Source organism: Secundilactobacillus paracollinoides DSM 15502 = JCM 11969 (genome assembly GCF_001311135.1).
Lineage (GTDB): Bacteria > Bacillota > Bacilli > Lactobacillales > Lactobacillaceae > Secundilactobacillus > Secundilactobacillus paracollinoides.
The window spans coordinates 1-57,671 of sequence record NZ_BBAG01000012.1; the positions used below are offsets into that span (position 1 = coordinate 1).

The 57,671-nt window shown below is 47.4% G+C and carries 39 protein-coding genes and 15 pseudogenes (1 of these 54 running past the window's edge); 30 read left to right on the forward strand and 24 right to left on the reverse strand.

All coding sequences use genetic code 11. From position 1 onward, the window contains the following. The 6 genes and pseudogenes from JCM11969_RS06015 to JCM11969_RS06035 form a co-directional block, all read left to right on the forward strand. Nucleotides 1-441: MucBP domain-containing protein (locus tag JCM11969_RS06015; protein ID WP_162231456.1), on the forward strand; the 441-nt coding region annotated here is incomplete at its 5' end. 185 nt (nucleotides 442-626) lie between these two features. Beyond that, nucleotides 627-800, forward strand: coding sequence for an LPXTG cell wall anchor domain-containing protein (locus JCM11969_RS17015; protein ID WP_082409203.1), 174 nt, complete (start codon nucleotides 627-629; stop codon nucleotides 798-800). Nucleotides 801-1,521: 721 nt separating this feature from the next. Further along, nucleotides 1,522-2,391, forward strand: a complete 870-nt coding sequence (gene aroE / locus JCM11969_RS06020; protein WP_054709417.1) for a shikimate dehydrogenase — start codon at nucleotides 1,522-1,524, stop codon at nucleotides 2,389-2,391. Between the two features lie 39 nt (nucleotides 2,392-2,430). Continuing rightward, nucleotides 2,431-3,446: pseudogene (gene aroF / locus JCM11969_RS06025) on the forward strand (3-deoxy-7-phosphoheptulonate synthase). 1 nt (nucleotide 3,447) lies between these two features. After that, a pseudogene (gene aroB, locus JCM11969_RS06030) lies at nucleotides 3,448-4,520 on the forward strand (3-dehydroquinate synthase). Nucleotides 4,521-4,829: 309 nt separating this feature from the next. Further along, nucleotides 4,830-6,074, forward strand: a complete 1,245-nt coding sequence (locus JCM11969_RS06035) for an MFS transporter (protein WP_054709420.1) — start codon at nucleotides 4,830-4,832, stop codon at nucleotides 6,072-6,074. Nucleotides 6,075-6,755: 681 nt separating this feature from the next. Here the strand turns inward: JCM11969_RS06035 and JCM11969_RS06040 are convergent. Next, nucleotides 6,756-7,684 (reverse strand): annotated as a pseudogene (locus tag JCM11969_RS06040) (LysR family transcriptional regulator). A 151-nt stretch (nucleotides 7,685-7,835) separates the two neighbouring features. On the opposite strand from JCM11969_RS06040, the gene JCM11969_RS06045 reads away from it, so the two are divergent. The 10 genes and pseudogenes from JCM11969_RS06045 to JCM11969_RS06085 all read left to right on the forward strand — a co-directional run bounded on the left by JCM11969_RS06045 (nucleotide 7,836) and on the right by JCM11969_RS06085 (nucleotide 18,309). After that, nucleotides 7,836-8,717, forward strand: a complete 882-nt coding sequence (locus JCM11969_RS06045) for a shikimate dehydrogenase (RefSeq protein WP_054709424.1) — start codon at nucleotides 7,836-7,838, stop codon at nucleotides 8,715-8,717. Nucleotides 8,718-8,879: 162 nt separating this feature from the next. Further along, nucleotides 8,880-9,599, forward strand: coding sequence for an MFS transporter (locus JCM11969_RS17020; protein ID WP_082409204.1), 720 nt, complete (start codon nucleotides 8,880-8,882; stop codon nucleotides 9,597-9,599). 103 nt (nucleotides 9,600-9,702) lie between these two features. Beyond that, nucleotides 9,703-10,125 carry an MFS transporter gene (locus JCM11969_RS17025; protein WP_156319275.1) on the forward strand — a complete coding sequence of 141 codons (423 nt, stop codon included), beginning with the start codon at nucleotides 9,703-9,705 and terminating at the stop codon, nucleotides 10,123-10,125. A gap of 65 nt (nucleotides 10,126-10,190) precedes the next feature. Further along, nucleotides 10,191-10,864, forward strand: a pseudogene (gene aroD / locus JCM11969_RS06055) (type I 3-dehydroquinate dehydratase). A gap of 76 nt (nucleotides 10,865-10,940) precedes the next feature. Next, the gene (locus JCM11969_RS06060; RefSeq protein ID WP_054709503.1) at nucleotides 10,941-11,897 is read left to right on the forward strand and encodes an FAD:protein FMN transferase; all 957 of its coding nucleotides are present in this window, start codon (nucleotides 10,941-10,943) and stop codon (nucleotides 11,895-11,897) included. Continuing rightward, on the forward strand, nucleotides 11,890-14,202 hold the full coding sequence (locus tag JCM11969_RS06065) for an FAD-dependent oxidoreductase (protein WP_054709427.1): 2,313 nt from the start codon (nucleotides 11,890-11,892) through the stop codon (nucleotides 14,200-14,202). The genes JCM11969_RS06060 and JCM11969_RS06065 overlap by 8 nt, the downstream gene beginning before the upstream one ends. 714 nt (nucleotides 14,203-14,916) lie before the next feature. Continuing rightward, a pseudogene (aroF, locus tag JCM11969_RS06070) lies at nucleotides 14,917-15,944 on the forward strand (3-deoxy-7-phosphoheptulonate synthase). Between the two features lies 1 nt (nucleotide 15,945). After that, nucleotides 15,946-17,020 (forward strand): annotated as a pseudogene (gene aroB / locus JCM11969_RS06075) (3-dehydroquinate synthase). 16 nt (nucleotides 17,021-17,036) lie between these two features. Then, nucleotides 17,037-17,873 (forward strand): SDR family NAD(P)-dependent oxidoreductase, encoded by an 837-nt coding sequence (locus JCM11969_RS06080; protein ID WP_054709430.1) that lies wholly within the window; start codon nucleotides 17,037-17,039, stop codon nucleotides 17,871-17,873. Between the two features lie 175 nt (nucleotides 17,874-18,048). Continuing rightward, nucleotides 18,049-18,309 carry a helix-turn-helix domain-containing protein gene (locus tag JCM11969_RS06085; protein ID WP_054709434.1) on the forward strand — a complete coding sequence of 87 codons (261 nt, stop codon included), beginning with the start codon at nucleotides 18,049-18,051 and terminating at the stop codon, nucleotides 18,307-18,309. A 39-nt stretch (nucleotides 18,310-18,348) separates the two neighbouring features. Here JCM11969_RS06085 and JCM11969_RS06090 read toward each other — a convergent pair whose 3' ends face one another. The 3 genes from JCM11969_RS06090 to JCM11969_RS06100 are packed head-to-tail and all read right to left on the reverse strand — an operon-like array spanning nucleotide 18,349 to nucleotide 20,078. Next, nucleotides 18,349-19,005 (reverse strand): chloramphenicol acetyltransferase, encoded by a 657-nt coding sequence (locus JCM11969_RS06090; RefSeq protein WP_054709437.1) that lies wholly within the window; start codon nucleotides 19,003-19,005, stop codon nucleotides 18,349-18,351. After that, nucleotides 19,005-19,364, reverse strand: a complete 360-nt coding sequence (locus JCM11969_RS06095; RefSeq protein WP_054709441.1) for a GIY-YIG nuclease family protein — start codon at nucleotides 19,362-19,364, stop codon at nucleotides 19,005-19,007. The genes JCM11969_RS06090 and JCM11969_RS06095 overlap by 1 nt, the downstream gene beginning before the upstream one ends. A gap of 12 nt (nucleotides 19,365-19,376) precedes the next feature. Beyond that, on the reverse strand, nucleotides 19,377-20,078 hold the full coding sequence (locus JCM11969_RS06100; RefSeq protein WP_054709445.1) for a DUF2087 domain-containing protein: 702 nt from the start codon (nucleotides 20,076-20,078) through the stop codon (nucleotides 19,377-19,379). A gap of 172 nt (nucleotides 20,079-20,250) precedes the next feature. Between JCM11969_RS06100 and JCM11969_RS06105 the strand changes: the two genes are divergently transcribed. Then, the gene (locus JCM11969_RS06105; protein ID WP_054709449.1) at nucleotides 20,251-20,916 is read left to right on the forward strand and encodes a type 1 glutamine amidotransferase; all 666 of its coding nucleotides are present in this window, start codon (nucleotides 20,251-20,253) and stop codon (nucleotides 20,914-20,916) included. Between the two features lie 35 nt (nucleotides 20,917-20,951). Here the strand turns inward: JCM11969_RS06105 and JCM11969_RS06110 are convergent. Then, nucleotides 20,952-21,732 (reverse strand): annotated as a pseudogene (locus JCM11969_RS06110) (alpha/beta hydrolase). 124 nt (nucleotides 21,733-21,856) lie between these two features. Next, nucleotides 21,857-22,732, reverse strand: coding sequence for an AraC family transcriptional regulator (locus tag JCM11969_RS06115; protein ID WP_054709451.1), 876 nt, complete (start codon nucleotides 22,730-22,732; stop codon nucleotides 21,857-21,859). 391 nt (nucleotides 22,733-23,123) lie between these two features. On the opposite strand from JCM11969_RS06115, the gene JCM11969_RS06120 reads away from it, so the two are divergent. From JCM11969_RS06120 to JCM11969_RS06135, 4 genes are read left to right on the forward strand one after another with little or no spacing between them, the layout of a single operon-like run. Next, a complete protein-coding gene (locus tag JCM11969_RS06120; RefSeq protein ID WP_054709454.1) occupies nucleotides 23,124-24,365 on the forward strand; it encodes an MFS transporter in 1,242 nt (413 codons plus the stop codon). A 39-nt stretch (nucleotides 24,366-24,404) separates the two neighbouring features. Continuing rightward, the gene (locus JCM11969_RS06125; protein WP_054709457.1) at nucleotides 24,405-25,643 is read left to right on the forward strand and encodes an MFS transporter; all 1,239 of its coding nucleotides are present in this window, start codon (nucleotides 24,405-24,407) and stop codon (nucleotides 25,641-25,643) included. Nucleotides 25,644-25,658: 15 nt separating this feature from the next. Further along, nucleotides 25,659-26,048: an FAD-dependent oxidoreductase gene (locus JCM11969_RS19750; protein ID WP_054709459.1), complete on the forward strand. Its 390-nt coding sequence runs from the start codon at nucleotides 25,659-25,661 to the stop codon at nucleotides 26,046-26,048. Then, a complete protein-coding gene (locus JCM11969_RS06135; protein WP_162231457.1) occupies nucleotides 25,988-27,091 on the forward strand; it encodes an FAD-binding protein in 1,104 nt (367 codons plus the stop codon). Before JCM11969_RS19750 ends, JCM11969_RS06135 begins: the two co-directional genes overlap by 61 nt. 152 nt (nucleotides 27,092-27,243) lie before the next feature. On the opposite strand, the pseudogene JCM11969_RS06140 reads toward JCM11969_RS06135, so the two are convergent. From JCM11969_RS06140 to JCM11969_RS06150, 3 genes and pseudogenes are all read right to left on the reverse strand, one after another. After that, nucleotides 27,244-28,103, reverse strand: a pseudogene (locus tag JCM11969_RS06140) (SAM-dependent methyltransferase). Nucleotides 28,104-28,132: 29 nt separating this feature from the next. Then, nucleotides 28,133-28,552: a helix-turn-helix domain-containing protein gene (locus JCM11969_RS06145; protein WP_054709507.1), complete on the reverse strand. Its 420-nt coding sequence runs from the start codon at nucleotides 28,550-28,552 to the stop codon at nucleotides 28,133-28,135. A 55-nt stretch (nucleotides 28,553-28,607) separates the two neighbouring features. Beyond that, nucleotides 28,608-30,417, reverse strand: a pseudogene (locus JCM11969_RS06150) (M3 family oligoendopeptidase). Nucleotides 30,418-30,611: 194 nt separating this feature from the next. On the opposite strand from JCM11969_RS06150, the pseudogene JCM11969_RS06155 reads away from it, so the two are divergent. Beyond that, nucleotides 30,612-31,554: pseudogene (locus JCM11969_RS06155) on the forward strand (alpha/beta hydrolase). 93 nt (nucleotides 31,555-31,647) lie between these two features. Beyond that, a pseudogene (gene rny / locus JCM11969_RS20340) lies at nucleotides 31,648-33,252 on the forward strand (ribonuclease Y). 662 nt (nucleotides 33,253-33,914) lie between these two features. Here the strand turns inward: rny and JCM11969_RS06165 are convergent. From JCM11969_RS06165 to JCM11969_RS06175, 3 genes and pseudogenes are all read right to left on the reverse strand, one after another. Then, the gene (locus JCM11969_RS06165; RefSeq protein WP_054709465.1) at nucleotides 33,915-35,477 is read right to left on the reverse strand and encodes a bifunctional metallophosphatase/5'-nucleotidase; all 1,563 of its coding nucleotides are present in this window, start codon (nucleotides 35,475-35,477) and stop codon (nucleotides 33,915-33,917) included. Nucleotides 35,478-35,929: 452 nt separating this feature from the next. After that, nucleotides 35,930-37,328 (reverse strand): annotated as a pseudogene (gene gad, locus JCM11969_RS06170) (glutamate decarboxylase). Between the two features lie 684 nt (nucleotides 37,329-38,012). Continuing rightward, nucleotides 38,013-40,169 (reverse strand): cation:proton antiporter, encoded by a 2,157-nt coding sequence (locus JCM11969_RS06175; RefSeq protein WP_054709468.1) that lies wholly within the window; start codon nucleotides 40,167-40,169, stop codon nucleotides 38,013-38,015. Nucleotides 40,170-40,665: 496 nt separating this feature from the next. Here JCM11969_RS06175 and spx point away from each other — a divergent pair, with 496 nt between their 5' ends. Beyond that, complete coding sequence (spx, locus tag JCM11969_RS06180; protein WP_054709470.1) at nucleotides 40,666-41,061, forward strand: transcriptional regulator Spx; 396 nt, start codon at nucleotides 40,666-40,668, stop codon at nucleotides 41,059-41,061. A gap of 179 nt (nucleotides 41,062-41,240) precedes the next feature. Here the strand turns inward: spx and JCM11969_RS06185 are convergent, their stop codons facing one another. From JCM11969_RS06185 to JCM11969_RS06195, 3 genes are all read right to left on the reverse strand, one after another. Beyond that, a complete protein-coding gene (locus tag JCM11969_RS06185) occupies nucleotides 41,241-41,573 on the reverse strand; it encodes an ATP cone domain-containing protein (protein WP_054709472.1) in 333 nt (110 codons plus the stop codon). A 1,245-nt stretch (nucleotides 41,574-42,818) separates the two neighbouring features. Then, the gene (locus JCM11969_RS06190) at nucleotides 42,819-43,292 is read right to left on the reverse strand and encodes a C40 family peptidase (RefSeq protein ID WP_054709475.1); all 474 of its coding nucleotides are present in this window, start codon (nucleotides 43,290-43,292) and stop codon (nucleotides 42,819-42,821) included. A gap of 313 nt (nucleotides 43,293-43,605) precedes the next feature. Beyond that, nucleotides 43,606-44,517, reverse strand: a complete 912-nt coding sequence (locus tag JCM11969_RS06195) for a linear amide C-N hydrolase (protein ID WP_054709478.1) — start codon at nucleotides 44,515-44,517, stop codon at nucleotides 43,606-43,608. Between the two features lie 374 nt (nucleotides 44,518-44,891). On the opposite strand from JCM11969_RS06195, the gene JCM11969_RS06200 reads away from it, so the two are divergent. The 3 genes from JCM11969_RS06200 to JCM11969_RS20350 all read left to right on the forward strand — a co-directional run bounded on the left by JCM11969_RS06200 (nucleotide 44,892) and on the right by JCM11969_RS20350 (nucleotide 46,681). After that, a complete protein-coding gene (locus tag JCM11969_RS06200; protein ID WP_054709481.1) occupies nucleotides 44,892-45,539 on the forward strand; it encodes an LVIS_2131 family protein in 648 nt (215 codons plus the stop codon). A gap of 288 nt (nucleotides 45,540-45,827) precedes the next feature. Further along, complete coding sequence (locus JCM11969_RS20345; RefSeq protein ID WP_369523202.1) at nucleotides 45,828-46,358, forward strand: Fic family protein; 531 nt, start codon at nucleotides 45,828-45,830, stop codon at nucleotides 46,356-46,358. Then, nucleotides 46,355-46,681, forward strand: a complete 327-nt coding sequence (locus tag JCM11969_RS20350) for a hypothetical protein (RefSeq protein ID WP_369523203.1) — start codon at nucleotides 46,355-46,357, stop codon at nucleotides 46,679-46,681. Before JCM11969_RS20345 ends, JCM11969_RS20350 begins: the two co-directional genes overlap by 4 nt. A gap of 895 nt (nucleotides 46,682-47,576) precedes the next feature. Here the strand turns inward: JCM11969_RS20350 and JCM11969_RS06210 are convergent. From JCM11969_RS06210 to JCM11969_RS06220, 3 genes and pseudogenes are all read right to left on the reverse strand, one after another. Next, nucleotides 47,577-48,050, reverse strand: a complete 474-nt coding sequence (locus JCM11969_RS06210; RefSeq protein ID WP_225353158.1) for a DUF1097 domain-containing protein — start codon at nucleotides 48,048-48,050, stop codon at nucleotides 47,577-47,579. A 256-nt stretch (nucleotides 48,051-48,306) separates the two neighbouring features. Next, nucleotides 48,307-49,577, reverse strand: a pseudogene (preA, locus tag JCM11969_RS06215) (NAD-dependent dihydropyrimidine dehydrogenase subunit PreA). Continuing rightward, the gene (locus JCM11969_RS06220) at nucleotides 49,577-50,809 is read right to left on the reverse strand and encodes an FAD-dependent oxidoreductase (RefSeq protein ID WP_054709484.1); all 1,233 of its coding nucleotides are present in this window, start codon (nucleotides 50,807-50,809) and stop codon (nucleotides 49,577-49,579) included. The pseudogene preA and the gene JCM11969_RS06220 overlap by 1 nt, the downstream one beginning before the upstream one ends. Nucleotides 50,810-51,480: 671 nt before the next feature. Here JCM11969_RS06220 and JCM11969_RS06225 point away from each other — a divergent pair. Together JCM11969_RS06225 and JCM11969_RS06230 are read left to right on the forward strand one after the other, a co-directional pair. Continuing rightward, complete coding sequence (locus JCM11969_RS06225) at nucleotides 51,481-51,807, forward strand: metal-sulfur cluster assembly factor (RefSeq protein WP_054709510.1); 327 nt, start codon at nucleotides 51,481-51,483, stop codon at nucleotides 51,805-51,807. Between the two features lie 13 nt (nucleotides 51,808-51,820). After that, complete coding sequence (locus JCM11969_RS06230; RefSeq protein WP_054709487.1) at nucleotides 51,821-52,720, forward strand: helix-turn-helix domain-containing protein; 900 nt, start codon at nucleotides 51,821-51,823, stop codon at nucleotides 52,718-52,720. A gap of 588 nt (nucleotides 52,721-53,308) precedes the next feature. On the opposite strand, the gene JCM11969_RS06235 is transcribed toward JCM11969_RS06230, so the two are convergent. From JCM11969_RS06235 to JCM11969_RS18805, 4 genes are read right to left on the reverse strand one after another with little or no spacing between them, the layout of a single operon-like run. After that, a complete protein-coding gene (locus tag JCM11969_RS06235) occupies nucleotides 53,309-53,962 on the reverse strand; it encodes a response regulator (RefSeq protein ID WP_054709489.1) in 654 nt (217 codons plus the stop codon). Beyond that, nucleotides 53,955-54,233: a sensor histidine kinase gene (locus JCM11969_RS18795; protein ID WP_263850019.1), complete on the reverse strand. Its 279-nt coding sequence runs from the start codon at nucleotides 54,231-54,233 to the stop codon at nucleotides 53,955-53,957. Before JCM11969_RS18795 ends, JCM11969_RS06235 begins: the two co-directional genes overlap by 8 nt. Continuing rightward, nucleotides 54,230-54,412, reverse strand: coding sequence for a hypothetical protein (locus JCM11969_RS18800; RefSeq protein ID WP_225353160.1), 183 nt, complete (start codon nucleotides 54,410-54,412; stop codon nucleotides 54,230-54,232). Before JCM11969_RS18800 ends, JCM11969_RS18795 begins: the two co-directional genes overlap by 4 nt. 14 nt (nucleotides 54,413-54,426) lie before the next feature. Next, on the reverse strand, nucleotides 54,427-54,939 hold the full coding sequence (locus JCM11969_RS18805) for a histidine kinase (RefSeq protein ID WP_225353161.1): 513 nt from the start codon (nucleotides 54,937-54,939) through the stop codon (nucleotides 54,427-54,429). Nucleotides 54,940-55,380: 441 nt separating this feature from the next. Between JCM11969_RS18805 and JCM11969_RS06245 the strand changes: the two are divergent. Then, a pseudogene (locus JCM11969_RS06245) lies at nucleotides 55,381-56,308 on the forward strand (YfcC family protein); the annotation flags it as partial. Here JCM11969_RS06245 and JCM11969_RS06250 read toward each other — a convergent pair. Together JCM11969_RS06250 and JCM11969_RS06255 are read right to left on the reverse strand one after the other, a co-directional pair. Beyond that, nucleotides 56,303-56,700: pseudogene (locus tag JCM11969_RS06250) on the reverse strand (MFS transporter); the annotation flags it as partial. The pseudogenes JCM11969_RS06245 and JCM11969_RS06250 sit on opposite strands and share 6 nt — an antisense overlap. 272 nt (nucleotides 56,701-56,972) lie before the next feature. Continuing rightward, a protein-coding gene (locus tag JCM11969_RS06255; protein WP_054709494.1) for an FAD/NAD(P)-binding protein crosses the window boundary here: on the reverse strand, nucleotides 56,973-57,671 show its end. 1,056 nt of this gene lie beyond the right edge of the window; only the last 699 of its 1,755 coding nucleotides appear in the window; the start codon falls outside the window, past its right edge; the stop codon is at nucleotides 56,973-56,975.

A 57,671-nucleotide genomic window follows, 5' to 3' on the forward strand; every position in this document is an offset into this window, starting at 1 on the left:
AAACACTCTGGTTATCAGACTATTGGCGTTGCGCCGGATTCAGCTTCATTAGACGGGACTTTAACGGAAACCCCGCAGACGATTACATTGTTATACTCAGCCATTGGACAAGAGACTACGCCACAAAAGAGCGGGCCCCTAACCATCAACTATGTGGACGAGAATGGCAATCCGCTTGCACCATCGGTTACAAAAACGGCTAGCGTTGGTAACGGCTATCTGGTTACCCATCAGGATATTCCTGGGTACACCTATGTAAGCCTTGCAACTGGATCAGCCACACCAACTGGCACCTTTACAGCGGACAATCAAGTCATCACTTATGTTTACCAGAAAACATCGTCAGTTCACCAGACAATGGCCAAGGCACAACCGACACCCCGACAACGGGCACGTCAACGGATGACCAAACACCATCAACCCCTGGTGACACGCCTGTAACCACCACTGATGAACCAGCAACCACACAGCAAACTGATTCAGATATCACGGATGGCACAGAAGAGCCAGTCCATGTCGGTCAGCTTCAACAGACTGGGGCTAAAACCACTGTTCAATCCAGTCAAAAGGCTGATCTGAGCCAAACGACCGCACCGGTTACTTCGACCCAGACCATCACATGGTCAATGGGGCAACCAGCAAAAACAACTGGCCAGTATGGCAATCAAGCGCAAAAGACAACGCCGCAAACAACGTTGCCACAGACAAATGATACACGTGAATCGGGCACATTAGGGCTGTTGGGGTTCCTTGTGGGACTCTTCGGTTTAGCCTTAACTAGAAAACGGAAACAACAGTAATCATTCGGATTTAGAGACACACAAAAGGCCAACTCGCAAGAGAGTTGGCCTTTTGTTTTATGCTGAAAGCATCGATTAATATTAGAGAACGGTTTGAATCACTAAACAGAGTGAATGATGAAATAAGATTATTATAATTTATATATTATGGTATTAACCTATAATAGTTATGAAGCGTAATCATCAAAAGACTGAAAAATAAATTTTAAAAAGTTTTTAAATCCCTGACTAATCAGCTTTCATCCAATATAATCCCGTGAGATAGCAGTTTCATCAATAGACATTATCTCAATATTCAATAAATAAGTTAAATTAAAAACGCATTAATCGTTGACAGAATCGCCAAGATAGTTTATTGTTAAAAGCAATCAAAATCTAATTTAATTTTTAGAAGCTAACAATCATGACAGAAAGCATAAACCGAAATTCAAATCGATTTAGTTACTATTGGTTCAGGTAGGTGTCTACAACGTACGGGTTGCAGACACCACTCTCAAGCAGCCTGTGCGACCAATAGTTTTTCAACATGGTTAGGTCACACAGTTAAGAAAGTTAGTTTTACTCACTGTGTGAACCGATAAACGCCGATTATATTAGATTATTCGGCAGAAATTCTTTCCCGCAGTGCACATACACTGCGGGATTTTTGTTTATCTTCGGATGAATAACGGCGATGGGTCAAAACAGCGACCGTTAGATTTTGACAAGGAGGAAAAGAGAAATGTTTGATGGACATACCGATTTATTTGAATTGATTGCAGCACCGGCACATCATAGTTTGTCGCCGCTGATTCACAACACGAGCTTCAACACCCTGGACATCAACAGCGTCTACTTAGCCTTCGATGTCGAGGCGGCAGAATTAGGTGACACGGTGGCCTCATTGCGAGCCTTGTCAGTACGGGGCGCGAACGTCTCAATGCCGTACAAGGAAGCGGTCATCCCCTACATGGATGAGTTGACTCCGATGGCCAAACGACTTGGTGCCGTGAATACCATTATTAACCAAAGCGGTCACTTAGTGGGGGACAGCACCGATGGCCAGGGGTTTGTGGATGCCCTCACCGATGAGGGACTCACAGTCAAGGGCAAGCACATCGTCGTTTTAGGTGCTGGTGGCGCTGGTCGGGCAGTGGTTGCGGCCAGTGCTGAAGCCGGGGCGATCATCACCGTATTTAAACGGCATAACCGCACCTTTGACGCCATCCATGATCAGCTGACCAGCTGGTCGCCCAACATCCGGGTGCTCCCATATGAGGACCTGGATGCCATGGCAACGGCCATCAGCGACGCCGACATTATCATGAACACCACCAACGTCGGGATGGGGACCAACACGGGGATCCCGCTCGATGACAGCATCATGGCGTTACTGCAGCCAGAACAGTTTGTGGCGGATGCGATTTACGCCCCACTGGAAACAAATTTTCTGAAGGTCGCTAAACAACAGGGATGCCGCACCATGAACGGCATCAGCATGCTGATTCACCAGGCAGCCGGGTCGTTCGTCCAGTGGACGTCAGAACCAATGCCGGTTGCCACTGTCAAAGAAGTGGTGAACGACCACCTACTCAGTCTTGTCGCAAAATAACTTAAAAAACTAACCCAAACCAGAAATGAGGAATGCAAAATGATTATTGTATTGACTAAAGAAGATCCAGCCGTTATCTCAGAACTGAAACAACACTTCGGTGACACCCACGATCTATTCGTCCATAACAACCGCGTTGCCTTGCAGGGTGTTACTCCTGAAGACCTGAGTGCCAGCGAAAAAGCCGCTGTCAAAGAAATCATCACGGACGAACCAAAAGCCGTTCAAGGCAGCCGTGAATTCCATCCAGAAGATACCGTTATTCAAACAAAACACAGCGTTATCGGCGGTGATAACTTCTCACTGATGGCCGGCCATGCTCCGTTGAATCACAGGAACACGTCCTAAAGATGGCTGCCGTGGCCAAAGCCAGTGGCGCAACGATCTTACGTGGCGGGGCCTTCAAGCCACGGACTTCCCCATACTCCTTCCAAGGATTAGGCGAAGACGGGTTGAAATTTCTCCGCAAGGCCGCTGATGAATACAACATGGACGTTTTGACTGAAGTCATGGATGACGAACACGTTGAAATGGTCGCCAAGTACACTGACATTTTCCAAATTGGCGCCCGCAACATGCAGAACTTCTCACTCTTGAAAGCTGTTGGGAAGACCAACATTCCAGTGATGTTGAAGCGCGGGATGTCCGCAACGGTTGACGATATCTTGAACGCCTCAGAATACATTGCTGCTGGTGGCAACCACAACATCATGATTGCCGAACGGGGCATCCGGACCTTCGATAACAAGTACACCCGGAACACCATGGATGTTGGCGTTGTGCCTGTTTTGCAAAAATTGACCCACTACCCAGTGATCATTGACCCATCACACGCTGCTGGCCATACTGAATTTGTGACACCATTGGCTTTGGCCGGAACCGCTGCTGGTGCGTCAGGATTAGTTGTTGAAATTCATGATGACCCAGCCCACGCCTTCTCCGATGGTGCCCAAGCCTTGAAGCCAAACGAATACAAGGAAATGGCCGAAAAGGCACTCGCTATCCGCGACCTGCTGACCGGCATGGATAACCAGCAAGCGGAAGCGGGGCGCTAAGATGCAAACAGTATCCGTCACGTTACCGAACCAGTCATACGATGTGTTGATCGAACGCGGGCTGCTGGACCAAACCGGCGCCTGGTGGCTAAATTATGGTCACCAAGACGAATTGCGCTTGTCAGTGATGACAACGTTGCACCACTTTACCAAGAACGCGTTGCCAAAACGCTGGAACAAGCAGGGTTTGAAGTGCACTGCTACGACTTTCCAGCTGGTGAAGCATCAAAATCACTGACAGTGCTAGCAGACCTGGCTCGAAAGATGGCCGCTGCTGCCTTTAACCGCGATGACGGGGTGATTGCCTTGGGTGGCGGGGTGACCGGTGATCTCGCAGGTCTGCTGGCAGCGACCTACATGCGCGGCATTCGTTTCATTCAGATCCCCACATCACTACTGGCACAGGTCGATAGTTCCGTCGGCGGCAAGACCGCTGTGGATCTGGATACGATCAAAAATATCATCGGCGCGTTCTACGAACCAGACCTGGTCATCATTGATCCAGACACCTTACAAACGTTGAAACAACGCGATTTAATTGAGGGCTATGGCGAAATCGTCAAAACAGCGTCCTTGGAAGGTGGTGACTTTTGGAAACTGATCGAAACCATCGACTCGCCCGCTGATCTGCTGACACATTCGCCAGAGCTCAGCGCCCGTTCCATCGGGTATAAGGCGAAGGTCGTGATGGCGGACGAAACTGAGAGCGGCACCCGACAGCTCCTGAACTTTGGCCACACGCTGGGTCACGCAGTCGAAGCACTGGCTGACGGCGACCTACGGCATGGCGAAGCAGTCAGCATTGGGATGCTCGCGTTGATGCAGGTCTTCGAAGATGCGGGCTTGTCTGAAACAGGCATTACAGCAGCCTTGAAGGACCGGCTGGCGGCGGTTGATCTGCCGACCACATCACCGCTCTTAACTTCACCACTGGTACTCGACAAGGTCAAAAACGATAAAAAAAATCGTCACGGCCATTTGAACCTGGTTTACCTAAAGGCCTTAGGTGAACCTGAAATCAAGTCGATTCCAACAGAAGAAATCTCAACATTTTTACACCTACCTGAAGCATAACATGTGTTTGGGAATGCACATGATAACCATAAGTTAGGCAGGTCATGCGTTTCAAAAGCCATATCATTGTAAAGTTTTAAAAAAGAAAGCATTGGGAAGTGCTTTCTTTTTGTTTGGAATTGAAAACGGTTTAAACGGCGTAGAATAGCTATCTTTGTTTCCCAGGATTTTGCGAGACCAAAGTGCCGGATGAATTCTTCTTGACAATGCCCACCATTTAAATTTAAATAGTATTTAATTATGTTAATTACTGAACATTTGTACTGACGGTTACTCAATTCAAATCTGATCAAGGTACAGGTGAGAAAAATGTCACGAAAAGAACGATTAAAGACCACCTTTAGTCTCTATTTTGATTACTTGATCCACGGGATGGCCATTGTGATCTTGGCGCAAAATATGACGGCACTGGGTACCCGTTGGCACGTCGGGGACGCGGGCGTCTCCTATGTGATCTCATCACTGGGGATTGGTCGGTTATTAGTGCTCTATATTGCCGGCGCACTGTCAGACCGTTTTGGCCGGCGATTATTCGTTAAAATTGGAATCGCCACCTACATCTGTTTCTTTGTGGGCATTATTTTGTCGCACACCGTGGTGGAGGCGTACTTCTTTGGGATTTTAGCCGGAATGGCGAACTCGTTTTTGGATACTGGGACTTACCCGGCCTTGATGGAGCTGTATCCGCAAAAACAAGCCGCCGCCAATATTTTAATCAAGGCGTTTGCGTCAATTGGTGAACTGATCTTGCCAATCTTTGTTGCGACCTTGGAAGGCTTCAATCTGTGGTTTGGCTGGTCATTTACATTCTGTGTGGTTGCCTTAGCCATCAACTTTGTTGTGATGTGGCACCGACAGTTCCCAGATATGGCGCAGGAAGTTGCACCATATCTGGGAATTGACACCACGAAGAGCGTGTTAACCGCACCAGAGGAAAAGTCAAAAATGACGCCGCGCAAACTGTTGCTGGGGGTTGTGTTGACCATCTTCGGCTACATTTCTATGGCCACCTTCTATCTAATCAGTCAGTGGCTGACCCAGTACGGTGAAACAGTCGTTAAACTGGACATGGTGCATGCACGGATGCTAGTTAGCGTGTACAGTGTCGGCTCGATTCTGGGTGTGATCACAACGGTCATGCTGGTGGAACGCGTGATCAAACCCGTTTGGTTCATGGTGGGTGACACGCTGTTGTCGTTTGTGACGCTGTTGCTGATGGCGATGTTCCCAGTTGGCTGGTTGATGTATATCGGTTCGTTTGTTATCGGCTGTTCAGCAGCCAGTGGCGTGATGCAGATTGGCTTGACGATTATGGGCAATGTGTTTCCAAGGTCCAAGGGTCGAATCACGGGCATCTACAATACGGCGGGCGCCATCGCGTCGTTTTCGATCCCCGTATTTACAGGTATCCTGTCGAAAACAAGCGTTCACAGCATCATGTGGTTTGACGTGGGCATCGCACTGATCGGCATCTTATGTGCACTGTCAGTGATGGTGATTCTACGGCAGAAGAAGCCTGATGCTGAGGGTGTAACGGAAGAAGAATTGATTTAAACTAAAAAACCAGGTATGGCTCGAGTGAGCGGTATCTGTTTTTTGATTTGTCCATAGTAGTTCGTTGCATTCCGCAATTCGGCAGGCCGTCGTAGTGGCTCGCGACTGAGCTAACTCGATTTCTGCTGCGCAGCTCTCGAGTGGATCTCAGTCGTCTCGCACATCAGTAACCGACCAAGAAACGGTCGCTAACTGATGTCGACACCACGACAACCTGCCGAATTGCTGCATTTCACTGACGTTGAGTTTTATTTTTCGGATAAGTTAAGCATCACATTAGCGTTAGACCATGTTCGAAGAGAATCCGCACTTGACTGCTGCCAGACTCTCAATAGCAATGCTTCTTACGATGTGTCAGTTGACAATCTGGATAAACTAACTGGCTTCTGAGCACTGCTATGAACACTCATTTTCAATATTGAGGCTTTCAAGGATTGTAGCGTAGTGGAGCCGTTCGGCATTGCAGGCTGTGGTGTCGGTGTTAGTTGGCAAGGGTTCTTTCCTTGCCTAGTAACACGGGAGACGTAGGAGATCCTTGAATTTCTGACAAGAAATTCAATAGCTCCGGAGCGACCCCACCTCAGCCTGCAGGGCCGAACGGCGCAACGAAGCGGCGTCGAAGTACTAATGGCACCAGGTGTTGACTGACATATGCCTGCAACGAATCGACAGTGTAGCACATTAAATCAACTGCTTAGCACTAGCGAACGTCTGCCGACAATAACTGCGAACGAAATTGTGGAACCGGTGAACGGATGGGGTGACAAAGTGGTTTTGCTTGGTGATGAGATAAAGATCATGGCTCGTGGTGTTGTCTTCGATTGGCCGCAACAAAACGCGGTCCTGGTTCAGCAACGGGAGATTTGGCATGATGGCGATGCCGACACCGTTCGCGACGAAGCCGGCGATGGTGTAGTCTTCCTCGATTTCATACAGAACATTGGGTTTGATCCCGCTGCTGGCGATGATTTTATCAATTAATGGGCGCAAGCACTATTCTTTGAAAAGAGAATCATCGGATATTTTTCCAGGTCTTTGAAGTAAATCTTATCCTTGGTTGCTAACGGATGGTCGACTGGAATAGCGACCCGAATGGCTTGCTTGACGATGGGAATGAACTGAAAGACATTATCAGCTTCCTGTTCATTAAAGAATTCAGAATAGGACGCTAAAACGACATCGTACTTGTCGTTGTACAGATCCTGTAAAAGTTGTGGGGTGGTGTTTTGGCCAAGATCAAAGCTGATCTTTTGATTTTCTTTTTGCGCCTTAAAGTGGGTCATCAGCTCAGGCACAAGTCGTTGCCCCATGGTATAGGTGAATCCTAAATTGACGTGCCCTTGGTCCGGATTCGTTAATTGGCGGACAATAGCGTTTCCTTGGGACAGGCTGTCCAGACTGTTGTCGATATACGAGAGATAGATCTTACCAATTTGTGTCAGTTTAATATTGCGACCGTCGGGTTCAAACAACGGGACGCCGACTTCAGCTTCTAATTTTTTAATGGCGTAACTCAGTGACGGTTGTGAGATACCAAGGTTTTCAGCCGCCTTGGACATGTGTTGTGTTTTTGCTAATTCGCGGAAAAATTGTAGGTGACGTAAGTTCATAGTCTTAGCCTTCCTTGCTATTTATAGATATATTCTATCATAAAAAGTGCTGAGTATTATTTATTTTGATAAATTGCCATGATAATATTGCAAGTGAATTGAGTAACAATTAATGTCTTTACCTTATTAAATAAACTTAGGAGTGATTTTCATGTCTTTGAATCAACTAGATGGACACACAATTTTAATCGGCTTAATGGCTTATCCTATTCGCCATTCCATGTCTCCTACAATGCACAACCATGCTTTCGAAAAACTGGGTTTAAACTACGCATACCTTGCTTTTGAAATCACAAATGATGGTTTGGAAGGTGCTGTAAACGCTATCAGAACATTGGACATGAGAGGCTCAAACATCTCAATGCCAAACAAGCAAAAAATTATTCCTTTATTAGATAAACTTGACCCAGCTACTGAAATGATTGGCGCTGTTAACACCGTTGTTAACGACCACGGTGTTTTGACAGGGTACACCACTGATGGAATCGGCATGATCAAGTCATTGGACGACGAAGGCATCAACATTCGTGGCAAGAAGATGACGTTAGCTGGTGCCGGTGGTGCCGGAACTGCGATTGCCATTCAATGTGCATTAGATGGTGTTAAAGAAATTTCTATCTTCAACCGGGATGATGAATTCTTGGCCCAAGCACAACGCAACGTTGATCTGATCAACGAAAAGACGGACTGCAAAGCCACATTGCACCACTTGGAAGACCAGGATGATTTCAAGAAGGAAATCGACGACGCCTTCATCTATGCCGATGCCACCAGCGTTGGGATGAACCCGTTGGAAGGTCAAACCTTAGTGAGCGACCCATCATGGTTCCGCAAGGATCTGATCGTGTTCGATACGGTCTACGCCCCACGGACAACTAAGTTGATGGAAGTTGCTGAAGAAGCTGGTGTTGAACACGTCTTCAACGGGTTGGGTATGATGCTTGAACAAGGCGCCGCAGCCTTCAAGCTTTGGACGGGTAAGGAAATGCCTGTTGACTACATCCGCGACATTTTGTTTAACGGCGACAACTAACCATATAGTAGATAAACGCACTAAGCTGCATCAAAACGATGATTCATCCTTTGTGAAAGGGCATATCCGACACACATATTGAGCCCTTTCAACGCGTGACATGAAGTCACCAAGTATCCAGTCGTTTAATGGTGTCAGTAAATTGTTGAAGGGGTATTCATTATGAAAAACAAGTATATGCCAACAGCGATCAGCCTTTACCTGAACTACTTCGTTCATGGTATCGGGGTCATCGTTTTAGCACAAAACATGTCGTTCTTGGCCAAACAATGGGGCACCAATGCCGGTGGCGTTGCCGTGGTCATTTCATCACTTGGTATCGGTCGGTTGATCGTGCTGCTGGTCTCTGGGATGCTGTCAGATAAGTTTGGCCGCAAGCCATTCGTTATCTTAGGGGCGTCAACGTACCTGCTGTTCTTCGCTGGGATCTTGTTAAGCCACTCGATCGTGGTCGCCTACATCTTCGGGATCATTGCCGGGATGGCGAACTCGTTCCTGGATTCCGGGACGTATCCAGCACTGATGGAAATGTTCCCAGATGCTAAGGGGACGTCAAACGTCATCATTAAGGCGTTTATCTCAGCTGGTCAGTTTGCATTACCACTATTTGTCAGCTTCCTAATCGCCGACAATATCTGGTATGGCTGGTCATTCGTCATCTGTATCGCGATCCTATTGCTGAACATCATTTTCATGACGGTCGAGGTCGTTTCCCAGCACCAAACGCTGATGCCAAGGCCGCAGCCGAAGCAAAAGCCAAGGAAGAAAAGGAAGACGTTGCTGACGTCAAGAGTCCTGGTAACATCTGGTTTGATGGCGTGCTCTTCATCCTTTACGGGTACATTTCTCAAGCGACCTTCTACCTGGTCAGTCAATGGTTGAGTCAATATGGCTCATCGATTGCAAAAATGGGTGAGACCAGTTCACGGGCACTTGTCAGTTACTACAGTGTTGGCTCGCTAGTTTGTGTGTTCGTCACCGCAGCTTGGCTAAGAAGGCTGTCAAAGAAATTCAATTCTTGTCGATCTACACCGCGATTTCATTTGTTGCCTTGTTGTTGATGTACCTGTTCCCAACCGCAATGATCTGTTCCATCATGTCATTCGTGGTTGGCTTCTCAGCCGCCGGTGGGGTCATGCAATTAGCGTTGACTGTGATGTCATCCTTCTTCCCGAAAGGCAAGGGGACCATTACCGGGATCTTCTACACGGCTGGTTCGATTGCATCCTTCACCATTCCGCTGTTCACCGGGATGATGTCCACGAACCTGGCAAACATTTGGCTGTTCGATATTATTATCGCAGCCCTCGGGTTCATCGTTACAACTATTATCACGATTCGTTACTACCATCTTTTCAAACATTCAGATGCTCAAACTAATGAAGAAGTACAGGAAGGAGCTGCTTAATCTTGGCAAACCCAACAGTTAAAGTAGGGAACACCGTTCTTGGCAGCGGCCGGCCAAAGATTGCCGTGCCGATCACTGGAAAAACGCAGGAAGACATCTTAAGTCAAGCAGCCGACATTAAGGCTGCCCAACCCGACGTAGTTGAATGGCGGATCGATTTCTTTGATGGCGTGCTAGACGCTGATCGATTAGCTGAAACGGGTAAGGCATTGCACGACGCCATTGGCGATTTAGCCTACTCACCACGTTCCGGACAAAGGGTGAAGGCGGCGAACTCGTTTTAGACGACGCCGGTTATTTCCAAGTCTGCGAAAACGTTGTTGCCGGTGACTTTACTGACGCGTTAGACGTTGAACGGTATCACGAAGAATCAGCTGTTAAAGGGATTATCGAGAAAGCACATGCTCAAAAGGTTGTCATTATCATGAGTAATCATGACTTTGACAAGACCCCAGCGGAAGATGACATTGTTGGTCGTTTGACCAGCATGGTTGAATACGGTGCTGACGTTGCCAAAATGGCCGTCATGCCAAATTCAGTCCAGGATGTCATCACTCTCCTGGAGGCTACTCATAGAGCAAGTTTATCGTTATCTAAACCAATTATCACAATGTCTATGGGTGATCTTGGGAAAGTTTCCCGGATCGCTGGTGAAGTCTTTGGCTCAAGTCTCAGTTTTGGTACCGTGGGTGCTGCATCAGCCCCTGGTCAAGTTGCATTAGACCACTTAAAGGTTTAACTTGAAGATCTCAAGTTGTCCTAAGCCGGACCAAACTGAATAGTCACACCTTAAGGAGGTGATCAACCCCATGCCAATGCATACCAAGTCAAAAAGATATGTTTCGCAGTTCTCGATGATGGGCACGATCATCTCTTTGACGTTATTTGAACAAAATCAGGACGCTGTCGAAAGCGTCTATGATTATTTAGCCCAAATGGATCGCGTTTTCTCGGCGAACCGGGGTGATTCAGAGTTATCGCGCATTAATCAGCAAGCAGGCGTCGCACCGGTAACGGTTAGCGATACCGCCTATGGTCTGATTCAGGACGCCATTCACTATACCCGCAAACATGCGGATAGTTTCAACGTGTTGATGGGGCCGCTGGTCAAGCTGTGGAAGATCGGGTTTGGCGGCGCTCAGGTGCCACCAAAGACCGAAATTGCCAAACGACTGACGCTCATTCATTCTGCGGATGTGGTGCTTAACGAAAATGAGCATTCTGTGTATCTGGCGCAGGCGGGCATGCAGCTCGATCTGGGCGCGATAGCCAAGGGCTACTTTGCTGATCAGATTAGTCAGCAGTTGCAGGATCAGGGGATTACCAGTGCCATCATCGACCTTGGCGGCAACGTTCAGATTCTGGGGACGAATCCAGCCACGTCTGACGGCCGATGGCAGATCGGCATTCAAGATCCGCAACAGCAACGGGGCCGACCCCGACTTCAGGTGCAAGCCCCTGCTAAAACATTTGTCACATCAGGCATCCGCGAACGTCATTTTGAAATCAACGGCCGCACTTACCACCATATCTTAGACCCGCAGACCGGTTTTCCCGTCACAAATGACGTGCAACAGGTCACCATCATCACCGATAATTCCGAACTTGCCGAGGTCTTATCCACAGTCTGTTTCTTTAAGGGCTGTGAGCGTGGTCTAGCCATGGTGGAAGGGCGCAAGGATGTTGAAGCGATATTTATCGACCAAACCAACGCTGTTCATCATACGAGCGGCTTAACCGTCACAAATAAAGGAGTGTTTTCATATGAGTAACGAAAAACAAATCAAAGGATCCGCAATGGGTCACAACGGGATCATCAATTACGAACTAGACGTTAACGATAACAAGCTTGAAGATTTAAAGATCTTAAAGCACTCTGAAACGTCAGGTATCTTTAACCAGGTCATCGACAAACTGAAGGCCAACATCATTGAACAACAGTCCTTTGACGTGGACGCCATCAGCGGGGCAACCGTTATGACGCAAGCTATTCTGGATTCAGCTAAGGAAGCAGTTGCGGACGACAAGGACGTTAAGCTGACACCAAAGCCAAAGAAAGAAGTTACCCACGTCACAACGCGTTTGAAGGCCGACGTTGTCATCATTGGTGGCGGTGAAGCCGGATTAGTTGCCGGTGCCCGCGCCCTGACTGAGGGCCAAAGCGTTATCTTAGTTGAAAAGAACGGCTACATGGGCGGTGCCACCATCTTAAACGGCTCTAACGTTGTTGGGACTGGCTCAAAGGTCTCTGAAAAAGCGCTGGGTCACACTGAAGACACCCCAGTGCGGTTGGCACAAGATGTTGCGCGTGAATCACGTGAAACGAACTTAACTGATTTAACAAAATTGATGGCCAACAACATTGGTCCAGCCATTGATTTCATCAGTGACTTTGCTGATTTGCACTATCAAAAAGCACAAACGCAAACTCCAGAACACTCCGTTGAACGGCAAATTGAATTACCGACTGCCTCTAGTTTTGAATTTATCAGTAAAGTTTCTAAAGCCTTCCAAGACAAGGGTGGCAAGATCATCCTCGGTGCCCGGGTCGAAGACATGACCGAAAACAGCAAGGGTGAAGTGATCGGCCTGGTAGCTGAAGCTAAGAATGAAACCTTTAAAATTAAGGCGCACTCAATCGTTTTGGCTTCCGGTGGCTACGGTGCTAACCAAAAAATGCGTGGTGCCGAGAGTGAAGGCATTGACTACTATGGCCCAATGACCTCAACTGGTGACGCCTACAGCTTTAACAAGGATCTGAACCTGAAGTCCCACAACATGGGCTGGTACAAGATCTATCCACACGGTGTTGAAACGGAACCGGGTATCGCTAAGTTGACCACCTATGCTTCAAAGGAAGCCACTGATCTCGGTGCCCTCTACGTGAACTCAAAGGGGAAGCGGATCGTTAACGAATCAGCTGTCTATACTGATTTCCGTGATGCCATCCTGCAACAACCAGACCGGATGTCCTACATGTTGATGGACGAACGGACCTGGAAAGAAGTTTACAAGCTTTTGGTCCTGCATGACTTCACTGAAAAAGAGATCAAGCAGTTCTTTGATAATAAGGATAAGGAACCATTGTTTGTTAAAGGTTCCCTTGAAGAAGTCGCTGCGGCTGCTCACGTGGACGTTGCCGGACTTGAAGAGACTGTTAAAAACTATCAAGGCTATGCTAAGGCAGGTAAGGATCCTGAATTCGATCGTCAGCCTGAATACCTACACGCATTCGAAGGAGACACCTTCTACATGGTTGAACAACGGGGCCGGTTTGCCACAACCTTGGGCGGCTACTCCGTCAACGCTGACAAGATGCAACTCGTGAACACGGATGACCAGCCAATTGCGAACTACTACGCTGCTGGTGAAGTTGTCGGCGGTGCGAACGGCCATGACTCAATGCCAAGTATGATGAACTCATGGGGCATTTCTTCTGGGTATGTTGCTGGGGAAGCGGCTAGCGAAAACGCGAATCGTCTCAAAGCGGCAGGACCGGACGCAGTCAATTTAGTTGCCCTTGTTGGGACGAATGCTTCAAAGTCTTACAACCGGAAACTACTGACTGCTATGCAAGATTTATTTGATACCCAAGCTGACATTGACCTGTGCGAAATTAAGGAGTTGCCACTGTTTAACGAAGACCTGGTCAACGACGAACCCGAGAACGTTAAGGCATTTGGTCAAAAGATCGACGATGCCGATGGTGTGATCATCGGTGTGCCGGAATACGACCACGCAGTGCCTGCAGCGTTGAAGAGCGCAATCGAATGGCTCTCATGTGCTGAACACCCATTTACTGGCAAACCAGTGATGATCGTTGGTACGTCGCTTGGGATTCAAGGCACCGTTCGCGCCCAGATGAATCTCCGTCAAATTCTGGATGCACCAGGTGTTGACGCTGAAGTGATGCCAGGAAATGAATTCATGTTGCCACAAGCTGGAACTAAGTTTGAGGATAACGGCACCATTAATGATCCCGGCAGTGTTAGCTTTTTGAAGCAGTGCTTTGGTAACTTCGTTCAGTTCATTGCGTTGAAGAGTGCGGATGAAGATAAGAAGGCTCAGGAAGTTTAATTAGTTGTTCTGAGTTCGTTGCATTCCGCAATTTGGCACTCCGCTGAGAGTGGCTCGCGATGAAGCTAATTCGATTTCTGCTGCGCAGCTCTCGAATGGATCTCCATCGACTCGCACATCAGTAACCGACCCAAGAACGGTCGCTAACTGATGTCGACACCACAGCTCCGTGCCAAATTGCTTCATTCCACTGACGTTGAGCTTACTTTCTATCACTGATTAAGTATCACAATGGCGTTAAACCGAGTTTGCGGAGAATTCGCCCTCGACTGCTAGTAAGACCATTGACAGCTACGTTTCTCACCACGTTCTAGACACAGATAACGATTGATTAACAGGTTTCATGACAACATTTATGAAGCCTTACTATCTATGATGAGGATAACAGTAACGTAGCGTAGTGGAGCCGGTCGGCATTGCAGGCTGTGGTGTCGGTATTAGTTAGCGACCGTCTTTTGGTCGCTTACTAATACGGGAGACGTAGGAGATTCTTAATTTCTGTAAAGAAATTCAATAGCTCTGGAGCGACCCCACCTCAGCCTGCAGGGCCGACCGGCGCAACGAAGCGACATACTTGCACCAGATGAATCACTCAATTAAAGAAAATACTTTGCACTTTAAACCTAAGGAGGTGGTGATAACGTTGTGTCATTGTTATTGCTACCTTCTTTTCTATTGATAGAAAATATAAAGAAAACTGAGTTAATTCATAGAATGATAATTGTATTGAAACCAGGTCAAGAATCCGTTGTGACTGAATTAAAGCGTCACTTTGGCGACCATCACGATGTGTTTGTCCATGAGAACCGCGTTGCCATTGCCGGTATTACTGCAGATGAACTGATTGGATCGGAGAAGGCTGCTGCCGAGGAGCTGATTACGGATGAGCCTAAGGCCGTTCAAGGCAGCCGTCAATTTCATCCAGAAGATACGGTCATTAAAACGAAGCACAGTGTTATCGGTGGTGATCATTTTACCCTAATGGCGGGACCTGTTCCGTTGAATCACAAGCACATGTGCTGAAGATGGCGCGGGTTGCTAAGGAGAACGGTGCAACTGTTTTACGTGGTGGTGCGTTTAAACCGCGGACATCACCCTATTCGTTTCAAGGACTTGGGGAAGACGGTCTGAAGTATCTGCGTCAAGCTGCTGATGCGTTCGGTATGGATGTGCTGGCCGAGGTCATGGATGACGAACATGTTGAAATGGTTGCCAAATACACCGATATTTTCCAAATTGGTGCCCGGAATATGCAAAATTTTTCGTTGCTGAAGACAGTGGGGCAGACTGACATTCCAGTGATGCTAAAGCGTGGCATGTCCGCAACGGTTGACGATATTTTGAATGCCGCTGAATACATTGCGGCTGGCGGTAACCACAATATTATGATTGCTGAGCGGGGGATTCGGACGTTTGATAACAAATACACCCGCAACACCATGGATGCAGGTGTGGTCCCTGTTTTGCAGAAATTGACCCACTATCCAGTGATTATTGACCCAAGTCATGCCGCTGGGCACACTGAGTTTGTTACGCCGTTAGCCTTGGCCGGGACAGCTGCCGGGGCTTCAGGACTGGTCGTGGAAATTCATGACGACCCTGCTCACGCGTTATCAGACGGTACGCAAGCATTGAAGCCAAACGAATTCAAAGACCTAGCTGAAAAGGCGGTTGCGGTGCATGATCTCCTGTTTGGAATGGACGAAGAAGAGACTGACACGGAACCACAAACGAGGCATTAAAATGAAAACTGTTGATGTCAAACTCACAAACAAGACTTATCAGGTCATGATTGCCGCTGGGCTGTTGCAACAAGCCGGTCAGTTGGTGGCGAATGTCTGGTCACCGTGCAAAATTGCGTTGGTGAGTGATTCTAACGTCGCCTCACTGTATCAACGGCAGGTCGCGGATACTTTAACGCAGGCTGGGTTTCAGGTATTTTGCTACGACTTTCCCGCTGGAGAATCGTCGAAATCACTGACCGTTTTGGGTGACTTGGCGCGTCAATTAGCCGCGGATGCGTTTAACCGCGACGACGGCGTGATTGCGCTTGGCGGTGGTGTGACGGGTGATTTAACGGGTCTACTAGCCGCCACCTATATGCGCGGCCATTCGGTTCATTCAGATGCCAACGTCACTGTTAGCGCAGGTCGATAGTTCCGTTGGCGGGAAGACCGCAGTAGATCTGGACAGCATCAAAAATATTATTGGGGCCTTCTACGAACCAGATCTAGTGCTGATCGATTCTAATACATTGAACACGTTGCAACAGCGTGATTTGGTGGAAGGCTACGGCGAAATTGTCAAAACGGCGGCCATGGTTGGTGGTGCGTTTTGGTCGCTGATCGAAACAATCAATTCACCAGCCGACATCATGACGCACGCTGAAGAACTCAGTGCCCGGTCGATTCAATTTAAGGCCGACGTGGTGATGGGGGATGAAAAAGAGAGTGGTCAACGACAACTGCTAAACTTTGGCCACACCCTTGGCCACACGGTTGAGGCATTGGCAGATGGCGGTTTGCGGCACGGTGAGGCGGTCAGCATTGGCATGGTCGCTATCATGCAACTTTTCGAGAACAATGGTGATGCACAGGCCGGAATCACCGATAAGCTCCGCGACCGTTTACAAGCGGTTGGATTACCGACAACGTCACCGTTGCTACACTTGCCAGCAGCGTTGGATAAAGTGAAAAACGACAAGAAGAATCGGCATGGGCACCTCAATTTGGTCATGATTAAGACGATTGGTGCGCCACAGATCGTGTCGATTCCAAGTGCGGAAATTGGGTCATTTTTGAAGCTTACAGCAGGTTAGATTGGAGATCTTGAACATGGCAGAAAAGAGTTGGTTAGGGTTAACCGGAAAAGTGTGCGTTGTTACTGGGGCCGTTGGCGGAATGGGGACGAAGATCTGTGCTGAATTTGCGAAACAGGGGGCTAACGTCGTGTTGGTCGACCTGCTGGCGGATAAGGTGACAGCGTATGCGACCGACTTAGCGGCTAAATTTGGCGTGAAGACGTTGGCGTTGACTTGCGATACGACGGCTGAAACACAGGTGGACGCAGCCGTTGAACAGGTGGTTGCCACGTTTGGTCGCGTCGATATCCTGGTAAATACAGCGGCTATTTTACGGTTTTCGCCACTTGAAGATCTGCGGCTGGATGAATGGCAGACGGCGCTAAACATCAACGTCACGGGCTATTTCTTGATGGCCCAGCGATTCGGTAAACAGATGATCAAGCAAAGAAAGGGCACGATGGTGCATATTTCAACGGTCGCTTCCTACTTCCCTGAAACCTATAGTGGCGCTTATAGCACGACTAAGGCGGCGGTTAATATGTTATCCAAACAGATCGCGGCTGAATGGGGCCAGTACGGCGTTCGGAGTAACTGCATTTTGCCGTGTCTGGTAAAAACACCGATGTCGGAGAGCTTTTACGCGGATCCTGATGTGGAAAGTGGCCGGACGCGATTGGTTGCTAGCCGGCGAATCGGGACGCTGGACGATATTGCCAACAGCGTGCTGTATTTGGCCAGTGACCGGTCAGACTACACCAACGGCGCAGAGTTGGCAGTGGATGGCGGTATCGGGATCATGATGCAGGATATGATTCCTAAGCCTGGTGGTCGTCGCGGTTATGCAGAGGCACATCACCAAAATAAGTAACGGCAGATGGCTGAGTTGTTGAGACTAGTATACCGAACCAATGTAAGGGTAATGTGTTGAACGTGTAAAGGTTGTGTAAAGGTGATTTTGGTCACAAGGACACATTGCTTGTCATCAACCGAAACGTCAGGTGCCTGAATGTGTAGCGACGCATGGCATTCGAAGGGGCGCTAAGATGACAACATGGCAGGAATTTGAAAAAATACTGACCGCAATTTCACCAGTGGATAAAGTTTTGATAGACGCCTTAGTCCAACTTGTTTCAAAGAGATGGAATTTGAAGGTTTCCCAGAAAGAATTGGCTAAGAGGAGTGGTATGAGTCTGGCTCAAGTCACTAGCCTTGAACTGCTAGAGACAATGCCAACCCTTAAAATACTCAGTCAGTATGCGGATGGATTAGGGATGAAACTTGAATTAACCGTTGTTCCAGCGTAACAAAAAGGATCTCCAGATTAGTGGAGATCCTTTTTAAGTCTATTTAAGCCAATCTTCCGGCTTATTCAATGCTTCCTGCAGCTTCTTAAAAAAATGGCTAACATGCCAAGCATCCGCAACCGCATGGTGAATGGTAAACGAAACGGGCATGGTTCGCCGGTCGTCCTGAAGCACATACTTGCCGGCTTCAATCACTGGTAAAAAGTTGGGTAGACCGTTAAACGATAGCGGCGTATAACTGTTAAAGTGCAGCCACGGATTCATGTTGATCATGTAGGCATTTTCTGGTTGATCCGGCTTGGCAACAGCACCGTGTTGGTCGCTGTACTGTGTTTTATCGGCCTCATAATTGGCGTTAAATACTGCCAAATCAGCATTGTAGTCAGTCCAAATGCCGGAAATCGTGTGGTCGTCTTCATGAAATACCGAATATGACGGTGTCAAATGGTCGTAGTAACCCAATTGTTTCCCGCGTTGGGCAATCATGAATTCTGGTTGTTCGCTGATCAGCCGCGTCATCAGATACAGGTAGACCGCGTTGAAGTGATAGCCAGCCAATTTTGCGGCGTCGTAGGTGGCAGTGATATCCACGTCCACGTTGACGGTAAAGCCAGTCGGCATCATTTTAGTGAAGTAGTAAAAGTAATCCCGGCGTTGCCAGGTTTGTAAATCAATTGGTGTGAAGGTTGGGGTCATTATTTTAGCTCCTTAAGCGGGGTATTATAGCCGTTATCGCCAAACGGCTGCAGTTTTTCGAACCATTTTTTCTTTAATTCCCGCAGTTCATAACGCAGGTTAACCACGTCATCCGTTTTCTCTTCCCAAAGGACGTCACACGTAAAGGCGTCTTCCCCCATAGCGTCCCAGTCGGCCTGCAATGGCGTGTGCCCATAGGTGTGATTTTTAAGATTGAACTTGTAGTAATTCCAGCGATTTTTGGTGTTCGGTACGGTGTCGATGTAGATCTTATGGTTCACGGTATTGGTGATCTGAATGACACCATAGTAGGTGGATTGTCGTTTATAGGCGTCCTTCAACGCTTTGTGGTCAGTCATGAGTATGCTCCTTTAAAAAATGCGCCAGTAGGTCCGATTGTCAGTAGTGCGGGCTAAGAACCCGTAATCAATGAGGTAGCGTTTGATGATGCCGTAGTCGAAATAGATGGCCTTAAGTTTGGTATCCACTTCGTGCTGCGGGTATTTGGTATTAAACGAAAATTCATCAGCGATGCGATAGAGCAGGGTGATGATCTTTTTCTGTCCCTTTGGCAAGCGGGTGAGCACAATGCCGGCATCAGTGAATGTGAAATATTTTTGCGTGGTGTCTGCGTATTCTGTTTCGGTGATCCGGAAGCGGTCGTCGTTGTCAGTGGCCATGGGCGGAATTGGCAGGTAATCCTTAGTCGGCTCGTCGCCAAAAACGGCCTGATACTGCGCGAGATATAGGCGTGCTTGTTTGGCCTTTTCCCGAAAAGTAAATTTCTGGTGGCGAATCGTCGAAGCACTTACCCCAAGCTGGTCAGCAATGGCTTGGTTCTTTTGTTTAAGGCTAAACGCCTGCAATAACCGAATCTGCGTCTCAGTTAACGTGTTGTACTTCGTATCAGCTGTTAACAGTGCGTCTAGGGCGCCGCCATGGGTTGCGTTCAGATGGGTAATGACAGCTTCAGGTTCTGAAAAACGGGCGGTGCAGTAGTTGCATTGCAGCTGACCACCGACCGGATGGTACCCTTGGATCAATGCTGCTATGGGTAAATCTTGAAAGTTCATCGAAACACCTCAATTCAAAACCTAATTATAAATTGTTTACATATATTGTCAACAATAATTTTATTTGTTGATTATTTCCGTCATGATTATGATTTTAATAAAGGCTTGATGTTCTGAACTGACGATTTGTGCTACCATGCAGGAAGACAATTAGAGAAGGAAGCGACGATAAATGCGCGTTAACGTTTTACAGCACACGCCAAATGAAGGGCCGGGCGCGATTCAGACCTGGACGCAGGCTCGGGGCCGTGAGATGTATGTGTATCATCCGTATCAGTTAGGTCATTTGCCCACAGCGGATGAGACTGATATGCTGATCGTTCTCGGCGGCCCCATGAGTCCAAATGATGACCTGGACTGGATCAAACAGGAGCGCGCACTGATCAAGCAACTTTTGGCGGCACATAAGCCGATTTTTGGCGCGTGCTATGGTGCGCAACAAATCGCAAAAACACTAGGATACGCGGTTCACGCCTCGCCGGTAAAAGAGGTTGGCTGGGCACCAGTTACGTTGCAGAGCCATGCCATCCCTGATTTGCCAGCAACCTCGCTGGTCCTGCATTGGCACCAGGAAATGTTTGAGATTCCAGACGAGGCTGAACTGCTTTATTCTAGTGAGGGGTTACAGAACCAGGGATTTGTGATTCCCCACGAAGCCATTGGTCTCCAGTTTCATTTTGAGCCATTAGCGGACAATGTCCGGGAAATGGTCGTGAACGATGGCGCCTATACAGCCGGTTCTGTTTTGAATGAAACGCCACAGGATATCCTTGCGACACCGGTTCCTGCAGAGAATCAGGAGACTGTTTTTAAATTACTGGATTATTTAACCGACTAAAAACACCAATCAGCACGTTGTCTGATTGGTGTTTTTTAATGGTTCAGTTGAACTTGTTTAACAATTGCTTCTGTCGCCAAGTTGGTCACAGTCTCCCGGGAGGCATTAATGAAACTATGGTCAGCGTTCTTCAACACATGCAGGGTCGCATTTTCGTAAACGGCTTCGTACCGTTTAGAGGCCTTGATATTCACAACGACATCGTGGTCGCCGTGAATAATGGTGACTGGGCCGTGATACCGTTGCGCGACTTCGTAAATTGGCAGGACCTGTGCTGAGCGCAGATAGGCTCCACCGACGCTTAACCCAGCATCTGGCCGGACTAATAGCTTATCTGGCACGTGATTGGGTCGTAGGTTGCACCCTGTAACACGCCCGCAAGCGCATCGTCCTTCAAAGTGGCAGCTGGTGCCATCAACACGATCTTTGTGATGAACTCGGGGTATAACCCGCCAAGCATGCTGGCCACAACACCGCCTTGCGAGTGACCCATCAGATAGATGTGGCGCACTTCAGGAAGTTGCCGGACATAGGTCAGAATGGCCTCGGCATCGGAAATTTCGTTTGGCACCGTCATATCTTCAAATTTGCCGTCACTTTTACCGTGACCGTTAAAGTCAAACCGAAGTGAGGCGATACCCTGTTTTAGCAGTTTTCGACTCAGGTTATAGAGAATGTGATCCGGCGTGAAGCGCGATTTGAAGTGAACCCGTGCATGAGAATCGCTAAATCGTAGGTGGTCGTGTCATCCGGCGTTAGAATTGTGCCGCGGATGGTTAGGTTGTCTCTTTGTACTGTAATTTCTTTTTCTGTCATATGCATCATCCTCTTCTGTATAATAGGCTATTTATCAGAATTAGATAACATTTACTTCATCCCAACGTCATTCTAACAGTTGAAAGCGGTTAATTTAGGCTAATTATTGACGACTATTCGGCGTTTATTGACTTGCTTGATTTTTGATTCGCCAATTTTTGGCATTTGCGTGCACAAATTTTTCAAAGGTGCGATTCATGGATCGCAAACTACCGAACCCCGTGTTAACGGCAATTTCTGTCAGGTTGTTTTCGCTGCGAAGTAACAAGCTCTGTGCTTTTTGACAACGGACATATGCCAAATATTGATATGGCGTTGTCCCTAAATTCTGTTTAAAGAACCGAATAAGATATTCCTTCGAAAGGTGGACACTGTTTGCAATATCATCGATCTTCAGCGGTTCTTGATAATGTTGATACATGTACTCGGTAATTGACGAGAGTCGTTGCTGTTTCTCAGTGTTTTGTGGCAGAGCGTAAACTTTTGAACGCGAGAAATGTTCAACAAGCGTGGTGACGATCATCATTAAATACGTTCGAATTTTCAAGATAGTCAGTTCGTTTTGGTCATGGCCAAACTGGCTCATGATTTCATTCAGTAGGCGTTGAAGTTCATGGTAAGCACGCTTTTGATCGTTTGAGAACCTGTCAGGGTGATTGAGATCAAATTGAATTTGTTCAACTGACGGATAACAGTCTTTCAAAAAAGGTAGGGGAAAAACGATGGTCAGTGCGGCAGGTTGTTGACCATCTGCACTCGCTTGTTTGGACTGTACGCCGTGAACTTCACGTGAATTCACCAGCAATATTCGTCCCGGCGAGGTTGTGAAGTGGTCATCACCAATTGAAAAGTCATCAATCGTATCACTAATAGTGTAATTTAATTCTACGTCATCATGCCAGTGTCGATGAACAACAACGTTTTTTAATGCCGGGTGCACGATAAATAGGACCGGCAATTTTTTAGTCGTGTAGACAAATTGATGCTCATAAGCAGCCATGTTTTCCTCCTTTGACGATGAATTAACTTCTATTATTACCTATATAGGCTTTAAATCAACTACAATATTTATAGAATTTTTCTATTAAAACAACAACGGATTTCTATTTGATAAACCGTTTTCATGTGGTATAGTGACAAGTGAATTAGTTAACATATTTATTTAATCCCATAGTTCGTTTCTAAAAATCAATATGATGTCACTGATGCATAATAAGCGATATAGTTGTGATTTAATGCTTTTTAATAGACAAGAAACTGTTTTGTCTACAGGTGTTAGCAATTATTTTAAAAATCACAAGCTTAGTATTAGTCGACTCATAATTACTTGGTCGGAAACTATAGCTATGGCTTTTTTGTGTTTTCGACCAGAAAATGCGAAGGTGGAAATAATGAAGAATAAATATGTCCCTACCAGTATTAGCCTGTATATGAACTACCTCGTTGTTGGGATGGCAATATTGATCCTACCGCAAAATATGGATACGTTAGCCAAACAGTGGAATACAAGCATCGCCGGTGTTTCAGTCGTTATCTCGGCTGTCGGAATTGGTCGGCTGATCGTGATGCTTGTTTCAGGTGTTTTGTCAGATAAATTGGGTCGAAAGCCATTTGCCGTCGTCGGTGGTGCAACCTATATTTTATTTTTCCTCGGAATTTTAATCAGTCATTCATTGATTGTTGCAATTATCTTTGGTGTTCTAGCTGGAATTGCCAATTCATTCTTAGATGCTGGTACTTATCCAGCACTGATGGAAATGTATCCAACGCATAAAGGGGCTGCCAATGTTGTCATCAAAGCCTTTGTTTCGGGTGGCCAATTTATATTGCCGTTGTTCATTAGCATGATTGTTGCGAATAAGCTTTGGTATGGGTGGTCATTTTTGCTTTGTGCCGCAATTTTGATTCTCAATGTGGTCTTCCTGTTAACGTTGTCGAAGTTTCCTGCAGCCAGTCAAGGTAGCAGTAAAAAAGAAGAAACTGCCGCACCTGTCAAGCCACAGAAGTCTAAAGGAAATGTCTGGATCGATGGGACGTTGTTTACGATTTTCTCATTTGTTGCTCAAGGTATTTTTCTGTTGTTTAGTACCTGGATCACCAAGTACGGTGAGGCCATTGTCAAAATGGGTGATGTGAGTTCCCGTGCACTAGTCAGTTATTACAGCATTGGGTCGATCACTTGTGTTCTATTAACCATTTATCTCTCACATCGTGGTGTTCAGGATATTCACTTCTTGTTTGTCTACATGATGATGTCGTTTGCTTCGCTCCTCTTAATGTATTTGATTCCAGTAGCTTGGGTCTGCTCGATTTTATCATTTGTCGTCGGATTCTCAGCTGCCGGAGGCGTCATGCAGATTGGGTTGACCATGATGGCCACCTTCTTCCCGAATGGTAAGGGAACAGTTACCGGTGTTTCGCAAACATCAGCTTCCATTGCCGGATTTGTTGTTCCGCTATTTGGTGGCGCATTATCAGGCAACATTGCAAATGTCCTGTTGTTTGATGTTGTCCTAGCTCTGATTGGGTTTGTTGTTGCGGGTGCCATCATGTACCGTTACCGTAAATTATTTGGTCGTCACAAGAAAGCACCTAAGGCGCAACTCGAGGTTGCATCACAGAACACCAATTAGAGTGCACGATAGAGATTGTAATGAAGTGGAGGAGACATCATGAAAAATCGGGCTTTATCAACGAGTGCCGGCATGTATCTGAACTACCTCATTGTCGGGATGTCGATTATTATTTTGCCACAGAATATGGATGTGCTGGCGAAGCAATGGCAAACTAATTTAGCCGGAGTTGCCGTTGTCATTTCGGCCGTTGGACTTGGACGGGTATTTGTTTCACTAGTCTCTGGCGTGTTATCAGATAAACTAGGCCGTCGACTGTTTATTATTTTGGGTGACCTGCTGTCCATCGTGTTCTTCCTTGGTGAATTGCTATGTACCTCATTGACGCTCGCCTTAATTTTCGCAATTATTGGCGGGATCGGTGGCGCGTTTCTTGATTCAGGGACTTACCCAGCACTGATGGAGTTATTCCCAGAGCATAAGACGATTGCCAACGTGACACTAAAAGCATTTGTTTCCATTGGTCAGTTTACGTTACCACTGGTGATCAGTTTCATTGTTGCACAGCATTTATGGTATGGCTGGTCGTTTATCATGTGCATTGCAGTGCTTGCTGTCGTTGTGCTTTTTATCACCTTTTTTGCGCATTTTCCTGTTAGAGAACAGCAGACAAATGTTCAACACAGCAATTCACATGTTGTGAAAAATCATTCGAAAAAATCAGGCAATATCTGGATTGACGGGTTGCTGTTTGCTATATTTGGCTACACAGCGGATGGCGTTTTTCTACTTGTTAGCATTTGGATTACGAAATATGGTCAAGAAGTCGTTGGCATGAACGATGTGAGTTCGCGTGCTTTAGTCAGCTATTATAGTGTGGGGTCGATTTCCTGCGTGCTATTGACAATTTGGCTATCGCACCGTGGTGTGAAGGATATTCAATTTTTGCTGAGCTACATGGCAATTTCTTTCGTTTCATTACTTGTGCTATACCTTTTCCCAACGCCCGTCATTAGTACGCTGATGGCTTTCATTGTCGGTTTCTCCGCAGCAGGCGGCGTGATGCAAATTGGCATTACAGTTATGGGGACCTTTTTTCCAAACGAAAAGGGAACTGCAACGGGGATTATTACCACTGCGTCAGCCATTGCTGGGTTTACGGTCAATTTGATTGCCGGTGCGTTGGCGACTAATCTAGCAAACGTCATTTTATTCGACGTTGGATTGGCGCTTATTGGGTTTATTTCAGCAGCCCTGATTACGATTCGCTACCATCATATTTTTGATAGTCAGACTGAGCAAAAGACTGCTGTACCTTTAACCGTCAAACATTCATAAAGAAAGGAGCCAGAAATGCAGGATAACTATGATGTCGTGATCATTGGCGCAGGTCTGTCAGGGAGCGTTGCTGCTGTTGAAGCAGTCCAAAAAGGGTTGTCAGTTCTTGTTGTAGAGAAATATGAGTCGGTTGGCGGTAGTGGTAACTTTGTTGAGGGGATTTTTGCAGTTAATTCATACCTGCAACAGCAGCAAGGTATCAGTCTTTCGGAACAAACGATTTTAGATGAAGAACTGAACTATTCACACTATCTTGCTGATTCAATCATCTTAAAAGACTATATTCATGCCAGCGCCGCTAACGTTGATTGGCTAAGGACGTTAGGGTCAGTTACCTTAAGGTTTTGGAACAAGCCAACGGTTTTCAGACATGGCATTTGTTTGAAGGTCTTGGTAAGCAAGTGATTCAGCAAATTTTGTTACCACTAGCAAAGCAAGGTGGTGCAGAGGTTGTAACGGGATATTCCGTTGATAGGCTAAATATGACGAAGGATGCAATCACTAGCATTCATCTGCAAAAGGGGCGTCAACAACCCCACACAATTTCAACTAATGCGGTCATTATCGCAAGTGGCGGTTATCTAAATAATGAGTGGATGATTGATCATCACACGCCGTTCCAAATGCCGATTCTACCCATTAATTCTGGGCATAATACAGGTGATGGCTTACAACTTGCCTATGATGTAGGTGCTCAAAAATCCAAACTTGGGGTTATTATGCTATGCGGTGGGACAATCAAAGATCTATCCCAGCCGGCGTACAAGTACAGAGACGATTCAGTTTGCATTGCTGCGGCTAAACAGGGAATGCTTTGGGTTAACGAAAGAGGTAATCGGTTCGTTGATGAAAGTATTGCTGAGAATTTGTCACTGGCGGGTAATGCATTGGTCAGTCAAAATCGAGTATTTAGTATTCTCGACCAGACAACTTTGAACCAGTTATCCGCTGGTCCGATCCCAAGACCAATGAATTTTGGTGCGGGCGCGTTGACGCAATTGTCGGGGTTGACGGATGAAGTTGCAAAAATGGCGGCTTCTAATCAACCTTATATCCATACTGCTGAATCGATAACAGAGCTAGCTGAACAGCTCGACACACCGAAACTTGTTGAGACGGTAACCCGATATCGTCAGTTTTGTCAGCATCAAGCAGATGACGACTTTGGGAAACCTGCTAAGTATCTATATGATCTGTCCAAAGGACCATACTATGCAATTGAGTTAGCTGCTGGTGCTTTCTGTACGGTTGGTGGACTGAAGGTCGATCGAGGAAATGCTGTCTTAAATCACAAAGGTCAACCTATCAGTGGCTTATATGCAGTTGGCAATGACGCTGCTGGCGTACTGGTTGGAGATACTTACGGCTTTAATGTGCCGGGGACTGAGGCTGGATATGCCGTGTATTCGGGGCGTCATGCTGTGGATAGTATTGCCGATTTAATTTAACAACACTAAAAAGAAGCCCATCATTTCTGATTGGCTTCTTTATTTTAGGTGACATTAGCGTGAAGACGATTTTTGAGTGCTTGCGGCAATGCTTTTTGTCCTAGCTAGTGGGAACACTCTCCAGAAGCTCTCAAACCATTTTCCTCCGCGCTCTATTTCACCAAGTAAACCCGATCCTGAATCAAATCAAAATCCGGAAGTGCTGGTTCAATTTCTCAACCTCTGGTGACTCAAGCAACGTTGCGTTATCCCAGAATTCTTTTGAATCCGTGGCACCGTTCTTTTCGCCGATGACAATGAAAGTAAAGTCCTTGTCCGACTGACGGATTTTCTGCAACAAGTCCCAATCGATTGTGAGGCCGTCCGGCGACCAGACCATCACAATGACGTCGACCTGGTTCTGGTACTTCTCAAAGGCATCGCTGGCTGACAACTGTTCGATTTCCGTCACCGGATGGCGTCCAGTCTGATTCTCTGCGGTCCAGTCTTTGCTGTCGGTGGCAATCACGTCTTGCTTGTTGTCGCGCAGCCCCTTTGACACGTATCCGTTGCCCGCCATGACTTCCAGCGTTGGCCGACCGTTGATAAATTCGGCCAGGGCCTTAGCAAACGGCGCTGAAATATACGCCCACATCCCGTATTCCGTCTCTAAATAATCACGGAAGCCGCGTAACTGTTTGTCGAGATCCGGCAGGGCTGCGGACAGCTCATTCCATACCTTATCGCCGCGGGGGTCGCCGGCGGGATAGGTCTGATTAACCGTTTTAAAAATCGTATCCTGGATATCGTCTGGCAGTAACAAGACTGGTAACGTCTGGGGTAACAGCCCTTGTTTCAACAACCGGTCGGCGGCAATGACATTATTGATCAGCACCTTCACTGCAGGGTAGTCGTTAAACAACTCAAGGTACGCCGACATCTTAGCAATGTAGCCGGACGGCGCTTTGGCGTTTGTTGCAGTTTTATTTTTCTTAGCCTGTTTTAGTAGTTTTTTGCGTTGTTTCGGGTTCATCCGTTATCCTCCGTAAGCAAAAACGACCGTTATTCGCGGCCGTCCAAGTGTAAGTCCAAAGATTCTTGTTGATTTTTCGGTTGCGTCACCGTTCGGCGCTCTTTGCCGTGCAGGTAGCCATCAATCAACTGATATAATTCGTAACGATCCTCTGACGTTAATGGCGACTTGTTAAATGACAATTCCTTGCCAGACAAGAATAGTCGACCAAGGTCGTATTCATCGCGTTCTGACTTGCCGGCCAAATAATCCATGGTCACGTCAAAAAATTCCGCAATCTTTCGCACTTCCATGAAGGAAGGCACCCGGATGCCGCGTTCCCAATTACCGATCTGGGCCGATGTATTTGGGTGTTCGTTATCTGGATCAAGTTTGTTCAGTCCGTTCGCGAGGGCTTTCAGGGTCAATCCCTGCCCACGACGCAGGACCCGAAGTCGTTCTGGAAACATGTGCATCACCTCTGTTACCTCTATTATACCGCGTGTCACGACAGTATGGGGCGTTCTAGTTTAATAACCTCTCGCTAAGTTGTATAAATGTGTCGATATCATTTTCAATCAATGCGACGCCCTGTTCCCAGAAGTCTGGTTGGGTAAGGTCGACGCCAAGGTGTTTTTGGGCCAGGTCTTCAGTACTCATGTTGGCGGTATCGCGTAACAGGGCGATATATTGGTCTTCAAAGTTATCGCTCTGTTGTGCGCGAGCGTAAATGCCGAGACTAAAGAGGTAGCCGAACACGTAGGGGAAGTTATAGAAGGGCACATCGTCAATATAAAAGTGCAGTTTTGTGGCCCAGAAATGTGGCGAGTAACTGCTCAGTGAGTTGTTGAAGGCATCCTTTTGCGCTTGCAGCATCATGTTGTCCAGTTCTTCAGCCGTCAATAAGTGATCCTGACGCGCGTCGTAGAACCGGGTTTCAAATAGATAACGGGCATGAATATTGAGAAACATGGCCAGCGGGTTAACCATCTTAGCGTCCAACAGGGTCAATTTCTCGGCATCCGTCTTCGCTTCCCGAACGTTGGCGTCCGCCACGATCATTTCAGCAAACGTGGAGGCCGTTTCCGCGACGTTCATCGCATAATCCTGGCGGAAAAATGGCAAGTCGGTCATGACGCTGCTGTGAAAGGCGTGGCCCAGTTCATGAGCAATGGTTGCCGCATCGTTAGCCGATCCGGTAAAGGTCAGAAAGATTCGCGATTCTCCCGTTTCGGGCAGTGATTCCATGTAGCCGCCGGGCTGTTTAGTGGGGCGATCTTCGGCTTCGATCCACTGGTGGTCAAAAGCGTATTGTGCCAACTGCGCCATTTTAGGCGAAAACGCGCCAAATTGTTTAACGATAAAATCAGCTGCTTCATCGTAGGTAAACGTGTGCGGTTTGACATCACCCACGTGAATCGGCGCCTCGACGTCTTGCCAACCCGCGTGGTCCTTGCCCATGAGCTCAGCCTTTCGCTGCAGATAGGCCAGCAACGGCTGTTTGTGTGCGTCAACGACCTGCCAGATCGTTCGCAGTGTTTCAGGCTTCAGTCGATTCATCTCCAACGGCCGTTTGAGGTAATCGGTTGTGCCGTGGGCTTTATAATCTGTCAACCGGGCGCCTGCCAGGTGGTTCAACGTGTCGGCAAATAGATCTTCCTTTTCAGCCCAAGCCGCCTCCCATTTTGGCAGCAGCTCAGCGCGGTAGTGTGGGTCGGGGTTGCCCAATAACTGGTTGTTGGCTTGGCCGGCAGAGAGTGTCACTGGGTCGCCTGCCGCATCGTGAAACGGCACCTGAATCGTTGCAACCAGTGAATCGTAGTGACTGGACCACGCCTTTAGCCCATCGATATTAAGCTGGGTAATCAGGGATTCTTGTTCCGGTGGCAGGAGTGCCTGACCCTGGTGACGGAATTCAGTGAGGTTAAACGCGACATCTGTTAATGCTGGCTGTGCCAGTAACGCTTTAAATTGCGACGCTGTGAAAGTCACCAAGCACTGCTTGTACGCATTTTCAGCAGTGTCGGCCTGTGCTTCTAACTGTTGAACGCGAGCGGCGACGGGTTTAACGGCCGCATTTGTGATGTCATCGGAGCCTTGCCCCGTCACAAAAACATCAGCTTGAAGAAGACCAGCCTCAATTTTTTGAAGCGTGTCGGTTAATTGGATAAATGTGGGAAATGAGGGTGCATCTTGAGTGGCATCGTAGGCGGTTAGTTGTTTCTGAAAATCAGTCAGTTGCTGCGCCAGATCAGCCATCCGCTGATTCAAGGCTGTCGAAGTGGATCCCACCAGCAAAAACGGCATCGAGGTCCCAGTTCATTTTGTAAGTCATGGCAATTTTCCTTTCGAGACAGTATTTATTGCCTAAGTCTAGCATGGTTTCGGGACAATTTCAGACTTCGGCCAGCAAAATCGTAAAACCTGTTTTGCATCTTAGTAATTACCTGCGTTATACTAATGACTTGTGACGCATACTTACAATTAATAATCAAGGACATTAACCATCGAGAGAAAGAGGAACGCATTGTGACAAAACGTAAGAAACATTGGCTCGTCGGGTTGCTGATCGCCGTTGTGATCATCTGTATCGGCATTGGCGGTGCCGGCTATTACTTTTATAATATGGCGGTTGCGCGCGGCAAGAAGGGCTTTGTGAACACGTCGCTGACCATTAAAAAGAATGACCCGAACCGAACACAAAAATTGTGGTACAAGAACGCGAAGAAATACACTTGGCATGAGATGTCGGCGACGGGGCATTTGAAACTCGTTGCGAGTTACGTTCCGGCGTCAAAGAAGACGAACAAGACGATCGTGATTGCTCACGGATTCGGCGGCAGCAGTGCGAACATGGGCGCCTACGCTGGGTTATTTCACGAACTTGGGTACAACGTGCTGTTACCAGATGACCGCGGTAATGGCCGCAGTCAAGGGAACTACATCGGTTACGGCTGGCCTGACCGGTTAGATTATTTAAAATGGATCAAACAGGTCATCCACAAAAACGGGCAACAATCTGAAATCACGGTTTTCGGAACGAGTATGGGCGGCGCCACAACCATGATGGTCAGTGGCGAAAAAACGCCGAAGCAGGTCAAAGCATTTATCGAAGACTGCGGCTATACCAGCGTTTATGACGAGATCGTGTACCAAGCGAAATCAATGTACAACATTCCGCAATACCCGCTGGTACCGTTGTGAGTGCCATCAACTACCTCAAGAATGGTTACACGTTTAAACAGGCCAGTTCGCTGAACCAGGTCAAAAAGAACCATAAGCCGATGCTGTTTATTCACGGGACAAACGACACCTTTGTCCCAACTAAAATGGTGTATCGACTCTACGCTGCGGACAAGGGGCCAAAACAGTTGCTGCTGGTGAAGGCGCCCAACACGCTAAGTCCTATGCGCACTCACCAAAACTGTACACAAGAACGGTCAAACATTTCTTGGATAAGTATATGAAGTAAATCGCAAGTCGTCGCTTTTGTAATACCGCTTTTTGGCGTATAATATGAGGATGACTGTGAGTGACTTATGATTGAAAAGAAGGGAGTGCCGTTTTGATTCTAACAGGCTTTATCATTTTAATGCTGGTGATGCTGGTTATCGGGCTGATCATTGGCGGAGCAAGTCGCCGTCATCAATATCGTGCCGAGATCGCCAACGCGAAACAGCAGGCTGAGGCACTCCGGGACAAGGCGCGGCGGATGCAAAACAACAGGCATCAGCCTACCTTGCCAAGGCGAAAACGACCATCCAGACCGAACGCGACAATAGCGAGGCAGAAATTACTGATCAACAGACGGATGTGACGAACCGGGTCAACCGGGTCGAACAACGTAAAACGTCACTTGACCAAATGGCCGAACGGTTAGATCAGCGTCAGTCAGCCATTGATGACACGAATAATGAAGTGAAAGCGGAACGCAATCTGCTGGCACAAAAACGCCACGAAGCGTCCGAATTATCACATAAACGTCAGGAAGCCATCGCGGAACGGGCAGAGTTGCAACCAGAGGCTGCACAGCAAATGATTCGTGATGAGACGACCCAGCAGCTGGCAAACGAAAAGGATGCCACGGTTCGGGAACTAACGGATAACGCTGAGGCTTCTGCTGATAAGGCTGCTCGTAACCTGATTATCGAATCAATCAACGCGGGCCAGTGGATCTGCCGCGAGAACACGCTGAGCATACCGTTTTAGTGCCCACCAATGACACAAAGACGAAACTTGTTGGGCGCGACGGCCAGCACATCCGGTTACTGGAATCACTGACTGGGACTGACCTGGTGTTTGATACCGAACAACCTAACGTGTTGATCATCAGCACCCATGATCCGGTTCGGCGGGAGACTGCGCGAATCGCAATCGAAAGTTTATTGGCTTCGCGAAAGATTACCGCTGCCAACATTGAAAAACAGGTCTTGACCGCTGAAAACGATGTGTTGAAGGACCTGCGACAAACGGGTGAGAAGGCCGTCAGCTCGTTGAAGATCGGGTTCATGCATCCCGACTTTATGAAGCTCATCGGCCGACTCAAGTTCCGGACTTCTTACGGGCAAAACATGCTGAGTCACTCCATTGAAGTGGCGCAGATGTGTGGCGTCATGGCATCGGAACTCGGTGAAAACGTTCGGTTAGCCAAACGAGCGGGGCTGTTGCATGATATTGGGAAGTCCATCGACCATGAGATCGAAGGAACCCACGTGGAAATTGGGGCCGCCCTCGCAAAGGCTTACGGCGAAGATCCCGTTGTCATCAACGCCATTGCAGCGCACCATGGTGACGTGGAAGGGACTTCACCAATCGCAACCTTGGTTGCCACCGCGGACTCTGTTTCAGGGTCACGGCCAGCGCCCGGAGTGAATCAGTCGAAGAGTACATCAACCGACTTCATAGTTTGGAGAAAATCGCAAACGACCACACCGGTGTCCAGGATAGTTACGCTATCCAAGCCGGTCGTGAAATTCGAATCGTGGTTCAGCCTAAAGTGCTGGATGACGATGCCAGCGCCAAATTGACCAACGACGTCAAGGACCAGATCGAACGCGACCTAACTTACCCAGGTAAGATCAAAGTCACTACGATCCGCGAACTTCGCACAGTTGAATACGTTGGCGATAAACCTACTAAGAAAAAATCAAAGAAGAAAAAGCGTGCTTGATTGTACGTTACGAAACCGCACTTCCGGATGGGAGTGCGGTTTTTGTTTGCAGGTATCTTTCCGTTGCATTCCGCAATTTGGCACTCCGCTTACCTTGAGCACATTTTGACGTTTGGTTAAGTATCACAACAGCATTAAACCCTAGTTCTTAAAGAATCCGCCCTCGACAGCTTTAAGTCCACTGTCAGAAATGCTATAGACCTGGATTGGATTTAAGGTGACGATTAGCTGAGATATTTAAGTTAGTTGACTCATTTATCTGCAGTTAACTTCGAAAAATCCCATAATCCAACTAGTACAGTTATGTTTGCTTCAACATTTTTCAATAGGCAGCGTTCGGCAAATGCCAGATTATGACCAGTCAAGCGCGGATAATCTACAAACTGGGGCTAATTCTTGTTAGATATTTAGCGGATGAATTAGAGGATTGCTTTGTGAGTGGCATGGAGTAAAGTTGGGCGGTTGACGTGGTGTCGAGACTAGTTAGCGAGGGTCCTGTCCTCGGTTACTAGTCTGGGAGCCGGAGGAGATCCTTGAATTTCTGAAAGAAATTCAATAGCTCCGGAGCGACCCACTACGTCGACCGCCCAACTTTACGGAATGCCACGGAATCCATAGCCAGACTCAAACCACAAAAAAGACATCCCAGAAAACAGGATGCCCTAGCGAATAACTTCAAAATTATGGTTTACGGTTGCGTTGACTGTTGGATGATGGCGCAAATAGTCAGCGATAATTTGACTCATCGGGGTCTTGTTTTCGGTGATGATCTTATCAGCTGAAAACATCCCGAAGTGGCCGCCACCACCAGCGCGGTAACGGTTGAGTGCGATTCGAAATTCCTGATCATCAGTCACTGGCAGGCCCTTATAGAGCAGTCGGTCGATGCGTTGACCAATTGGTTTGGCGACGTTGATGCGGTAATTGATGCCTTCATACATATCGTAGTTATAATGGCGTAATTTAGGAGAATAGAAGGCGGGATTGACCGCAATGTTGCCGTCGTCATCGATCATAAAGTATTCAGCGCTTTGTTCAAGCGCTGCTCGGAGGTCCCTGCCGGTGATCAGTTCAAGGGCAAGGCCGTCTGGATAAACGTAATTGGTCATGATGTTGCGCATGGTGATGGGGTCTTCAAAGCCGTGCCCCTCGTTGTTAAAAAGCGACGTTGCTGAAATGTCGGCGTCCATGGTTTCGATTTGAACCCGTTGAATAAACTCTGTGTAGGCTGTTTCAACCATTCGCGCTTGGGCGGCGTCGGCAAAGGTGAGGTGGCCGTTAATTTGCGCCAGGGGCTCTGCCAGCCAAGCGTCAACTGTTTGGTCAAGCGCCTTGCTCGCACGTCGCATAGTGTCGTCAAAGGGCGCATTTTTGGTATCTAGCAGTTCAGCTGAGTGATCTACGACTGCGTAGCCGGATTTCGTTTTTTCAATCGTCAGTGTGATCTTACCGACTGCCTCGCCGCGGTAGCCGGGTTGGGTGACTGGGACGCCAAATAGGGTGTCCGCAATTTTTCGGTGCTGGTGCCCGGTCACGAGCGCGTCGATACCCTCGACTTCTTCAAGCAGCTGGTAGGCTTCGTTTTCGCCGTTGCTGATAGATTCAATGAGCTGTCCCGTTTTAACGTTGCGTTCGAACCCGCCGTGATAACAGACAACGACCACGTCCGCAAGCTTATGCAGTTCGGGGACAAGGTCACGTGCCACTGAAACGGCTGACCGGAATGCCACGTCATAAACGTCGCTGTGGTTACGCCACTGCATGACGGCTCTCGTGGTGAGGCCGATGATGGCGACCTTGACGCCGTTAAACGTCATGATACGGTATCGCTGGCCAAACAATGGTCGCTCATCGCCATCTAACAGGTTGGCGTTAATGATCTTGCGGTCGGTGGTGTTCAACGCTTTTTCCAGATAGGCGGTGCCGTAGTCAAATTCATGATTGCCTAAAATGCCGATATCATAGTGAATCTGATTATAGATATGCATCAGCGCTTGCGGATCTGGAGTTGCCTGCACCTGAGCCACATAGTAAGCAAGCGGCGATCCGGCTAGGAAATCGCCGTTATCTACGGTAATGACCGGCCCGGTGGCAGCTTGCTGCTCGCGGTGAATCACACTGGCTGCCCGAATCAGACCAAACGGCATATTGGCATTGGGTTTAACGTAGTTCGTGGGAAAGACGAAACCGTGCGTGTCGCTGGTTGAAAGAATGGTCAGTTTCATGTGCTACCTCCATTGACGAAATATCGTCGTAAAGTGGGTCAGAGCAAACAAAACGGTGACCCCCGTTTAACATAGAATTATAAGGCTTTTGGGGGGGAAAGACAATGAGAGCGTGGAAGAAGGCGGTTAAGGGGCAGAATGTAAGCAACCCTGGCAGAAATCCCCGAACCTGGGATTTTGCCAGGGTTGCTTACATGGCCGCCCCTTGCCTTCTGAAACGCGTTTCGGCACAGAAGCCAAGAAAGACAATGTAAAAGCACTTCTGAATTAAGGGGGAGGTAGAACGTGAAGAAGGGCCGAATCCCGTTACACGTTAGCGCCATACCTTGTGGAATGGGCATCGACACGGATGCAAAAAAGGGTCTCGGTAACACTATTAAAAAAAGGACCCGTCAAGCAATTTCCAAACAGAAATCACTATCAGGATCCATATTGACCAACAAAATCATCCTCTAATGCGTAAACCCATACTTCTTCGGCGTCTCATCTTCATGAAACACAATATGTGCCTGATTCAGCTCATCAATAGCCGCGTTAAAATCCTGCACAAAATCAACGGCCATATTCATCCCGAAATCCGCCCGAACAACGATCCGTTGCACCACGGTCTGCGAGAGATCATCAGGCAGCGGATAGGCAGGTACTTGCCAGCCTTCATTAACAGCCGGTCAGACAGATCATACAGGGTCCATTCGTGCTGGTTATCGGGCTTTTGGCTGTAACAGATGACTGGTAATTGGGCGCCATCGTTGACGATATCAAACAACGCCGTTTCTTCGAGGGCGTGGGTCAAATACTGAGCGACCTCGTGGGTCCGGGTATGAATGGCTTTGTAGCCCTGATAGCCGTAGCGAATAAAGTTGTAGTACTGCCCAATTAATTGGGAGGCACTGTGCGAGAAGTTGATGGCCATAGTTGGTAATTCACCGCCAAGGTAGCTCACTTTAAACACCAGCTCCTCCGGCAAAAATTGTTTATCACGCCACAGGACCCAACCGACACCTGGATAAACGAGCCCATACTTGTGGCCGGAAGCGTTGATTGAAATGACGTTTTTTAACCGGAAATCCCATTTTAGATTGGCTTCCATAAATGGCGTGTAAAAGCCGCCTGAGGCCGCGTCGACATGGATGTACACTGGAAAATTAGTCTTTTGATTGTGCGCCTCTACCAGCCGGTCTAAGCCCGCAATGTCGTCGTAGCGGCCACTGTAGGTGATGCCAAGAATGCCAACGATACCGATCGTGTAGTCGTCCACGTAGTCCATGACGTGGTTGAGGTCAAGGGAGAGGTGGTCAGCGTCCATTGGCACAGTGCGCAACTCGACGTCCCAGTAGACGCAAAACTTTTCCCAACAGACCTGATAGCCGGAACTGATGACTAAGTTCGGCTTTTTGGCGTTAATGTCCAAGCCATGTTTTTGCGCATTTTTACGCCAATTAAACTTCATGGCCATGCCGCCGAGCATGCACGCTTCAGAGGAGCCAATCGTCGAAGTGCCCATAAAGGCTTCATCCTTTGGTGCGTGCCAGAGATCGGCGATAATGTTGACACACCGATTTTCAATATCGGCCGTTCGTGGATATTCTGATTTATCAATGGCGTTCTTTTCAAACGACTGTGCCATGAGTTTTTCGGCTTCTGGTTCCATACAGGTCTGACAAAATGTGGCTAGATTAAGTCGTGAATTGCCCTCATCGAGCAGTTCGTCTGAAACAAGTTCATAGGCTTCCCGTGGTTCGATCGGGGTATCGTTGAGTTTGAATTTTGGAATGTCGCGATTTCCGCGTTGGATCCAAAAATCGGACTAAGGTATTTCGTTTCATCATCTGAGGGTTTCCCGTATAACATTGCCATAATGACAGCCTCCTCCAAGGTTAAATAAACCGGTTACATTTCTGTACGATGACTTAAATGTACCTAATAAACAGGTGTTTGTAAACGGAAGTGCCTTTAGTCAATTGAAAGTGACAATCACCGTTACTTGCAATATTAGGTGCTAATTATAACGGAAAGAGAAATATGTATGGTTATTTTTAGTGCCTGACCAATGTTATAACGTTTTCACGAGAGAAAAAAAACATTTTTAAAGGTTAATGACGTAAAATACTTTGTTACGCTGACCGGTGGTTCCGGATATTTCACGTGTTAATTGCTAAGGAATTGTTAGTAAACGCGTCTGATTGAAACTGATTTCACCGGCAATTTAGGGTTGCCGATCACACTGGAAAACAGCTGTAATTGTTCCAAAAAATAGACGCTAAACACTGCTATGGCAGCGTTTGTTAAAAATGAAGGCACAAAAAACCTGTCCGGGGGAGGACAGGTTTTACACATAGGAGTAGGCATTTTCGTGATGGGGTTCACGGAAATATAAATTTTACTTTGGAGGAGTAAAATGAAAAAGCTTACTTAATATTTGTAATTTAAATATTAGGCTATGGTCTTAATATAAAGGATAAATGTGAAGAAAGTGTGAATTTCTGATAACAAAATCGTAACTCAACTTGATAATTCAATGGTTTGCCCCATAAACTACCCGTTTGATTGCATATAAACGAGTTGATCCATCGAGATTTTTTGCTGTAAAGTCTTTACTAATTCAGACGATAAATACTGCTGCTTCGCGGTTCCTTGGACATAGGTATACTCGAACTGGAAGGCGCGAATAAAAAGTTCACTTTCCGTTTCATTTTTTGTCTCGGATTGACTAAAACGATTGTGCCGAACCATATAATAGTGGCGAATGACCCCAACCTCGGCTCGATTCTCGTCATTTTCGACGCTGGTGAGGTAAAGCATGACCGCGTTATAACCAGCCGTTTCGAGTTCACTCATTGTGTCAAGGAACTTCTGACGGTCTTCAGGCGTCTGCGCTTTTTTGATTTCTTGCAGTTGTTTTCGGGAATAGTGCTGCCGTTTTGCTGGTACTTGCTGCACGTTGGCTGGCAGTTGGGCATTTTCTTTGCGAATCTCTGGTAATAAGCGATCCTGATCAGTTTCTTCAGGTTTTTGGTCAGGATGGTCGATCTGCCACTGTTTCTTCTTTTCCTGCCACTGCGAAATTTGCTTAGCTCTTTGCCGTTTAGCCAGATTAGGAAAGAACCGGTAGCCCACCATGCGGCACCACATCACGATGCGCTGGAACGGATTTTGAAAGGCAAATTGTGTTTGAAACATTTGAACGCGGTTGTATTTCCAGCCAAATTGCCGGTCAACCTTGCCTTCTTCAATCAGGTCAGTAATGGCTTCAGTCTGAGCTTCTCCAGCCTCAGCAAGCAGCTGGTGGACGACCTTAGAATTTGTGACGTAGGCGCTGGATCCCTTTTGACTATTCAGGGTTTCGATGACTGGCGCCAGCACAGAAGTGTTCGCTTCCATGCTCTTCAGCTGGTCGATCGCAAAGTTCACCATGCCAGCCACGTGTTTTTCAACCTCTTCATCAGTGTAGGGATTCGTTTCATGCGGTAAGATGAGCGGCAAGACAATGGTTGGCACGATCAGACTCATTAAGATGATGATGCCGGCCACTAAGATCAAGGCATTTCGAATAGGGAAGGCCTGGCCGTTAACCGTCAGCGGTAGTGAGAAGGCCATGGCAAGTGTAATGGTTCCGTGAACGCCGCCGAGCGCAAGCACCAAACTCTCACGAACGGTATTGTGCTTGTGGCGGGTATCGTGCATCCGGACTAAGTTGAACTGGCTCCAGGCGAACCGCAGCAGGAACATGACAACGTACAAAACGACGGCAACTGTCACTAATTTCGGCAACTCTTCGGTATCCGAACGAGACAGGTTTTGCCACACGTTCGGCAATGACGCGCCCAACAAGACAAAAACAAACCCGTTTAAGAGGTCTGCAACTACTTCCGAAGTTGTCCGAGTCACAATTTGATTTTCTGTCGAGGTCAGACGCAGCCGACTCTGCTGAACCCCGTGAACGACACCACAGGCGACAACGGCCAAGATTCCGGAAAGACCCAGATGTTCAGCCAGCAGGTAAACAATGAACGGCGTCAGGAGGTTAAATGGCAGGAGGATCGCAATAATATCTAGTGATTTTTGTTGGAAGAAGAGCCGAATCCAAACGGCGACGAACCCCAAGACGATGCCGAGGACGATCCCGCCCAGAAAGACGACCAGAAAATGCTGGATGCCGTAGCCAACGGAAAACTTTCCTGTTGTAAAGGCGTTGAGCGCCAGTGAGAACGCGACGATCCTGGACGCATCATTGAATAAGGATTCGTTTTTAAGGGCGGCCATCACGTGTTCTGGGACCTCGATCCCATCCGTGATCGACTCCACTGCTACCGAATCGGTTGGCGCAACGATTGCCGCCAGGGCAAACATTAGCGCGATCGACACGCCAGTCCATAAGAGATGGGCAACAAACCCGCCGACAATAATGGTGACAACGGCAAGTCCGACTGCCAGTGACAGCACTGCTCGAATCCGACGCAGCAACAGGGAGTAATTGGTCGACTGACCATCGTTGAACATCAATGGCGCGATGATGAGCAGCATAAAGATCTCTGGTTCCAGATCAAAGTTATTAAAGGTGGGGACGAAAGATAGCAGTAGGCCCGCCCCGATTTGATAAAACGCTAACGGTATCCGTGGAAAAACCGTATAAATAATATTGGCCCCCACAGCCGCAATCACAAGCAGGGTGACCGTTAAGAAGATCTCCACAGGTTCCACTTCCCCTCAGTAAAATTTTCAACTAGTCAAATTGTAACGCACCTCACAAGAATCAGCGACGGTGAAAATTTTTAAACTAGTCAATGTCCAATTCAATCTTAGTCTAAGCTGAAACGAATGACAATTTACCTCCCTCAAGTACGACATTATCGGATATTCTGTTTACTAAATGTACTTATTTTCCGTCAATAACCCTGTCTGACGGCGGTTTGAAAATTATAACATTTTCACGAAATTATTTTATAAACGTGCACAATTTAAATTATTGATAAATACCGCTAGTACGGGTTTAGATAAATTAATGACAAGTCAAGATGTTGGCTTGTTCACAATCTAAAAAGTATAAAAATCATCTTGAATTATTCTCATAATATGTTATGATTAAGATGTTCATTAGAAGGTGTTGGGGACCAAATAATGAGCAACTGATGTTTTTTAGTTAATGGTTTTGTCGCTTGGGGAAAGCGAAATGAAGGAAGTGCTTAGTATGATTAATCTATATGTTGCACCAAGTAGCGCATCTAGTCGTAAAGCTCGTGCTTGGCTGGAAGCCCACCAAATTCCGTTTAAAGAACGAAACATTAAATCAAATCCGCTAAACGCTGATGAAGTTAAGGAAATTATTCGCCTGACTGAAAATGGCAGCGAAGACATCATCTCGACGCGTTCTAACATCTTTAAGAAGTTAAACATCGACCTTGATGAATTACCAGTCAGCCAATTAGTTGATCTCGTTGTGAAGTATCCCGACTTGATCAAACGCCCGATCATTTTTGATGACAAGCGTTTGGAAGTTGGCTACAACGAGGAAGAAATTCGGCGTTTCTTGCCACGCAATGTGCGTGTGGCCGAATTACGCGATTTAGAGGCTCAACTGAGCTAGTCAATTGACAATGATCTTTAGGATTTAACTGAATAGTAAAACAGGAAGTCAGCACTGTTGGGGTGCTGATTTTTTTGTGCCCAAAATTTCGATAACTAACGATGTGTTGGGTTGGTCAAAATGGGTGGGTAATTTAAGCTATAAAAAAAGTCCGGCGCTAGTCGCCGGACTTAACAGAATCACAGATTAAAAAAAGACAATTGTTTAAAAGAAGCGTTTTTTGGGTTAGAAGGGTGGTACTCACTATACCGCTTGGCCAGTTCTGGATGATCCAACTGCGTCAACGTCGAGGTGATGAGCTGGCGGATGGTCTGGGTATCAATCTGAGAGTAACCAGCGATTTGGGCTAATACAAGGGCATTTGTGCGCCGAATGAGCCGATCATCGTGGGTCAAATGATTTAGACTGCTTAGTATCTTTCGGGCGTCAAACACGTCTTTTTTGCCGTTACGCTTCTCAACGAAACGAACCGTAATTTGAATATGTGACTGTTGCGGTTTTTGCTTATTCACGACGAGGACTCCTTTTTATCAATACGTTAAGTTTAGAACATTTGTTTGAAAAAATCAACAATATATGGAAGAACTAGTATACGTGCCACTATATATTGTAGGTTGAAAAACAGTTAAAGTAACAGAGCGTTACCTTACACTATTTTGATTGTTTCCATGATAACGCGTTACGCAACATGAAAACAAGTATTATGGTGCTAATTGCGCAATCGTTAACGAGATTTAAGAGAGTGCGGAAGGAAGCGGTTAGAGGGCGGAGTGTAAGCTGCTCGGGTCAGAAAAGTCCGGGTCTGACTTTTTTGACCCGAGCAGCTTACACAGGAGCCTCTGCTTCCTGGAGCACGTTTAGACGCTATGAAAGCGACGTGCAAACGATGAATGGGCCTTTAGTCTGTGAAGAAGAGCACCCAGAGAAGCACTTGCCTTATGGAGGATTTTTCTAGTTTTAGATAATAGTCCGTTGAATTCCGCAATTCGGCAGGCCGTCGTCGTGGCTCGCGACTGAGCTAACTCGATTTCTGCTGCGCAGCTCTCGAGTGGATCTCAGTCGTCTCGCACATCAGTAACCGACCCAAGTACGGTCGCTAACTGATGTCGACACCACGACGACCTGCCGAATTGCTCCATTCCACTGACGGTGCGCTTACTTGTTGCCACTAGTTAAGTATCACATTAGCGTTAAACCGAGTTTGAAGAAAATCCGCCCTCGACTGCGAATAAGGACATTAACAGTCATGCTCCTCACAATATGCTAGTTACTGGTGACGATTGATTAACAGGTTTCACTGCACCACTTATGAGTTAGTTTTTCCAATTCATGCTGACGATTACCAGTATTGTAGCGTAGTGGAGCCGCTCGGCATTGCAGGCTGTGGTGTCGGTATTAGTTAGCAACCGTCTTTTGGTCGGTTACTAATACGGGAGACGTTGAGATCCTTGAATTTCTAGTTTATACTGCGGAAACGTGTTCCGCAGACCAACTCCCTACTGTGTAAGTCAACTTTGCCAGAAATTCAAGACCGGAATTTCCGGCAAAATCGCCTTACACTCCGGGAGTTACCCGGCCTGCTCCACACTCTGGCCACAGCCTGCAGGGCCGAACGGCGGAACGGAGCGACCTTGTATAGCATGCAATAACAGAAAGCACCATACGCACAGTTCTGCCGACGCAACGCAGTACAGCACTTTATGACACACAAAAAGACACCCCGCAAAAGCGAGGTGTCCATCAGTCTCAAAATTGAATTAGTCTAAACTTGTGACCCGGGCAGAACCAACGTAGTGCCACCATGGGGCTTTAACGGCTTCCTTAACAACGCCGCGGTTTTGGGCGTCGATCATCTTGCCGCTACCGACGTACAACCCAACGTGGCTGATACCAAAGACGCTGCCGCCGAAGAAGACGAGATCGCCCTTTTTGATGTTCTTGTAGCTGACGTGCGCGTATTTGTTGTATTGGGCTTGGGCAGTCCGTGGAGTGGTGATCTTGGCACTCTTCTTGTAAACGTAAGAAGTAAAGCCTGAGCAGTCAAATGATGAAGGACCAGTTGAGCCGTAGCTGTAACGCTTGCCCAATTGTGCTTTAGCGACTTTGTAAACCTTTGAGTAAGATGTGGTGCTTGCGCTAGCGGTCTGTGGCTGTGCAATCGTGTCGGCAGCGACGGTAATGCCTAAGATGGTAATTACGGTTAATGCAAGTTTGACAAACAATCTTTTCATAGTTAACAAAATCCCCTTAATTTAAATTCTAATCTATCGTTTCGTTTTTTATTATTTTTAAATGTCGTTTATTTATTGAACGGTTATTAGTGTATCAATCGCACGTTACAAGAGTGTTGCAACGTATTATCGATTAGATTAATAGAAAAACAAGGTTTGTCATTTCAAGAGGGTTTTTAAAAATGAAAGGGTGGTTGCGACTTGCTATACCGGCTTTAACCCGTATATTTCAGGAATGTGACAATGGTGTGATTTACCGGTGTTTGCACAATAAAAAACCACTTTTTTCTTCAAAAAGTGGTTGAAAGTTGATTTATTTGGCGAAATCCACTACGGATAATGACTGGCTTCTCATGGTATCGATAGGAATATGCGTATACGTTAACGCTTTTGTATTCATGAAACTGATGTAATGGGTAAAGTTATGATTAGGTTTTTGTTGCCCATTTTCGAGTTTTGGTGTCACGACCTGTTTGAGGTAGGTCAACGCTGCGTTCTCTGCGTCGTTACCCGTTTTCGGTTGCGGATGCCCCAATCGATTGATTGCTGTTCGAATGAACCGGTTTGTTGGAATCGGTCCCTCTGGGAGTGGTTGCCCGCTTGCCAGCCACGCTATGGAAGCCTGGGTGAGGGTCGGTTGTTTCGTATCTGGCACCTGTAAAAAGGCGGCCAACCCGCTGTAATGATCAGCCAGTGTCGGCGTATTTGTCATGACCTGGATCGGGTTGTCGGTTGCTGTGAGCGTCAATGATGTTGGCTCAATGTAGGCCGTTGCCCCGGTCGCATCAGCTAGCACCCAGTGGAAGGGGTAGACTTTATTTTCAGCGTACCAGACGTGGGCAATCAAAGCCACTTGCGGAAGGTCAGCGAGGACATCCGCGACCGTTTGATGGCTGCTCAATACCCATAAAATGAAATCTTGCGGTGTGAGGTTGACCTTGTCGGACTGTGGGTCATCATAGTAGGTGACCCGACTAGGCAGGTACAGTTCTGCACAACTCAGTCCCGCTGCGTTGATGCCGTCACCAAAAAGGGTGTGGCCGTTTAAGTTGCGAGCAGCCCCGACGATGTTAAATTGCGTGGTTGCTGGCTGCCCAAGAATTGGCTGCCACTCAGTGCCTGCTGGTAGCTTTGTCGGTACCCACGGATCAACGTTTGGAAAGTCCATGGTCCGTGCCAGAATGGTTGTCTGGTCTGACGCTGTAAGGGTTAAACTCGTGCACATGTGTCCGCCTGCTTTCTTTTCCTACTATATAATACATCGCCCATGTCATCACCTGTTACTGTAACACAAACTGCTGACGATTCTTGCAAGGAATACTTATGATATGATTTGTGGGTATCCTAGCGATTTTCAATAATGACGGCCACCACTCTAGCTTGAGCACGCGTACAGTGTGGCCTGGGTTGAAATTTGTAAACGCACATCTAATTGCACGATTGACCGACGATAATAAATGGCTGTCAACCCGTATCAGTACAGCGTATTTCGCGAAAAGAATTACGTCGAAACACTTGTTTTTAGCAATCGGTTCCTTTAATCTAATAATGAAGGTTTGTGTGTGTGTCATCACATTGAGTAGAAGGGAATTGTGGCTTATGAAATCAGCTTGGAATTTAATTGGAATGGGGCTTTGGCTGCTCCTGCTGATTTATCTTGTGTGGATGGTGCATGATATGCGAGTCAGACGACTTAAATTGATTGTGACCGAGAAAAAGTCGTTTTCTGCACAGAACTTAACGAAATCAACAATTGAAGTGATTATCTTTTTATTGGGACTTTGGGGCATGAGTTACGCAACGTTCTTTCAGGACGTCAGCAAGCTCAACACGAATCGAGTAACGGTCGCGTACCATTACAAACCACTGGTCCTAGATACGACTAGTGCGGCGCAGTCGACGTATGTGACCGTGAGAACGGGTAAGGGCCGCAAGCCGATTCAAGTCTACAAGTACTCGACGGATGGTGAAACGGATCAGGTCTCAAGTCTGGATGCAACAATTTCGGGCGGTAAGGATCCAATAAACGTGTCCGCTAGTGCGTACAAGTGGAACAAGAAAACGGTCAAGCGCTACGATACAAAGACTCAAAAAGCATGGGTCGGTGTTGTAGAAACAACCTATAAGAAAGACTTCCTAAACGGTATCGGCCTCCACGCCGGCCGTCTAGCCAACCGCTTCACCCTGATCAGAGTACCGGATCATTCGTTTGTGAAGCAAACGAATTTGGGTGCGGATGAGCAGTAGAGAGCGCGGAACACTCCGCCCTCTGGCTTGTGGAGCGCGTTTAGTCTCGAGAACAGTAGAAAGCCTTCGACATCAAATCCCGGGTTTGGATTTGATGTCGGAAGTTGCTTACATGCAACCTCTTGCCTTCTGTAGAGCGTTTCTTCACTTATAAAAATAGAGACTGAACCAACTACTCTATAGCAGAGTTGGTTCAGTCTTTTTTGTAATATTTGTCTAGAGCAGGCATTGAAAATGCGATTGTTTTTATTTTTAAACATTTATTGATAGTATATTGAATGAAAGTATTTGACGAAAGAATTGATTATATTTAAATCTGAAGGAGATGGAAATGTGGACAATACTGCACTAGCGAGATTTATCTCTTCAATTGGAAGCTTAAATGGATATGGTAGTTCATTACTTCAAACTAAACATGCATTGGATTTGAATTCAAGCACACCTTTAAACCAAGACAGTGATGATGTAGCTATTTTTGAGGACGCCTTGAAGGGAATTACCGCTGTTCGGAGAGTTGGCTTTAGTGTTGACGGAATTATTGCCATCAATAAAGCATTTGATTCCGATTCTGATGAAGAGCCGAATTGGCCGGGCCATCTTCGCAATGCGTACTATAATGAAGATGATCGAATTGGTATCATTCTCGATGAAAAATCTCACAGAACATATATGCCACCAGAAGTAGTTGGTCGAAATGATCTTCAAAAGATAGTTGATGAATATATGACCTCTCCTAAAAAAGAAAAAGATGCTTGGCGAGTGTTTGTTAGAATTGCAAAGCTACAGCCATTTCAGGATGGCAATAAGCGAACAGCTTGATAGCGGCTAATGCAGCTTATGATACTTTTTCAAGGGAAAACTATCTTGTTTTACCCTTCGATGAGCTTGACCAAACTGATTTTATGACAACATTAATGAGATACTATGAGACTGATAATCAAGACGAAGAAGAAAAATATTTTAATCGACTATTATCTTTATTACCTTCAGATAGAGAAAGAATTCTTCACAAACCGATTTCTCCTGATGATGGATCGGGGAAGACAATTACTTTTAATCTTAAGCCACAAATACGTAATAGGTCTGGGAAAAAGCCAAAAATAACGCGGAAAATTGATTTGAAAACGCAAAAACATGATTAATATATGTAAGCAAAGAGGCCAAGAAATGGCCTCTTTGCTTTTCTATTCGATTTAAGTGGATTACAGGCATAATGATAGGTTTTATGGGAAATCTAGCGGACACATTTTCAGCAAGGCAGAGGACTCCTGTGTAAGCAACTCTGGCAAAAAAAGTCAGGCCGGACTTTTCGGTTTTAGGCAACTGAATGGTTCAGGCCACTGCGCTCCCTTGTTACATTGCCGAAACGTGTTCAGCAAGGGGCTAACGTGTAACGGACTCTGGTCTAAAAGTCAGGCCCGGGGTTTCGGTTTTTGGCAACTGAATGGTGCGGGCCACTGCGCTCCCTTTTCACATTGCTGAAACGTGTTCAGCAAGGGGCGGGCATGTAACGGACTCTGGCAAAATGCCAAGTTCGGGCATTTTTGCTTCTGAGTGGTACCGGCGACAACTCTTTAATGCTACATTGCCGAAACGTGTTCAGCAAGGCACGGGGCTAACGTGTAACGGACTCTGGTCTAAAAGTCAGGCCCGGACTTTTAGACCAGAGTCCGTTACACACCGCCCCTAAACCGCCTTGCTTCACACTCTACAAAAAAACGACCAAGCAAGAGGCTCAGTCGCCACAATATGGTTATGGTTCCCGGTTGATTAAAATTAACTGGGGGATCTGGACGGTTGTTGATCACGGTATAGGGTAACCGTGTGCTTAGTATGTTGGGGGTGGGGTAACAACCATCTTGAGTTCATTATAACTGATGCGAAGGGGGAACTAAACGAAAACGGCTTGCGATTTTGCTATAAAAATTAGCTAGAAATGGTGCCATACCAGTAACTTGACGTAGACAAGTAAAAGACCTGCCGCGCCTCGCAACAGGTCTCAGTAAGCTTCTGTTTTCTCCTCAAAAACAAGGATGATTAAGCCTTGTGGTCGGCCATATTGTCAGTTTCCTCGGTGTCGGTTTCCTGCTCATGGTCGTTTTTTTCTGGGAAAAGCCGGAACATGATCTGGTTAAAGTAATCCGAGAAATACCCAATGACGAAGATGCCAAGCACCATGCAGGCATAGAGCTGAAAGACAAACAACCCCCAGTTGTGAATGGTGATATTGGACAGAATCAACATGGTGGTTCCCCAAGCAATCAGCCAAGCGGGCACCAGCGTGAATTTCATAATCGTTCCCTGTAGGAACAGCACAATGAAGGTCATGATACCGAACATGACGGATGAAGCAATGACGCCGGAAATGCTTGGGACGTGCAGCAGGCGAAAGGCAATCAATCCCCAAACGATGCCCAGCGCGAAACTGCACAGAATGTTCCAGATCTTGTCCTTGGGAAAGCCCGCACCAAAGAAGTAGGAAACCGCAATAAAGGCGGCGGAGCCATCCACAGGGAGAATCCACTCATAATCAGACTGTAAACGATGGTAAACAACCCAACGCCGATCGCGTCAAACCAAACCTTTTTACTAATTTTCATGAGTCGCGCTCCTTTACTAAAGGGTGTCGCTAGTGTCAAAAATACCTGAAAAACTAGTATATCATATGACGCTGCTGTAGTGATACCAGGAATTCAGACACCCCTGACAGCCGTCAACGCCCTTCAGTTTGTCAGTTCACTGTAGCGTGTCGTGACGCGCAGTCACCTTAGAAATGAGTCAGCCGCGAGGACTCAACTTGTTTATCGGCTGCGTTACCCTTGCGTCCCGGTTTCAACACTTTCTCACCGGTCGTAATGGCACCCACGGGGCAGACCAGATTACATAACTGACAACCGACACAGCGGTTGATGTTCACGGATGGCCGCCGTTTTTCTTCATCCCAGGTGATGGCTTGGTGCGCCCCATCAAAACAGGAAATGTAGCACCGGCCACAGCCAATACATTTATCCCAGTCGATTTTTGGATAGACCTTGTAATCCCGGTCCAATTTTTCAGCTGGCACGATATTCTTGGTTGCTAACCCAACCAGGTCGGCGAGGTGGTCAACGTGTTGCTCTTCCATGTAGTGCATGAGACCGTTCTTCATGTCTTCAACAATCCGGTAGCCGTACTGCATGACGGAAGTGGTGACCTGAAGGGTGGTGGCGCCTAACAGAATGAATTCAGCGGCGTCCTGCCAGGTTTCGATACCGCCGATACCTGAGATCGGCAGTAATTCCAATCCAGCAGCGGTCCGGAGTTGTTGGATAAACCGCAGCGCAATGGCTTAACGGCTTTCCCAGAGAAACCAGAGATGGATGACTTGCCATTAACGATCGGCAGCGCAACCTTCTTGTCCAGGTCAATGTTTGAAATGGATTTAACGGTGTTGATGGTAGCGATACCTTGTGCCCCACCGTCGAGACTGGCCTTGGCAGCTGGAATCATATCGGTGATGTTTGGCGTCATCTTGGCCATCATTGGCAGGTCAGAACCGCGTTTAACGGCGGCACAGTACTTCTTTACAAGTTCTGGGTTGGTCCCAACGTCGGATCCCATTTCGTGAGAGGTCATTTGCGGGCAGGACAGGTTCATTTCAATCATGTCTGCATCGGCTTCGGTAACGAGTTGTGCCAATTCTTCCCAGTCTTCTTCGTTGGTTCCCATGATGGAGGCAACGACGACTTTGTTAGGGTAGTTCTTTTTCAGTTCTTTTAAATCATGCAGGTTTTCTTCAAGTGAATGTTCCGCAATCTGTTCCATGTTCTTGAAGCCAACGAAGGGGGTGCCTTCCTTGGTCAGTTCATCGAACCGGGGTGAGACTTCATCGACTTTGAAATGTTTTGGCCCGATCGTTTTGAAAACGACACCGCCCCAGCCTTCGTCAAACGCCTTGGCACACATTTCGTAACAGTTGCCAACGGGTGATGAGGAGAGCAGGAAGGGGTTTTCGAAGTGAACGCCCATGAATTCTACGGATAAATCTTTATCAATCATTATTTAGTACCCCCTAACAGTGTTTGATCGATCAGATCAGCAACTTCTTTCCCTTTACGAACGGCCCAAACAACGGTCTGGTCGCCCTTCGAAATATCGCCGGTGATGTAGACCTTTGGATCGTCAGTTTTGTAACCCACGTAAGGGACAACTCCGCGTTCGATGTTGATGCCAAGGTTATCGGCGTTGATCTGTTGGCCGATGGCAAGGATAATCTTGTCGGCCTTGATTTTCAGTTCGCTATCGATGGTGCGGTGCTTGAAGGTGACCACGTTGCCATCCACGGCACTAGGTACGTAGCCATCAACGATGGTGACGCCAGCTTTACGAGTGCCAGCAAGTTCCTTCTTAGAAGCGCGGAATTCATCGAACTCTTCGTAGGCCACATCGGTGACGTTCTTGACGTCAAGGCGCTTAAGCGTTGTGGCGACATCCATCGCAACATCGCCACCGCCGATAACAACGGCGTTTTCTGGGATGTCCGTGATGTCACCCTTGGCGTTTTTAACGCGGGCGAGGAAGTCAACGGCCGATTCCACGTAGTCGTTGCCAGCAAACATCGATAATGATTTAGCTTCGCTGGCACCAACGGCGACGACAACGGCATCGTGGTCGGCTTTCAGGTCGGCCATGGTCATGTCCTTACCAATGGTGACGTTGTAGTGCATGTCAGCACCGAGGTTGACGATCCGTTTGATTTCAAAGTCGACGATGTCTTGTGGCAACCGGTATTCGGGAATGCCATAGGTCAAATAACCGCCAGCTTTTTCGTTCTTTTCGTAGATGTCGACAGCGTAACCGCGTTCCAGCATGGTCGTGGCAGTTTGCAGACCCGCAGGACCACTGCCGACGATGGCGATCGACTTGCCGTTTGCGGCACCCTTCTTGAGGATGTCCATCTTGGCCTGTTGCTCAAAGTCGGTGACGTAGCGTTGGATACCGCCAATATCGATCGGCCGGTCGATACCAGTCCGTGAGCAGGCCAATTCACAGTATTTTTCAGTCGGACAAACGCGGGCACAAATGGCACCCAAAGCGTTGTTTTCACGGATGGTTTCTGCGGCGCCCTTTACGTTGCGGAACCGGACACTGCGGATGAACTTGCCGGGATCGGTGTGGGCGGGGCAGGCTTGGGAACATGGCGCGTCGTGGCAGAGCAGGCAACGCGCAGCTTCTTCCATCACGGTGGTCATGGTGTAGCCGGGTGCTTCTGTTTCGTATTTCTTACTCATGGGAATCTCCTCACTTATCTTGAGTTTTATCGTGCGATTGAGTTGCGTGACCGAGATGAAACTGAACAGCGATCTGGGTCACAATTTCCTTTGTGATTTCGTTCACACGTTTTACAAAACCAAGACTAGCATGCAAGTGACGAATGGCCAAAAATGGGTGGGATTCATTTGAACGATTCTGACCGAATTTTGAAACGCTATATAAAAATTTATATAGAAGCTTTGCGTATTTTTCGGTAAACGTAAGGGGATGCCCTAATGGTTTTAAAACAGACAGCTGACAAGGTGCTGTTACAGCAATGCTGCGGGGGGCTAGCCTTAATAGTCGTTCTTTTTTAACGCAATTAAGTTATATTATTTTGGCATAAAATGGCAGGTATATAAATGAGTGTATGAGGCATCCCAATTAAGTAAAACACATTAGCAGAATCTTATTATATATGTAAATTATTTCACGAAAGTTAGGGGGATGGCCTAATGGATTCAGTATGTGCCATCGGGTATACTGTCCCTAGACGCCTACATATCGCGATAAAGAACCATTAAACGAGCGCATTCTCGGCCGGGAATCATTCGTTTAATTAAGCGTGTTAAAAATAAGGACCACTAGAACGTTTGTTAAATTGTAACTATACCAATTCTGTGGCCACTCAGCAGAAGGGATGAAAATGATGGCAGAACACTTAATTGAACCAACCCAACTCGAAAACGACGTCATGGACGCCTTGTCTGAGGTGCTTGACCCGGAATTGGGCATTGATATGGTGAATTTAGGCCTGATCTATGGGGTGAAGGTGACGGATGGGGCGTGTCTGATCACGATGACGCTCACTACGATGGGCTGTCCGATCGGCGACATTCTCCACGACGCAATTACGCAGGCTGCCGAAGCCGTTGCCGGCATTTCTAGCTGTGAGATCAACCTCGTTTGGGAGCCAGTTTGGGATATCAGCCGGATGAGTCGTTACGCGAAGGTTGCCTTAGGCATTCACGAATAGGAGGTCGCTTAACATGAAAATTGACCGGTTTGTGAGCCGCAGAAAGGCCCTTAAAATCTCTCAGTGTAAGCTGTCGCATGGGATTTGCACGCAGGCAACGCTGAGTAAGTTTGAAAACCAGAATAAAGTGCCGTCTTTGACGATTCTAAGTAAACTTTGCGTTCGGTTAGGCATGACTGTTGACGACCTGTATCAGGATGGCGCAACGTCTGTGCCGGAACTGCACCAGGCATTGGACACGATTGAACGTGACTTGATGACCGAAAACTACCCGGACGCCATCAAACGGATACAGCCGTTGACGTTAACTGATATCGACGCGATTCCTGATAAGATGCAGTTTTGCTATCTGCGGGGCTTGTGCAATGCGCTTGTCAATGCGCAGCCGGATAAGATCCTATTTGATTTTTCACAAATTTTAAACGACTTGGATGAACGCCACCAGACCATTTTTACCCAGTTAGCCTTTCTTGGTTCGGGTGTCATGAGTGCGCGACGGCGGGAAACGAGGCAAGCTGCTTTTTATTTCGAGAAGGTCAACCAGTATATTAAGACGCACCAGGGGCAGCTACAAGAAGCGGACGATAAAGCTGTTTTGCGGATGCTGACGCTCGTCTTTTTCACCGCGGAATTCTATGCGAACCAGGACAATTATCGGCTCAGCAACCAGCTGATCGATTTTGGAATCCAGCTCTGTTCTGAAAACCGCGTGACCTACTACCTGCCGCGGTTGAAGTTTCAGGCGGCTCAAAATGCGTTGGCTCAAAAGAAGGATCCAGCACTCATCCAACGCCTGATCAGTGAGACGCTGGCATTTGCCCGAATCAATCAGAATCAAGTCGTTGAGGTGAAGGTCGCGGCCTTGAATTGTGCCTTTAAGAAGCGGACGGATTATTCTGCTTTGGAAGGGTAGGACGGTTTGGTTGTGGTAACGCCACATTATTCAAAAATAGAGACGAAAAGCGAACCCATATCGTTGTTGTGCCGATATGGGTTCGCTTTTGTGTTTATTCTTGTGTTTTCAAATATATTCTAGGCGAGTCTTTTTGGGGCGCCTTGGGAATACCGACACCACAGTCTGCAATGCCGAACGGTGCCACTACGCTACAATTCTAGAAATAGTTAATTTTGAGAGCCAGGGTAACATAGTGTTATGAAAACTGGTAGTTAAATACTACCTTCAACTGACGCAGTGTATGAAGCATTGCTGACAATGAGTTTACTGGCAGTCGAGGGCGGATTCTCTACAAACTCGGTTTAACGCTAACGTGATACTTAACCAGTTTAAAAATTAAGCTCATCGTCAGTGGAATGGAACAATTTGGCACGACATCGTGGTGTCGATGTCACTTGATGGCCGTTCTTGGGCCATTTAGTGACATGCGAGACGACTGAGATCCACTCGAGAGCTGCGCAGCAGAAATCGAGTTAGCTCAGTCGCGAGCCACTTCGATGCCGTGCCAAATTGCGGAATGCAACGAAATCAACCACCTGCCACACTCTAAAACTCAATCATCTTATGATGAATCGCATACCGAACTAGATCCACATGCGACTCCAGATCCAGTTTCCGCATAATACTAGCTTTGTGTGCTTCAACAGTCTTGGTTGAAATGTTGAGCTTAGCGGCGACCTCTTTGTTGCTGTAACCGATTGCGACCAGCGGCATGACTTCTCGTTCCCGTTTTGACAACGCGTTATGGCCCCAGAGGTTGGTGTTGGAGCCATCGGACGTGATCTCTTTGATATCTGATTTCAGCAAAATAACATTTTCATCTACATAATGCTTACCCGTCACGATTGTTTTCAATGCGTTAGTGATCTCACTATCCGGCGAGCTTTTTAAAACGTAGCCAACAGCCCCGTACTCGATCGATTTATCGACGTACGCTTCTTCGCCGTGCATCGATAAAATGAGAATCAAAATTTCCGGGTACTGCGCCTGAATCCGCTTCGTCGTCAACAGGCCGTTTTCACCCGGTGGCATACTCAAATCCATGACGACGATATCAATGTCGCCGTGCCCCACGCGGATAAAGGTGTCGTTGCCGGTGGCCGCTTCAGCAACGACCTGGTAATCTGGCAGTTGATCAATTAGAAATTTCAGCCCCGACCGCACAACAGCGTGGTCGTCGGCAATCAGTACATTATACATGTTGATAACTCCCCTTGCTGGTTTGGACGGGGAACTTCACCGTGATTGTTGTCCCAACTTGCGGGTCCGACTGCACGTCAAAGATCCCGTTAAGTGACTTGATCCGGTCGTTCATGTCGTGAAGCCCTAGTGAATGACCGTTGAATGCTTGATGGCTTGAAACGTCAAAGCCGTCGCCATCATCGATAATCTGTAACGTGATGAAATGGTCGTGTTCAATTAATAAGAGATCAATTTCGCTGGCGTTAGCGTGCTTCAAGGTGTTGTTCATGGCCTCCTGTGCCACTCGATAAAGGCACTTTGGACGGTCTTTTGGAGTTCCTCTGGATGGGCGTTTCCCAACACTGAAATGGTGACACCCGAATTCGTTTGCAGGCGCTGCGCCAGCGTCTTAAGGGCTGAGAAGAGGCCAAACTGATCTAGAACGGATGGCCGAACGTCTAAGGCCATGTCTTTGACCTCACTCAGCGTCGTTTTGAGTTCGTCGGCAATCGCAACGTGCGTGTTTTGAGTTCACTTTCGGATAGCGCACAGGTCCCCAGGTTTTTGACACCCATGATGGCCGAATAAACGCCCTGGGCAATATTGTCGTGCAGGTCAGCGGAGATCCGTTTGCGTTCCAGTTCACTGGCGTGCATCGCCGTTTGACTGTTACGCTCATGGTCCGCCATTTTGATGACGTGGTCGATTGAAGCCCGACTCTTAAGTGTCAGCGAGGACAGGTGTTGCGTTTCATCTAGGGGTTTATAAACCATATAGTAGCCTGTTTCCTGATCGTCGCTGCAGAGAACCGGCATCGCAAATTCATCCAGTTCGTTGCAAATGGCACAGGTGTTGCAGCCTGTTACGGCCGAATGGCGCTCCTTGGTCGCCGATTGTGCGAGTTGAATCAGGTAGCTTGGGTCAAAGTGCAGGTGATCCTGCAGACATTGCGCCAAATGGTTGCTCAAAAGAAGGTCGTCATCTTGAAACAACATGATGGCCACGGGGGCGTTTTTTAAAATAGGCGCTCATCCAAGTTGTCGGTGGTGTTTCCAATTTAAAAACCTTCCTTCTTTTTTTAAAATACATGGATCATGGCCCAGTACAACGATTTACTTGATTTGGACGCTCGTCATTACCTAAGTTTGATTAATCACAAGTGCGGGAAAATAAAGCTTAAAAACGAAATACCGAACCTATTATAGTATCACTAATTATACCATATTCGTGAGTCAATGTAAGCGATTCCTAAGCTTTCATAACAATCAAAAATTGTCGGAAATGGATGATAGATCGTAAAAATATGGCGCTGTAAATTCGGCTAATGCGGGACAAAAACACGAATGAAAAAATGTACAAAAAAATCAAACTTCTTCATAACTTATTAAAATCTTAGGAATAAACTAATGGTAGGTTATAAAAAGGAGATGAACATCATGCAATCACCAAACACACAACCTAAAAAACGGCGGTTTAAAATGCGTCAGCGTTTACGATTTTATTCATGATCATTGGGCTTGTTGCAATCCTGACCTGGATCATTCCAGCCGGTGCTTATTCCACTGATAAGGTGGGGAATATCATTGCCCACACCTATAAGTCAGTGACGGCTAATCCGCAAGGTATCTGGGACATCTTTATGGCCCCAGTCTACGGCATGGTCGGCAATGATCATACCGAGGGTGCCATTTCGATTTCGCTATTTATCCTGGTTATTGGGGGCTTCCTGGGTGTTGTGAACCGCACCAAAGCGCTTGATGACGGAATCGGTTCCGTTGTCCGCAAGTACAAGGGCAAGGAGAAAGCGTTGATTCCAGTCCTCATGTTTCTGTTTGCGCTTGGCGGGTCGACCTACGGCATGGCGGAGGAAACCATTGCGTTTTATCCGCTGCTCATTCCAGTCATGATTGGCGTGGGATTTGATTCCCTGGTGGCCGTCGCCATCGTCCTCGTGGGGTCCCAGGTCGGCTGTCTAGCCTCCACTGTGAACCCGTTTGCGACCGGCGTAGCTCCCAGACACTCGATTTGTCCATGGGTCAAGGATTGTTTCCACGGTTGATCCTGTTGGTGATCGTGGTGCTCATCAGTATCTGGTATGTTTACCGTTATGCCTCGAAAATTGAGAAGGATCCAAGCAAGTCACTGGTCTTCTCACAACGTGACGAGGATCTGAAGCGGTTTGCGATTGACAGTGATGCCGACAACGTTGCCATGACGGGGCGGCAAAAAGGGGTCCTGTGGCTGTTTGGCGCGACGTTCGTCATCATGATCGTTGGTCTGGTGCCGTGGGCATCGATCAACAGCAGTTGGACGTTCTTTGAAACGGCAACCAAGTGGCTGAGCGGCATTCCAGTTTTAGGCAATGCTGCCGAGTTGCACAAAGGCGCTGTTGACGCCTAGCGCGGTACCGTGACGTTCCGGTGGAAAAATCTGTGTAATGATTCCGAAGTTGGTCGCCATTGTCATTGAGGCCCCCAAGGCTTGGAGAATTCGAGCAGCCATTAACAGCGGCAGGGTGTTGCTGAGCCCACACCCGAGTGACCCCAAAATGAAAATGATGGTGCCAATCTGAAACAGTGAAATTCGGCCAATCTGTCTGACAGTTTACCAAAGAAAATGAGTAACACACAGATAAGGACTAGGTAAACGGACACGACCCATTCGGCCTCGTTCATGGGCACGTTAAGGTCCCGCGAGATTTGGGGCACCGCGATGTTGACGATGCCGGCATCAATGGTGGACATAAAGGAGACCATTGACGTTGCGAGTAAAAGAATCCATTGTGAGCGTTGCTTCAAAACGTCACCTCCTAATAGTAATAATAATTTTATTATATGCTTTATAAGTCAATACACAATCATGACGACGTATAAAAAAACACCTGTCTGATTTAAAGACAAGTGTCTGAGTGCTCATTAGTTGACCAGCGGATCGTCGAAGGTGTGCTCACCAGTCATGATCTGCTGGGCAATCCGGTCCGCTGCCCGCAGATTACCATCGTTGATGCCAGGCCGTGGACTCAGCCCCGTCATCCAGTGAGTGCTTTCAGTAATGATGCCAAAAGCGTACAGGCTGTTATGCGGTTGGCCGATTGCGTTGAGGACCGGTCTGTTGTTGGGTCGATAGCCAAAGCGTGGGTGAAATAGGCGTTACCGTCCGCTTGCTGCCGCTGGTCGGGATGCCCGAGGTTGCTAGCCAGCAGTTGCCGAATTAGCGGGTTCGTCGTCACGTTGACATCGATGGCTGGTGTGCGCGCTTCAATGAGGACCCGACTAGTTAGGGCATGACCGTTGGCGGGTGTGGAAACCGAAAACGCAGCGTCAGTCGTCTTGACTCTCATTTCGGGTGGCACCAGCGTGACGATGTCGGCCGCAATCAGGGCGCGAAGCTGTTCAACACGAATAACGGGCGGCCCAACTGCAAAAAAATCTTGCAACGGGGTGTAGTCGAGTAATAAATAGGTCAAATAATCGTCCGGCGTTAAAATGCCCGCTTCGGTGATTTGACGAATCGTCTCGCGCAGATCCCGGAACGTTTCCAGCGCACTAGTTAGTGGACCAGTCTTAGTCCCCCGTTTTGCATCCGCAATGAGCGGGTCCAAATAAGCGAGCTGGTCGGCCGTACCTTGCAGGTTTTCGGCCGGGTGCGTCAATCGCTGCCAGTCGAGTTGGTCTTCAGCAGCTATTGGTAGCTGGTCAATGAGACGAAGCGGATCGGCAGCAGTCGT

What these genes read in the sequence shown, in the direction of transcription:
- JCM11969_RS06115 (WP_054709451.1), bottom strand. Translation starts at nt 22,732, where the DNA reads ATGGCTGCTTATGAGCATCAATTTGTCTACACGACTAAAAAATTGCCG.
- JCM11969_RS06225 (WP_054709510.1), top strand. Translation starts at nt 51,481, where the DNA reads ATGGCAGAACACTTAATTGAACCAACCCAACTCGAAAACGACGTCATG.
- JCM11969_RS06080 (WP_054709430.1), top strand. Translation starts at nt 17,037, where the DNA reads ATGGCAGAAAAGAGTTGGTTAGGGTTAACCGGAAAAGTGTGCGTTGTT.
- JCM11969_RS06190 (WP_054709475.1), bottom strand. Translation starts at nt 43,292, where the DNA reads ATGAAAAGATTGTTTGTCAAACTTGCATTAACCGTAATTACCATCTTA.
- JCM11969_RS06195 (WP_054709478.1), bottom strand. Translation starts at nt 44,517, where the DNA reads ATGTGCACGAGTTTAACCCTTACAGCGTCAGACCAGACAACCATTCTG.
- JCM11969_RS18805 (WP_225353161.1), bottom strand. Translation starts at nt 54,939, where the DNA reads ATGTTGTTTCAAGATGACGACCTTCTTTTGAGCAACCATTTGGCGCAA.
- JCM11969_RS06125 (WP_054709457.1), top strand. Translation starts at nt 24,405, where the DNA reads ATGAAAAATCGGGCTTTATCAACGAGTGCCGGCATGTATCTGAACTAC.
- JCM11969_RS06085 (WP_054709434.1), top strand. Translation starts at nt 18,049, where the DNA reads ATGACAACATGGCAGGAATTTGAAAAAATACTGACCGCAATTTCACCA.
- JCM11969_RS06235 (WP_054709489.1), bottom strand. Translation starts at nt 53,962, where the DNA reads ATGTATAATGTACTGATTGCCGACGACCACGCTGTTGTGCGGTCGGGG.
- JCM11969_RS06200 (WP_054709481.1), top strand. Translation starts at nt 44,892, where the DNA reads ATGAAATCAGCTTGGAATTTAATTGGAATGGGGCTTTGGCTGCTCCTG.
- JCM11969_RS06230 (WP_054709487.1), top strand. Translation starts at nt 51,821, where the DNA reads ATGAAAATTGACCGGTTTGTGAGCCGCAGAAAGGCCCTTAAAATCTCT.
- JCM11969_RS17015 (WP_082409203.1), top strand. Translation starts at nt 627, where the DNA reads ATGGGGCAACCAGCAAAAACAACTGGCCAGTATGGCAATCAAGCGCAA.
- JCM11969_RS19750 (WP_054709459.1), top strand. Translation starts at nt 25,659, where the DNA reads ATGCAGGATAACTATGATGTCGTGATCATTGGCGCAGGTCTGTCAGGG.
- JCM11969_RS06065 (WP_054709427.1), top strand. Translation starts at nt 11,890, where the DNA reads ATGAGTAACGAAAAACAAATCAAAGGATCCGCAATGGGTCACAACGGG.
- JCM11969_RS17020 (WP_082409204.1), top strand. Translation starts at nt 8,880, where the DNA reads ATGAAAAACAAGTATATGCCAACAGCGATCAGCCTTTACCTGAACTAC.
- JCM11969_RS06145 (WP_054709507.1), bottom strand. Translation starts at nt 28,552, where the DNA reads ATGTTTCCAGAACGACTTCGGGTCCTGCGTCGTGGGCAGGGATTGACC.
- JCM11969_RS06090 (WP_054709437.1), bottom strand. Translation starts at nt 19,005, where the DNA reads ATGACCCCAACCTTCACACCAATTGATTTACAAACCTGGCAACGCCGG.
- JCM11969_RS06220 (WP_054709484.1), bottom strand. Translation starts at nt 50,809, where the DNA reads ATGAGTAAGAAATACGAAACAGAAGCACCCGGCTACACCATGACCACC.
- JCM11969_RS06100 (WP_054709445.1), bottom strand. Translation starts at nt 20,078, where the DNA reads ATGAACTTTCAAGATTTACCCATAGCAGCATTGATCCAAGGGTACCAT.
- JCM11969_RS06165 (WP_054709465.1), bottom strand. Translation starts at nt 35,477, where the DNA reads ATGAAACTGACCATTCTTTCAACCAGCGACACGCACGGTTTCGTCTTT.
- spx (WP_054709470.1), top strand. Translation starts at nt 40,666, where the DNA reads ATGATTAATCTATATGTTGCACCAAGTAGCGCATCTAGTCGTAAAGCT.
- aroE (WP_054709417.1), top strand. Translation starts at nt 1,522, where the DNA reads ATGTTTGATGGACATACCGATTTATTTGAATTGATTGCAGCACCGGCA.
- JCM11969_RS06045 (WP_054709424.1), top strand. Translation starts at nt 7,836, where the DNA reads ATGTCTTTGAATCAACTAGATGGACACACAATTTTAATCGGCTTAATG.
- JCM11969_RS06035 (WP_054709420.1), top strand. Translation starts at nt 4,830, where the DNA reads ATGTCACGAAAAGAACGATTAAAGACCACCTTTAGTCTCTATTTTGAT.
- JCM11969_RS18795 (WP_263850019.1), bottom strand. Translation starts at nt 54,233, where the DNA reads ATGAACAACACCTTGAAGCACGCTAACGCCAGCGAAATTGATCTCTTA.
- JCM11969_RS06060 (WP_054709503.1), top strand. Translation starts at nt 10,941, where the DNA reads ATGCATACCAAGTCAAAAAGATATGTTTCGCAGTTCTCGATGATGGGC.
- JCM11969_RS06105 (WP_054709449.1), top strand. Translation starts at nt 20,251, where the DNA reads ATGCGCGTTAACGTTTTACAGCACACGCCAAATGAAGGGCCGGGCGCG.
- JCM11969_RS18800 (WP_225353160.1), bottom strand. Translation starts at nt 54,412, where the DNA reads ATGGCCTTAGACGTTCGGCCATCCGTTCTAGATCAGTTTGGCCTCTTC.
- JCM11969_RS06120 (WP_054709454.1), top strand. Translation starts at nt 23,124, where the DNA reads ATGAAGAATAAATATGTCCCTACCAGTATTAGCCTGTATATGAACTAC.
- JCM11969_RS06095 (WP_054709441.1), bottom strand. Translation starts at nt 19,364, where the DNA reads ATGACTGACCACAAAGCGTTGAAGGACGCCTATAAACGACAATCCACC.